The following is a 57,671-nucleotide window of genomic DNA, read 5'->3' on the forward strand; positions in this document are numbered from 1 at the left end:
GGTTCACCATGTAACGGCTGCGATACGTGCGCACTACTTGTATCAAAAGAATGTTCACTACATCATCGGTATTAATCCACAGACTCAAAAAGAAGAAGTGATTATTGTGGATGAAAGCACTGGTCGTACGATGCCTGGACGTCGTTGGTCAGAAGGTTTACATCAAGCGGTTGAAGCCAAAGAAAATATGGAAATTCAACCAGAAAACCAAACGCTTGCAACGACAACATTCCAAAACTATTTCCGTTTATATAAAAAGCTTTCAGGTATGACAGGTACGGCTGATACTGAAGCTTCTGAAATGAAAGAAATTTATGGTTTAGATGTTGTATTGATTCCAACCCATCGTCCGATGGTTCGTGAAGATCATAATGATTTAATTTATTTGAATCGCAACGGCAAATACAACGCCATCATTGAAGAAATCAGTAATATCCGTCAAAAAGGGGTTGCACCTATTTTGATTGGTACTGCAACCATTGAAGCCAGTGAAATTCTTTCTTCTAAATTGCTTCAAGCGGGTATTCATCATGAGGTTTTGAATGCAAAACAGCATGAGCGTGAAGCCGATATTATTGCTCAAGCGGGTAGTCCGAATGCAGTAACCATTGCAACGAACATGGCGGGTCGTGGTACGGATATTTTGCTTGGTGGTAACTGGAAAGCGAAATTAGCAAAAATCGAAAATCATACCGCAGAAGATGAAGCACGTTTGCAAGCACAGTGGGAAAAAGATCACGAAGATGTACTAAGTTCTGGTGGTTTGCACATCATCGGTTCAGAGCGTCATGAATCACGCCGTATTGATAACCAGTTACGTGGTCGTGCAGGTCGTCAAGGTGACCCAGGTGTTTCTCGTTTCTATTTATCGTTAGAAGATGACTTGATGCGTATTTTCGCAGGTGATCGTGTTGTTGCGATGATGCGTGCAATGGGTTTACAAGAAAATGAAGCCATTGAACATAAAATGGTGAGTCGTTCGATTGAAAATGCCCAACGTAAAGTTGAAGCACGTAACTTTGACATTCGTAAAAACTTGTTGAAGTACGATGATGTTAATAATGAGCAACGTAAGATCATTTATACACAACGTGATGAAGTCTTAGCTGAAAGCACATTGCAAGATTACATCGAAGAAATGCATCAAGAAGTGATTAAAGGTTTAATCGCAAACTTTATTCCACCTGAATCGATTCACGATCAATGGGATATTGAAGGTCTAGAAAATGCCTTGCATGCAGATTTAGGCATTGAATTACCTGTTCAGCAATGGTTAGACCAAGATCGTCGATTAGATGAAGAAGGTTTAATTGCACGTATATCTGATGAAGTGATTGCCCGTTACCGTCAACGTCGTGAACAAATGGGCGATGAGTCTGCTGCAATGCTTGAACGTCATTTCATGTTGAACTCATTGGATCGCCATTGGAAAGATCATTTGGCTGCAATGGATTACTTACGTCAAGGCATTCATTTACGTGGCTATGCTCAGAAAAACCCTGAGCAAGAGTACAAGAAAGAAGCATTTAACTTATTCGTAAATATGTTGGGTGTGATTAAGTCGGATGTTGTAACCGATTTATCGCGTGTACATGTTCCTACCGCTGAAGAGTTGGCTGAACTTGAAGCTCAGCAACAACGTCAAGCAGAATCTATGCGTCTTTCATTTGAGCATGACGATGTTGATGGTTTGACTGGTGAGGTGACAGCATCTGAAGAGCTTGATTATGTTGCTAACAATGCACCATTCCCAGTACCAGAAAGCCGTAATGCACCTTGTCCTTGTGGTTCTGGTTTAAAATACAAACAATGTCACGGTAAAATCTAACTTTATTTAGATTTAATCTACACAGTAAAAAGCAGAGCATAGGCTCTGCTTTTTTACGAGAAGTAACTTGAGTCAAATCCAGCTTTGTAGTTTTATTATTGAAGTTATAAATCTTGATTGGGTTCGCATTAAAAGCGGGAAGAAAATGAAAAAACCATTACAACTTTTAATTTTAGCAGGCGCTGCGGTATCAGGTATTACATTTGCAAATGATGCGCCACAAACCACCACAGTGGATAAAGTTTTGGCTGCTCAAGGTACGACCACAGCGCAAGCACAAGTAAAACGCGAAGTAACGACGGTCATAAGTCCACGTACTGGTATTCGTTATACATTAGGTGATACTGGAAATCGTCCAATCGTGTTGCAAACTGCGGCGATTGCACCTGCAAACTCTGCAAACATCAATCGTATTGTGGCATCAAATCCAGCTCTTTCTGCTAAAAGCCAAGAAAAAGCCAAGATTGCTTTAATTGGTGAGGCAGCTGTTCAAGCGGCTGACGCAGCTGCTGCACAAACCGCTAGTGCTCAAGCACCTCAAAATAAATAACGAATCAGTTATTTAATAAAAAAGAGATGTAATGGCATCTCTTTTTTTACAGCAAATTTTTATTATATAAAACTTGGAAGTAATACTAAGCCAATAAGAATGGCAAATAGCAGCCATTTAGATATATAGTATAAGGGGCGATTACGCTCTTTTAAGCCTCGACCATAATGATGCACGGCATAACCATATTTGAAAATGCGGTTGATAAAACCTGTTTTATCTTGATCATCATTGGGTGAGCTGGCTGCTGACATGATGTTTCGACCAAACCAGTGATTTAGCTTTTGAGCCCAACCCCATTTCATTGGACGTTCAATATCACAAAATAAGATAATACGCGTTTGATCGGTTTTATTTTCAGCCCAGTGTACGTAGGTCTCATCAAAAACAGTTGCCTCACCATCTCTCCAACTATAACGCTCTTGATCCACCTCAATAAAGCAATCATCACTGTTTGGCGTAACTAGACCCAAATGATAACGTACTGATCCTGCATATGGATCACGGTGCTTACCCAAATAGCTTCCTGAAGGAAGTTCGGTAAACATTGCAGCTTTTACCGAAGGAATACTTTCTAACAATGCCACTGTTTTTGGGCAAAGTTGTTGCGCAGAAGGATGACTTGCTTGATACCATTTTAGATAAAAGCGCTTCCAACCGCGTTTGAAGAAGGTATTAAAACCTGCATCATTATTTTTTTCAGCAGCTTTGATTTGATTTTGGAGTTGAATGGCTTCTTCACGGATTACTTGCCAATTATCTTGCAGTGGTTTGAGTTCTGGAAACTGCGCCACATCAAAAAAAGGCTGATTCGGCAGTTTTGAAAACCCAGTCATAAACATATTCACTGGTGCTAAGAAAGTCGAATGGTCAAATAATTGTCGAGATGCTTTTAAGCGTTCTTTACCACGATAGTAAGTGTATAAGAAACTGACTAAAAATACGGCAACGATAATCACTGCGTACATGAGCACAATCATCTAAAAAATGGGAGTCGCGCATTTTAGCATAAAAATTATTTCGGAGAATATTGTTATAAACGTTGAGCTGAAAGCAAACGCATTAATCGATAGGAGGCAATTCAGATGATCATATAAACATGATCACCTGAATAGAGTAAGGATTTAGATTTGATTATTTACATCATCATGCTTGGTTTCACGAATGAGTAAAAATGCAATTAAAGACAAAATTGAAGCCAAGCTTAAATACATTCCTACCGCACCTAAGCCATAACTTTCAGCAAGTTTCGTTGCGATATATGGCGCGAATGAAGCACCAAAAATACCTGCTAAGTTAAATGTTAAAGCCGATCCTGTGTAACGAACAGAGGTCGGGAAAATCTCTGAAAGTACAGTTCCAATTGGACCATAGGTTAAGCCCATAATCGACAAACCAAGGCATAAGAACAAAAATACCAAAAGAGGATTACCTGAACCTAAAAGTGGTGCAAAGCAGAGTCCAAATAATGCAGATAAGATGCAAATTACAATTGAAGTTCTTTTACGCCCGAACTTCTCCGCCAGAATGGCTGAAACAGGAATAAACGCTGCAAAGCATAGTGTTGCCACCAATTGCAATACAAGGAAATCTCCTCGTGCATAGCCTAGTTTTGTCGTGCCCCAGTTCAGCGCGAAGACAGTCGTGAGATAAAACACCACGAAAGTACAGATTGCTGCAACTGTGCCGAGCACTAACATTGGTAAATGTTTGGTCATCACTTCTTTAAAAGGGACATTCACTTCTTTCTGTTTATTTAAAACTTTTTGGAACGCAGGAGTTTCATGCAGTTTTAAACGGATATATAAGCCGACTAAAACGAGAATTGCACTCGAGATAAATGGAATACGCCATCCCCATGTCATAAAATCTTGTTCAGACATAAATGCATTGAGTAGTAAAAATGAACCTGTCGCAAGAATAAAACCAATCGGTGCGCCCAGTTGTGGAAACATGCCATACCAAGCGCGCTTGCCTTCAGGCGCATTCTCAGTTGCTAGTAGGACAGCACCACTCCATTCGCCACCAAGCCCTAAGCCTTGACCTAAACGGCATAAAGCCAAAAGCAGTGGGGCAGCAAGACCAATTTGAGCATAGGTTGGAAGCAAGCCAATACATACTGTAGAAATACCCATCGTCAGTAATGCGGCTACTAAAGTCGCCTTACGACCAATTCGATCACCCAAATGTCCAAAGATTGCCGCACCAATGGGGCGCGCAATAAAAGCAATCGCAAACGTGGCAAGTGATTTTAGTACCGCAGCACCATCGCTGCTTTCTGGGAAAAATAAATGTGGGAAAATGAGTACTGCTGCTGTGGCGTAAATATAAAAGTCGAAAAACTCAATTGTTGTACCAACGAGACTAGCAAATAATACTCGTGTTTTTGAATTGCTTGCCACTTCCGTGGTAGCAGTCGTAGCGCCTGACGACATACAAGACCTTTACTTTATTTATTCAGGGAACAGACCAAATCTGCCCATGAAAATTCCTTTTGAATGCGGATTTTACTCAGGAAATTTGATGCTATGTCTTCATTTATAAAACATAGCAATAGATCGCTAAGAAGTGTAAACCAGCCCCTATTAGCACAAAAACATGCCAAATTGCGTGGCTATATCTTACCTTTTTTAAAGCATAAAACAACGTGCCGATCGTGTAGGCTAGTCCACCTGCAATCAAGAAGGTAATAGCATCTTTGGAAAGATAACGTTGCATATCATCCATGACCAAAACAGCGAGCCATCCCATCACCAGATAAGCCGCCAGTGAGACTTTTTGGAAGCGGTGAATAAACACTAATTTGAATAATGTTCCAATTAAAGCGATCACCCAAAGCGCAATCAATAAATAATGTGCTTTAGCTGTAGGAATAGCGATACTTAAAAAAGGTGTATACGTTCCTGCAATAAGATAATAAATTGCGGTGTGGTCTAATTTTTTGTACCAGTATCTTTTATTTTCATTCTGAGCGAAATGATAGAGCATAGAACTACTCAGCAATAAGATCAGGCTAAATCCATAAACCCACAAACTGATCCATTGACCTAGAGGTAAATGAGCGCCTTTTATAATGAGAAAAATTGAAGCGATTACAGCGAGTCCTGCACCGATACCATGACTATAGGCATTGATGAGCTCTTCTTTAGGGTCATAATTGAGTGGGGAAATTGAAGCCATTTACAGCTCATCTGAATAAAAGTACAACTGTATCGTAATGTAATTTCCCTTTTAAAGTAAGACGCTTTAAAATTTAGTTTCTATTTGTCAGGTTTTCATTATGTTTGCGCCAAAATTTTCATTTGAACAAGAACAGCAGTTTTTCTTGGATATTCAGCAATCTATTGAAAATAATAGCTTTGAGCGTCTTATTTTGAGTCAGTACAAAGGAGAGTTGGCAGATTTAGAGAAGATAAGTTTTCGTGCCATTGAGTTACAAGGTCAAGTGATGTTGTCTTGCTTGTATCATCATACAACACAAGATGTGACTAAAAATTACTCACTTGATGAAGGTTTGGCGAAAATAGCGGAATTACTTAATCAATCAAAACAGGCAAATTTATTTACGCATCATCAAGATGTGCAACTCAAGAAAAATAAAAAGAAAGCGATGTTGAATGTACAAAAAAAACAAGTATTTGCATCTCAGACACAACAGCAGCATGACCGAGAAAAGCATAGATTTGTACAGCAACAAAGTATATTCCTAAAACATTTAGGTATTACTGATGAAAAAGGGCAGATCATTCCGAGCATGGCGCGTAAATGGAAACAGATTAATAAATTTATTGAAATCTTTTCAAATGCCTATGAACAGATTGATGCTTCGCAACAGCAATTAAATATCGTTGATTTTGGTTCAGGTAAAGGTTATTTAACTTTTGCATTATACGATTATTTACTGGAACAGAATAAAACACCCCTCATCACAGGCGTTGAGTTGCGTTCAAACCTAGTTGAGTTTTGTCAAAAAGTTGCCGATGAGGTGGGCTTTAATCATCTTGATTTTTTTGAAGGGGATGTACGTAGTTATTCACCAGAAAAGTTGGATGTAATGATTGCATTACATGCCTGTGATGTGGCAACAGATTTTGCAATCCATACAGGGATTCGTCTGAATGCTTCGATGATTATGTGTGCGCCGTGTTGCCATAAAGAATTAAGACCACAACTCAAAAGCCCAGAAGTATTGCAACCGATGCTACAGTTTGGCATTCATGCAGGGCAGCAGGCAGAAATGCTGACTGATACATTGCGTGCTTTATTACTAAAGGCATACGGCTATGAAACCAAAGTTTTTGAGTTTGTCTCCTTAGAACATACCAGTAAGAACAAAATGATCTTAGCGACTAAGCGTAAAGATATTCAACAGCCTGATCCAAAAATTATTCAGCAGATTCAAGCTTTAAAGCAGATGTATGGCATTCAAAAACAAAGTTTAGAATTATTGTTACAAGACCAAATGCCGACCGAAAATCTGGGTTGTAAGTGTTAAATGAATCGAGATCGAAATGTTTAGAGTAGAAAATGGAAATTGGGATCAACTTCATCAAGATGCCAAATTTATTCGGGAACAGGTGTTTATCATCGAACAAAACATCTCTGAACAAGATGAGTGGGATGATCAGGATTTAATTTCGCAACATTTTGTGGTTTATGATCATGATCAGCCAATCGCTACTGCACGATTATTGCAAAATAATAGTGTGGGGCGGGTCGCTGTTCTCAAACCATATCGTGGTCAAGGTATTGGTCACCTAATCATGTTAGAGATCATCAATTATGCTCAACAGCAACATCGATCAGTATTGCAGTTATCCTCGCAAGTCCATGCGATCTCATTCTACGAAAAGCTTGGCTTTACGGTACAAGGCAATCAATATGATGAGTGTGGAATTCCACACATTGAAATGATGATTAATCTAAACTAGATAAAAATCGTACTCACTTACCCAACCGATATAGCGATTAAGATTGGGTAAGTTAATATGCTGATGCTACTGTTGTGGATTGTGCTCAATAAGGTCTGATGCAGCAGAAGCATGGTCATGTTGAGCAAGTTCTTTCTGTTGTTGGGCTTTACGTTGTGCACCAGGCATGTAATCAGGTTCTTGGCTCATTGCCAAATAGAAAAAACTTAAAAAGATCGTGCTCAGTACGCCGACGATAATAACAAATTTCCAGCCTAAGACGGTTTCACTTGAATCGTTGTGAGAGTTTGATTGTTTGCCCATAAAAAATTCCAAAAAAGAAAAGCTATAAATTGAGATATAGTCGTATTAATTCATCAAATTGAGAAAACCTTAAATATTATATGGTTTTTATATTGTGATTTGCTGAAAGGTGGCGATTATATTTGGAATTAGAAGAAATTGATTGAATAGAAAAGTATTTTAAGGCTGAATATCTACTTCGTTGGTTTAATAAATCTGCTAGAACAATAAAGACCACCTTTCAACTAATGCATATAAAAGGTGGTTTAATTTTAATTAAAGATTTTTCCAATCCTCAATCGCTTTAAGTCCAGTTTCAACACCAATATCATAACTATAACGAATTTTAGTTTTATTTTTAGTCAGTCTACCTGCCATATGCTTTAAATCAGGTGGACATACTTCCAAGATTTTTTGCTCTGAAGGCATTCTAATAAATTCTACGGAATCGTTATATCGTTGAGTTCTGGTCAATAAACTCTTAGCAAAACCACGCTGCTGCTTAAAGGCATATTTGGCAAGTAGCTGATCACCTTTATTACTCGCTTTATAGTAGCTTTTAGGACGTGTTCTCAAAACCATGAGTTTTGAAACATGATCTTGCTTTGCTGCCCAAAGAGTGGGTAATGCATCTGCGACGCCACCATCAAAGTAGGGTTCACCAAAAACTTCAACTGCTTGACGTGTCAGCACTGGAATAGAGCTAGATGCTCTCAATCCATCGAGAATATTGTCTTTAGATGCTTTGATATAGGTGGCTTCACCTGAGATAGCATGCGTTAATACCATATAAAATTCAGGATGATTGGCAAATAATTGAGCTTGATTGAGAGGATTTTCTTTCTCAACCACGTCCCACATCCATTTTAGATCGAGTAAATCACCGCCTTTAAAAAAGCGTCCATAATGAATGAATTCAGAACGAAGTGAATGATCTAAATAGATTTGTAGGGTACGACCTTGTTGTGCAGCTAAATAATTAGCCACATTGGTAGAGCCTGAAGAAACACCAACACAAAGATCAAAAGGATTAAATTGTTGCTGTAAAAATGCATCTAAGACACCACTGGTAAATGCGCCACGCATTCCACCACCTTCAACAACCAGTGCCTGACGATTTTGGTGAAGCATTGAAAATCTCGAATATCATGATAAATCCATGTTTACACAGATTTATCATCTTCGACAAGAATACTTTAGTGATTGTGCTGATGTTCTGCCTGACCCGATTCTGCATTCATAGATGATTGAGACATTTCGGCAGCGGCTTTTTTCTGATTCATTGGCATATAGTCAGGCTCGTTATTTATGGCTAAATAGAAAACCACCATAAAAATAAAGCTTAAAATGCAAGTGATGATCAGTGCTTTCCAACCCCAAGGCGAGGTTTCAGGACATAATTTCTCAGACATAAGACAAATTTCCAAAGGACAAAAAATAAAGCATAATGGGTATATTTATAGCACAATTTGTGATGGATTAGGCGAAATTCTGATACAGCTAAGATGCATATTAAAAACCCATATCGATCATAAATATCGATATGGGCTATAAACAGACAAAAGAAATAGCTTATGAAATAATTTCTTTCTTTTGCGCTTTGTCTTTTAACAATTGTGGTGGATTGAAACGTTCACCATACTTAGCTGCCAATTCTTCTGAACGTTGTAGTGATTTCGCAACGCCATTTTGATTCAAGAATTGAATCGCTCCACCTGTCCACGGTGCGAAACCGATTCCGAAAATCGAGCCGACATTGGCATCAATTACTGATTCCAGAACGCCTTCCTCATAGCAGCGTAAAGTATCGAGTGCTTGAACAAATAAGAAACGATCAATCATATCTTGTTCAGAAATATCATTCGCTTTCGTCCAACGGCTGAGCCCATCCCACAAATGTTTTTTGCCATTTTCAGGATAGTCATAGAAGCCTGCACCGGCTGCTTTACCTTTACGATTCAGCTCGTGAATCATGGTGTGAACCACCTCATCTACTGGAGTTTTAGGTAAGTCTTTACCTTCAGCTTGCAGTGCTTTGCGCGTTTCTCCTGCAACATGCTCAGTCAGAGTTAAAGACACTTCATCCTGAATCGCAAGGGGACCAACAGGCATACCTGCTTTGAGTGCTGCCATTTCGATTTTTGCTGGATGTACGCCCTCAGCAAGAAGACGCATACCTTCTTGAATGAACGTACCAAACACACGACTGGTAAAGAAACCACGACTGTCATTTACCACGATTGGCGTTTTAGCAATTTGTTGTACAAAGTCATATGCTTTAGCCAATGTTTCAGCAGAAGTCTCTTTACCTTTGATGATTTCTACCAATTGCATTTTGTCTACAGGGCTAAAGAAGTGTAAACCAATAAAGTTTTTAGTATCTTTACTTGCTGTAGCTAAGCCTGTGATCGGCAAAGTTGACGTATTTGATGCAAAGATTCCACCTTCAGCTAAATACTGTTCAGCTTCTTGAGTCACCTTGGCTTTGAGTTCTTGATTCTCAAATACTGCTTCAATAATTAAATCACAGCCTTGTAAATCAGCAGCATCAGCGGTTGCAGTAATCAGTGCTAAGACTTGATCTCGTTTTTCAGCTGTCATACGACCCTGTGAAACACGTTTATCAAGTAGCTTTTGTGAATAAGCTTTGCCTTTCTCTGCATTTTCTACAGACACATCTTTGAGTACTACAGGAATACCTTTGATTGCGGTTGAGTAGGCAATACCTGCACCCATCATACCTGCACCTAAAACACCGACTTTCTTCGCTTGCCATTTTGCAACATCAGCAGGGCGGCTTGCACCTGATTTAATTGCATTGAGGCCATGCCAGAATGTACCGATCATGTTCTTCGACACTTGACCGACAGTCAGTTGTGTAAAGTAACGTGATTCAATACGAAGTGCGGTATCAACATCAACCTGTGCACCTTCAACCGCAGCAGCCATGATTGCTTCAGGTGCAGGATAACAGCCTTTAGTTTTGTCACGTAGCATGGCAGGGGCAATTGCAAGCACTTGCGCAACCGCAGGCGTTTTAGGATCACCACCAGGGATTTTGTAGCCTTTCACATCAAATGGTTGCTGTGATTTCGGATTAGCTTTAACCCAAGCAATCGCTTTTTCTAAAAGCTCTTGTTCATTCTCAGCCGTGTCATGTACCAAACCCAGTGATTTTGCTTTATCGACACCAAATTGCTTACCTTCCATGAGGAACGGGAATGCATTTTGTAAGCCAAGTAGACGCACCATGCGGACGATACCGCCACCACCAGGAAGTAGACCTAAAGTCACTTCAGGTAAACCAAATTTGGTTTTTGGATCGTTAATGGCAATACGGTAATGACAACCTAAAGCGATTTCCCAGCCACCGCCAAGAGCAGTACCGTTTAAAGCTGCAACAACAGGTACACCTAAAGTTTCAATTGCACGTAAGTCACCTTTGAGTTCTTCAATCATTTTGAAAAAGTCAGTGGCATGTTCAGGTTGTACTTGAATCAGCTCATCCAAGTCACCACCAGCAAAGAAAGTTTTCTTAGCAGAACGGAAAATAATGCCTTTTAGATCAGTTTCAGCTTTCAGCTTTTGGCTGACTTCATTGAGTGAGTCACGAAATTCTGCATTCATGGTGTTGGCAGATTGACCCGATGAATCAAGGGTAAGAATTACAATATTGTCAGCGTTTTTTTCGTATTTAATAGCGCTCATGTTGTGCTCCTTACACCAACTCAATAATGGTAGCGATACCCATACCACCACCGACACATAATGTTGCTAGACCGCGTTTTTTACCTTGACGCTCTAACTCATCCAATAGTGTTCCTAAAATCATGGCACCTGTTGCACCCAATGGATGTCCCATCGCAATTGCACCACCATTGACGTTGACTTTCTCAGCAGGGACTTTGAGTTCTGTAATAAAACGCATTACTACAGCTGCAAAAGCTTCATTTACTTCAAATAAATCAATATCGTCGATGCTCAAGCCTGCTTTTTCTAATGCTTTACGTGCAGCAGGGGCAGGACCAGTCAACATAATAGTTGGATCTGTACCGACTAATGCAGTTGCAAGCACCTTGGCACGAGGTTTCAAACCTTGCTCTTTGACTGCTTTTTCAGAAGCCAATAACACCACCGCAGCACCATCGACGATACCTGATGAGTTACCTGCATGATGAACGTGATTAATTTTTTGCGCTTCAGGATATTTTTGTAGAGCAACCGCATCGAAGCCCATTTGACCCATCATTTCAAAGCTGGCATTCAGTTTTGCCAAACCTTCAACGGTGGTAGCACCTCGAATAAATTCGTCTTTTTCTAGGATTGTTACACCTGAATGATCTTTCACAGGCACAACTGATTTATCGAAATAACCATTTGCTTGAGCAGCAGCGGCCTTTTGTTGTGAACCAACTGCAAAAGCATCCACATCTGCACGACTATAACCATCTAAGGTTGCGATTAAGTCTGCACCCACACCTTGTGGAACAAAAGAGGATTTCAAATTGGTTTCAGGATCAAGTGCCCATGGTCCACCATCTGAACCCATAGGGATACGTGACATGGACTCTACACCGCCAGCAACCACAACATCTTCCCAACCTGAACGAACTTTTTGTGCAGCCAAGTTTACTGCTTCTAAACCAGAAGCACAGAAACGGTTGATTTGTACACCTGCAACATCATCATTCCAACCTGCGGCAATCGCAGCAGTTTTGGCAATATCCCCACCTTGATCACCAATCGGCGTCACACAACCTAAAACGATATCATCGACTTTAGATGTGTCGAGTTGATGGCGTTGTTGTAATTCATTCAATAATGTTGTCAGTAAAGTAATTGGTTTTACTTCATGTAATGAGCCGTCTTTTTTTCCTTTTCCGCGTGGTGTGCGAATGGCATCAATAATATAGGCCTCGCTCATAGCTGTTCCTTGTATTGCCTTAAATTAAAATCATTGTGCTTCGAGTGTACTCAATTTAATTGGCAGTGCAATGATGATAAACATTGGCAAGTTTGATGTTTTTCGCCAATTTGATGGGTTCAGTAAGTGATCAAGCCAATTGTTAATATTGATATTTTTCTACATGTCTTTGGACATCTTCGATTAGACTAGTGTTTGGAAATAATGGATAGAAAAAATGGGCGAAAGCGCATGATAAAACCAAAGCATTACTATGCAGTCATGGCATTGATTTTGTCACTTTCTGGATGTGATTCATCTGTAAGTAATATTGAAAATAAAAAAGCAATCGAGGATAAAAATAAGGTGAGCCAAACGTATTCGAATCAGGTCGCTGATGACAAAATGCTATTGGTATTATCGTCGCCTTCTGTGCATGATCCTTATTACAAATCAGCCTTTCAGCGGATTGTGGATTTCCAGATTAATTATGCAGAATCAATTTTGGGCAATGATAATGTTGTAATTTTGGTGGATGAGGATACCAAGCCTTATTTCACAGGCAAAGTACCTGAAGATATCTTACTGGTAGATGATGTCCGTGATATTTGGATGCGTGACTTCACCACGGTGAATCCAATGCAGCCTGTGCAATTTGCTTATACTTGGGCATCCATGACCAAAAAGCAAAGTAAAGATGTGCAAAAAAGTTTTAGTCAGTTTGCTGATCGTTATCAAATTCAAAGAGCCAAAACTGATTTGATGATTGATGGGGGTAACCTTGTTGATGATTATGCGGGTCGTGTCATTACCACCACGCGGTTTATGGAAGATAATGAACTTAGCTACAATGAAGCCAAACAAGAGTTAAAAGCCGCATTAGGTGCAACAGAAGTTGCTATTCTAGAACCTGATGAAGAAGTGCTGGCACACTCAGATGGCATGGTCAGTTGGGTGGATAAAAATACTTTACTTGTGAATGATTATTCAAACACACCATCATTTAGAACAACAGTAATGAAGGAGTTAAAAACTTCGTTTCCAACTGCAAAAATTGTGGAAGTTCCTGTTGAGTATAAAACCAATCCAAAAGGTCAGTGGGAAGGTTTTGAATCGGCCTGTGGTGTGAATTTAAATGCCACGGTCACACATCACAATATTTATGTGCCGACTTTTAATATGCCGCATGATCAAAAAGCACTCACGATCATCAAGCAAAATACCAGCAAGAAAGTCATTCCTGTAAATGCTGAAAGTGTTTGTCCAATGGGTGGCAGCGTGCGTTGCCTTACTTGGCAGGTGACAGGGGATAATGCAGAAAAACTCATTCAAGCAGCGAGAGAAAAGTAATTGATTTACAACATACATCGGCTGGTTCACAAGCTGATGTATGTTGTTTAAACTCACATCCCTTTTTTTATTGTGCTAATAACAAATGAAGTTTATTAATATTATTGGTACAACAGGTTCAGGCAAATCTACATTTGCTCGTCAGTTGGCTCAAAAACAACAATTACAATACATTGAACTTGATAATTTACTTTGGCTAGATGATTGGCAAGAATCGACAAATGAAGCCTTGTTTTTGAAGCTGAAAATCGCCATGAAAAATGCTGCGACAGGATGGGTCATTGATGGACTTTATACTCGTACTACTACAATGATGATGGAGAAAGTAGATACCGTCATCTGGTTAGATTATTCCTTTCACATCAATTTATATCGTCTTACTAAACGCACTTTAGGGCGTGTGATCAGTCAAAAAAAGTTATGGGAAGATTCAAATAATCGAGAAAGTTTAAAAATGATGTTGTCTAAGGAATCTATTTTTGTATGGCTATTCAAGTCCTATCCGAAAAACCGAAAAAATACTTAGCTTTGATGCAGAACCCAGACTATCAACATATTCGATTTATTCGTCTGACTTCCCCAAAACAAGCAGAAAAGTTTTTAGAACATATTAAGGCCGTGCAATGACGTCTATTCGAGCAAAAGCGTTATGCCTATTTCGTCATAATGAAAAGGTGTTACTTGCAAAAGCGTATGATCCTATTCAGGATGAACACTTTTTCAGACCCATCGGTGGTGGTATTGAGTTTGGGGAAACATCTATTCAGGCAATTGAAAGAGAGGTCTTTGAAGAAATTCATCAGCAGATTATTCATTCAAAACTGTTGGGTGTAGTGGAAAATTTATTTAGCTTTGATAGGCAGCAAGGTCATGAAATTGTATTTATCTATGATGCTGAATTCGTAGACTCACATATCTATAAGCAATACCACATACAGGGTTGCGAAACCAATGGACATAGCTATATCGCACAGTGGCTAAGTCGAGAGCAAATCGCACTCACTCAATATCCAGTTTATCCCAAAGGCATTGAGCAATGGCTATTCAATGAATAGATCATCTCAAGCTTTAGTTTATCGTTTATTTGATAAGTCTAAATGAAAAAATTGGTTATAGGGTGATTCGGTATATTCTGCGAAAGCTGCACCTTCAACAAAACCAAACTTCTTATAAAGTTTGATTGCTGCATCAAAGTTACTATCTTTTCCTGTTTCTAAACTGACTTTTTGATAGTTACGTTGCTGGGCAAGTTCTAGCAAATATTCCAGTAGTTGTGCTGCGACCCCTTGACGTAAATGGGCAGGGTGAGTCCGCATAGATTTGATTTCTGCATGGTCGGGTGTCAGTTCTTGGATTGCGCCACAGCCCAGTAATTGCTCATCGTTCCATAAGGTATAGACGCTAATGGAATCTTTTTGCAGACGGCTGAGGTCTAATGCAAAACTATGTTCAAGTGGGGTGTTTTGATGCAGACCATGCAAATGGATGTGAATCAAATTTTGAACTTGTGGGTGAGAGAAGTTAGCTTTTTTAATGATCATTTTTATTCAAGCACATTAGAATGGTATGCTTGATTTTTACCATAGTTTTAAACGAGCGTTCAATAATCTCTGGTTGAACGCTCGAGTGAAAAATTAGTTATGATGTCCATGCAATTGACGATATAAACCAGGTGTTACACCCGTCCATTTCTTAAAGGCACGGTGGAAAGTACTGGTTTCACTAAAGCCGACTTGTTGAGCGACATCTTCAAGAGTGAGGTTTGGAGTCAACAATAAATGAATTGCAGCATCACGACGCAAGGCATCTTTAACACCTTGGTAGCTCTTACCTTCCGCTGCTAAACGACGACGTAAAGTTTGCGGTGATAGATACAACATCGATGCAACATCATTCAATGTTGGCATTTCTTCGCCGATTTGGCTCTTCAAGACATCTCTGATACGTGAAGTCAATGAATTGGTGTTTTTGAATTTCACCAATAACTGTGCAGGCGCAGCTTTTAAAAACTCTTCTAAAGTATTTTCATCTTGGCGAATTGGTAAATCGAGATAGTCCGCAGCAAAAGTAATTTCAGTGCGAGGTGCATCGAATTGCATTACAGGTGCAAAGAACAATGCATCGTATTCATCGGCGTGATTTGGACGTTCATAACCAAAATGAACACGTTCCAAAGGTAGACGACGTTCAATCAACCAAGATGCTAATCCATGCCAAATCATCAGCATACTTTCAGTAATAAAATGATCAGGATCTAATGCTTTTGGAATATGGGGGACAAGGCGAGCTTCGTGTTTATCGCGCTCTAAACTTACCGACCATTCATCTCCAAACAGTTTGTAGAACTGAGATGATAATTCAAGTGCTTGTCCAAGCGTTTTAGAATGGATAATTAACTGGCACATAATTGCAAATGTACCTAAACGACGTGGTTGTATATCAAAACCAACATGTTCGTCTTGAGTCACCATCCACAACATTTTGACAAAACGAGTGTATTGCTCAGGGGAGATTCGAGCTTTAGGTTGTCGCAGTAATTCTGCTTCTATACCGACATGTGAAAGTAATGTTTCAACGTCCATGCCTAGGCGCTTAACACCTGTTAAAGCCGCATTCACGAAGTGGATGCTGATCGTATCACGGCTCATATTGAATCCTTCAGTTTCTTTACTATTCACGATAATTGACCTAAATAACCGTCTAAAATATCAAATTGGGCAATTGACAAGAAAAATAATTGCTCAATGTGTACATGTTAAATTGCCGAAACTATCAAGGTAAATGGCTGAACATGACATTGTTTTTGTGTTTATCCGTACCTAGTATAAAAGAAAATCTAAACAAATTGAGTAAAAATTATCATGCCATCTGCTTTAAAAGGATTGAAAGTCCTCGATTTTTCTACTTTATTACCTGGTCCTTTTGCCAGTATGTATCTTGCAGACATGGGTGCAGAAGTTATCCATATTGAATCACCGACACGTCCAGACTTGGTAAGGATTATGCCACCCTATGCGAATGGACAAGCCACTGCGCATAGTTATCTGAATCGGAATAAGCAGTCGATAGCTTTAGATTTAAAAGATGCAGCGAATATTGAACTGATCAAAACTAAAATTTCTGAGTTTGATATTGTACTAGAGCAATTCCGTCCAGATGTGATGCGCCGTTTAGGTTTAGATTATGAGACTTTGGCAGAAATCAATCCTCGACTCATCTATTGTTCGATTACAGGTTATGGTCAAACGGGTGCATATAAAGATCGTGCAGGCCACGACATTAATTATTTAGCATTAGCGGGTGTTTCAGGTCATAGCGGTCGCCAAGACAGTGGTCCACCACCACTTGGAATTCAAATTGCTGATGTTGCAGGCGGTTCTTTACATGCTGTTATTGGGATTTTAGCCGCAGTTGTGGAGCGTCAACGTAGTGGTATGGGGCAATATATTGATATTTCCATGACCGACTGTGTGGCGAGTCTAAATAGTATGGCGGCCTCAGCGAGTTTAGCTGGTCAAACACCACAAGGCCCAGAGCAAGGCATGTTGAATGGTTCAAGCTTCTACGACTATTATCAAACCAAAGACGGTCGTTATTTCTCAGTGGGAAGTTTAGAACCTCAATTTATGTCAGGTCTTGCTGCTGCTTTAGATTTACCAATCCTCATGGCAAAAGGAGCATCTTTTGACTCTAAAGATCGTCAAGCGGTTAAACAGGCATTACAGGAAAAGTTTAAAACTCAAGATTTTGTAGCATGGCAACATTTATTCCAAAGCTTGGATATTTGTGTTGAACCTGTGCTTAGCCTAGATGAAGCATTAATTTCGCCAATGGCACAGCAACGGAGTTGGGTTGTTGATGTACCCTTATCTGAAAATGCATCTGAAACAGAGCCTCAATTAGCTTGTCCGATTAAGTTTTCTCGCTCTCAAATGAAGTATCAATTTATCGGGCAGGGTTTGGGAGAAGGGAAATGGTAGAAAATGTGTGCAGTTGATCACTGATTGTTAAAATATTGTACAGATTGTTAACATTTTGAATAAATTGTAATTTAAAAATAAGAGTAACCTTTTATGTACAAAAACATAAAAGGTTACGTAAACATGACAATCTCTAAGTCTATGATTGTTTCTTGTTTATCCGTTCTCTCATTGAGTCTTTTCACACAATATACTCAGGCAGCATCTTCCGCATTTGACCCGAATGGTCAATGGCTGTTTGGTGATTGGAACGGTCAGCGCACTGCGTTGCAAGAGCAAGGTTATAAATTTTCTGCTGATTACACAGGTGAATTTGCAGGGGTTTTAGATTCTAAACAGCATTCAAGCCATGGTAGTGAATTTACTGGACAACTGGCTTTGGGCACAAACTTCGATCTAAATAAAATTTTAGGTTGGCAAGATACTGAGGCTCAAATCACCGTTACCTATCGTGATGGTCAGTCTTTGTCACAAAGCGCAGATGGCTTACAAGGTCACCAAAGTTCGGTACAAGAAGTATGGGGTCGTGGTCAAACCTGGCGCTTAACCGATCTCTGGATCAAAAAGAAATTTTTAGATCAAGCTTTAGATATTAAAGTTGGTCGTTTTGGTGAAGGTGAAGATTTCAACAGTTTTGACTGTGATTTCCAAAATTTGTCGTTATGCGGTTCTCAAGTTGGGAACTGGGTTGGTGATCAATGGTACAACTGGCCTGTGAGCCAATGGGCGTTACGTGTCAAATATAACCTACAGCCAGATCTTTATGCACAAATTGGTGCATATGAATATAACCCTGAAAATTTGCAACGTGGCAAAGGTTTTAACCTGAGTACAGATGGTTCGCGTGGTGCAATTATTCCTGCTGAACTGGTTTGGACACCAAAATTAGGTCAACAATCTCTTTCAGGTGAATATCGCTTTGGTTATTACTACAGTACAGCGGATGCCACAGAAATTGAGAATCCATCAAAAACTGGACACAAACAAGGTGGCTGGTTTACTGCGAAACAACAGTTAACGCGCCATGATGGTCAGTCAGATCGTGGTTTGGCTGGTTTTGTCAATGTCACAGTGCATGACTCTAAAACCAATGCCATCAAAGACATGCAAAATGTCGGATTGGTCTATAAAGGTTTGTTGGATCAGCGTCCTCAAGATGAAATTGCTTTAGGGGTGGCTCGTATTCACGCCAATGACAAAAACAATAGTCTATTGGATGAAGAATATAACACCGAGTTGTATTACGGCATTCATGCGACCAACTGGTTAACTATCCGTCCAAATATTCAGTATGTTCATCATGTGGGCGCACTGAAAGATGGTGATAAAACTTGGGTTGGCGGTATCAAGTTCCAAACTATTTTCTAATTTCGATACTCGGGCAGTTTTGCAGATGCAGTTCAGATGATAGGCGATATCTGCAAGATTGTTATTGTGATTTGAACTCGACCATAGAATGAGATTTTCTACTTTTTATGGATTTAAAATATAAAAGATGCAAGGTGATCTTATGAATCAATCTGCTTCAAAATCTGGGCTTAGAACTTTGACGGTGGTGATTATCACCCTCATTGCATTGTTCTTGCTTGTAGGTGGTGTCTGGCTCGCGACAATTGGCGGGTCTTTTTATTATGTAATTGCAGGTGTGTTGTTACTGATCGTAGCAGTACAATTGTATAAGCGAGCATCTGGACCACTATGGGTCTATGCTGCATTGATGTTAGGCAGTGTGATTTGGGGTGTTTGGGAAGTTGGAACTGACTTCTGGGCACTGGCGCCACGCCTTGATATTCTTGGAATTCTAGGTTTATGGTTACTCATTCCAGCTGTGACGCGTGGGATTGATAATCTCACTTCAAGTAAAGTCGCGTTATCATCGACATTAGCCATTGCGATTGTGGTGATGGTGTACTCAATCTTTAATGATCCACAAGAAATCAATGGTGTGATTCAAACGCCACAGCCAGCACAAGCGAAAGCAGTGGATGGCGTTGCCCCTGAAGATTGGCCTGCATATGGTCGTAGTCAGGGCGGTGAACGTTATTCTCCATTGACACAGATCAACGATAAAAATGTCAAAGATCTTAAAGTGGCTTGGACATTACGTACGGGTGATTTCCGCACTGCAAATGATTCGGGTGAAACTACCAACCAAGTAACACCAATCAAGATCGGCAATAACATGTTTATGTGTACGCCACATCAACATCTAATCTCGATTGATCCTGCGACAGGTAAGGAAAAATGGCGTTTTGATCCTAAACTCAAAACTGATAAAACCTTCCAGCATTTAACCTGTCGTGGTGTGATGTACTACGATGCTTCCAATACCACTGAATTTGCAACCAGTTTACAAGCGAAGAAGTCGAGCTCAACCGAGTGTCCACGTAAAGTGTTTGTACCTGTCAATGATGGTCGTTTGGTGGCCGTGAATGCAGATACAGGAAAAGCATGTTCTGACTTTGGTCAAAATGGTGAGGTGAACTTGCAAGAGTTCATGCCATATGCTTATCCAGGTGGTTATAACCCAACATCTCCGGGTGTAGTTTCTGGTACAACTGTGGTGATTGCTGGTTCAGTTACCGATAACCATTCGAATAAAGAGCCATCAGGCGTGATTCGTGGTTATGATGTGAACACAGGTAAATTATTGTGGGTGTTTGATACTGGTGCAGCTGATCCAAATGCAATGCCAGGTCAAGACACGCAGTTTGTTCATAACTCACCAAATGCATGGGCGCCACTTGCCTATGACTCTAAACTAGATATCGTTTATGTCCCAACAGGTGTAGGTACACCAGATATCTGGGGTGGAGATCGTACCGAGCTGAAAGAGCGTTATGCCAACTCAATGCTGGCGATCAATGCAACGACGGGTAAACTGGTATGGAACTTCCAAACCACACATCATGATTTGTGGGATATGGACGTACCATCACAACCTTCATTGGCTGATATTCAAGATAAATCAGGTCAAACAGTGCCTGCAATTTATGTATTGACTAAAACAGGGAATGCCTTTGTTTTAGATCGTCGTACTGGTCAGCCGATTGTACCGATTACTGAAAAACCAGTACCGCAAACAGTGAAGTGGGGACCACAGACTAAAGGTGAGTTCTACGCTAAAACTCAACCATTCTCTGACTTTAACTTAGCACCGAAAGATAAATTAACAGATAAAGACATGTGGGGTGCCACCATGTTTGACCAGTTAATGTGTCGTGTGAAATTTAAACGTCTAAACTACGATGGTATTTATACACCACCTTCTGAAAATGGAACCTTGGTATTCCCAGGAAACTTAGGTGTATTTGAGTGGGGCGGTATGTCTGTGAATGCGGATCGTCAAGTTGCGGTGATGAACCCGATTGGCTTGCCATTCGTTAGTCGCTTGATTCCTGCAGATCCAAACCGTCAACCTGTGGCACGTGGTGCTGGTACAGAACAGGGCATGCAACCGATGTATGGTACGCCATATGGTGTTGATATCAGCCCATTCCTGTCTCCATTGGGTTTACCATGTAAACAACCAGGTTGGGGCTTTGTTGCTGGTGTGGATTTAAAAACACATGAAGTAGTATGGAAAAAACGTATTGGTACCATTCGTGACAGCTTACCAACGCTATTCCAGTTACCACCAGTGAAAATTGGTGTACCAGGTTTAGGCGGTTCGATTTCAACTGCGGGTAATGTGATGTTTGTCGGTGCGACACAAGATAATTACATCCGTGCCTTTAATGTTTCAAATGGCGATAAATTATGGGAAGCACGTTTACCTGCGGGTGGGCAAGCAACACCAATGACTTATGAAGCCAATGGCAAACAATATGTGGTGATTATGGCCGGTGGACATGGTTCATTTGGTACCAAAATGGGTGACTATCTCGTGGCATATGCATTGCCAGATAAGAACTAATTTCATTTAGAAATTGAATATCAAAGCTCAGATTCGTCTGGGCTTTTTCTTTTTGTGGCAATTAGATAGGCTTATCAATAAAATCGTTATTAAATATGCAAAAAAAGCATTTTGTTGATGAATAAAAGCTCGCTATGCTAGTCGCCTTTATAATGAATGACTAGCCATACGCCATGTATTTATATACGGATTTCGATCAACAATTGATTAACCAACGTGTTGCTCAGTTTCGCGATCAAACAGAACGCTATTTAGCTGGAAAATTAACAGAAGACGAATATCGTCCACTACGTTTGCAAAATGGTCTGTACGTGCAGCGTTATGCACCTATGCTCCGTATCGCTGTGCCGTATGGCTTGATGAATACTAAACAACTCAGAAAAATTGCTGAAATTGCGACAGAGTACGATCGTGGTTATGCACACGTTTCAACCCGTCAAAATATTCAGTTGAACTGGCCTGCTCTAGAAAATGTACCTGATATTCTTGCTGAACTCGCAACAGTACAAATGCATGCTGTACAAACTTCAGGTAACTGTATTCGTAATACAACGACTGACCAGTTTGCAGGTGTGGTTGCAGGTGAGATTGCTGACCCACGCCCAACATGTGAATTGATTCGTCAGTGGAGTACATTCCACCCTGAATTTGCATTCTTGCCGCGTAAGTTCAAGATCGCAGTTTCTGCTTTAGAAGAAACAGATCGTGCTGCAACAGCATTCCATGATATTGGTGTTTATATCGTTCGCAATGAAGCTGGCGAAATCGGTTATAAAATCATGGCAGGTGGTGGCCTAGGTCGTACTCCAATTATTGGTAGCGTGATTCGTGAGTTTTTACCACGCGAAGATTTAATTGCATATTTAGAAGCGACTTTACGTGTTTATAACTTGCATGGTCGTCGTGATAACAAATACAAAGCACGTATCAAAATTTTGGTGAAAGCATTAACACCACAAGTATTTGCCGAAAAAGTTGAAGCTGAATTTGAACACACGCGTGAAGCCTTAAAGATTCAACCTGAAATCTTGAAAAAATTGGATGAAGAATTTACACCATTTGATTATCAAGATTTAGAAGATCAAGACTTCACAGATTTATTCGCTGCACATCCAAAGTTCAAACAGTGGTTTAACGTTAATACCAATGCACATAAGGTCAAAGGTTATCGTATCGTCACGCTTTCTTTAAAGCGTGCAGGTATTGCCCCTGGTGATGTCACTAGTGAAGAAATGAACTTAATTGCTGACTTAGCCGATAAATATACTTTCGGCGAGTTCCGTACCACACACGAACAAAATATTTCATTGGTCGATGTGCCGCAAAAAGACTTATTTGAATTGTGGCAAACGCTTGAACACAGCGACATGGCACGTGCACATATCGGCTTTATTACCGATATTATTTGCTGTCCTGGTGGTGATTTCTGTTCATTGGCAAATGCGAAATCGATTCCAATTTCTGAAGCAATCAGCCGTCGTTTTGATGATTTAGACACCATTTATAACCTTGGTGAACTTGATTTAAATATTTCTGGTTGTATGAATGCGTGTGGTCACCACCACGTCGGCAATATCGGTATTCTTGGTGTCGATAAGAAAGGCGCAGAGTTTTATCAAATCACTTTAGGTGGCAATGCAAATCATGATGCATCTATTGGTGATATTTTAGGACCATCTTTTGCTGCTGATGCAGTGCCTGATGTCATTGAAGAAATTCTCAATACTTATCTTGATTTACGTAATGAAGGTGAGCGTTTTATCGATACATATCGCCGTGTTGGTATTCAACCATTTAAGGAGCGTGCATATGCTTAATACATCACTACAAGTGCTCTCTAAAGATGGCACAATCACTGATAATTCTTATCAAGTGATTTCTGAAGATGGCGTAATTTCACAAGGTGATGTGGTGTTAACAACTGCTCAGTTGGATCAATTAAGTAATGTGCAAGGTAAAAAAGCACTATACATTACAGTGAATGATTCACCTGAAACGCATCAATTTCCATTAAATGAATTGGATGCAATCTTCATTGAGTTTGCAGGCTTTAATGATGGTCGCGGTTATTCATTCGCAGCATTGTTACGTCGCCAAGGTTACCAAGGTGAGTTACGTGCTGTCGGGGATATCTTCAAAGATGTTTTAAACTATTTAAAACGTTCTGGTTTTGATACCTTCGTCGTGAAAGAAGGTAAAGATATTCATGAAGCAGCTGCCGGGCTTCAAGATTTTACCAACCCTTATCAAGCTTCAACAGCTGTGCCAAAAGCGAGTTATCAGACAGGTGCTTAATTTTATTAAGCTTTATGTTTGAATAAAAAAGGCCAAACGAATGTTTGGCTTTTTTATGTTGATTATTCTAAAAGCCTATTCTTCAAGTTGACAATTCACCATCCATTTTATGCCGAACTGATCAGTAAATGCGCCGTAAAGTGCACCCCAAAAAGTTCTTTCCAATTGCATTTCAATATGACCATGCACCGATAATTGATTGAATAGACGACGGGCTTCCATTTCATCATGTTCAATATTGATTGAAATATAATGATTATTGCCCTGCGTGAATACGCTATTTGGGGCGCAAAACTGATCATTTACGTCTGATCCCATTAAAACTGTGTATTCATTGATCGGCAAAGATACATGCAGAATTAAGCTTTTGTCAGCCTCAGATAAAGTGACACCTTCGGTAGGCGGCATATCTCCATAGCGGCTAATCAGTGCGAACTCACCGCCGAAAACTGACTGATAAAAGATAAATGCTTGTTCAGTTTGCCCTTTAAAATTTAAATAGTGATTGAGTTGCATTGTGAGAGTCCTTGTTGTTTTTTTATACAGAACATAACTTATCGGGATTTTAACAACTGGTGGATTATTTTTTGTAATCAAAAAAGTAAAAATCCTGCTGAAATGCAGGATTTTTACTAACAGTTTTGAATTTTAGATTAATTCAATTGCGACAGCAGTTGCTTCACCGCCGCCGATACATAATGCTGCAATACCTTTCTTACCACCAGTACGTTTGAGCGCATGAATTAATGTAAGAATAATACGTGAGCCTGTAGAACCTACAGGATGACCTAAAGCACAAGCACCGCCATTGATATTTACTTTTTCTGCATCTAATTTGAAATCATCAATTGGGCACATCGTCACCATTGCAAAAGCTTCATTGATTTCCCAAAGGTCAACGTCTTGCGCATCCCAACCTGTTTTCTTCAGTACTTTCTCAATTGCACCAACAGGCGCAATGGTAAATTCAGAAGGGTGCTGTGAGTTTGACGCTGTTGCTAGGATTTTTGCTAATGGTTGTAAACCACGTTGTGCGGCAACATCACTTGAGGTTAATACCAGTGCTGAAGCACCATCAGATATTGAGCTTGCATTTGCAGCGGTAATTGTACCGTCTTTTGCAAATGCTGGTTTCAAACTTGGAATTTTGTCAATTTTTGCATTTAATGGTTGTTCGTCTTGATCAACAACAACATCACCTTTACGGCTAGAAACAGTTACTGGAACGATTTCATCTTTGAAATACCCTTCGGTAATTGCTTTTTGTGCGCGTTGTAAAGAGCGAATTGCAAAGTCATCCATTTGCTGACGCGTATAGCCACGAGTATTTGCCATATCTTGTGCAAATGAACCCATTAAACGACCTGTTTCAGCATCTTCTAGACCATCAAGGAACATATGGTCTTTGATTTCGCCATGACCCATGCGGTAACCTGCACGAGCTTTTGGCAATACATAAGGAGCATTGGTCATGGATTCCATGCCACCTGCAACAACGATCTCTGCGCTGCCAGCTTTGATCATATCTGCTGCTTGCATGACTGCTTTCATGCCTGAACCACACAATTTGTTAATTGTTACAGCACCAGTAGAGTCAGGTAAGCCCGCTTTACGCATGGCTTGGCGTGCAGGTCCTTGTTTTAGTCCCGCTGGAAGAACACACCCCATGATGACTTCTTCTACATCAGTTGGTTGTAAACCAGAACGCACAATAGCCTCTTTGATTGTTACTGCACCTAATTCAGGTGCAGTTGCACTTGATAAAGCACCTTGGAAGCCGCCCATTGCTGTACGAGCGCCATTTACAATTACGATGTCAGTCATTGTGTGTCTCCAGACTTATAATTTGCAGAGAATGTTCAAAACCTATGCAGTATAGTAAAAAAAAGAGGGGAATAAAGTGTTTTACATCGTTTAAGCTAGACTGAAGAGTTTTCAACATGTTGCTATATCTTCTGGTGTTATATTGCCCATGGAACTGAGTCTTATTCTTTTATGGTGCTTAGGCGAACTCGAGCAATAAAAGAAACTACCATTCGAGCCTCTAGGTAATCCAGTATCACCTTGAAATGTGACTGAGTTGACTCTAAGCGTACCTCTCCAATCCAAATTTCCATATTTATAATTTAATGGAACTGCGTATAAAAGAACTTCATCAGGATCTCTTAATCGATTATTATTGATATCCAAAAAACCGATCATGCCATTATTCCAATCATGATGACAGTTGATGAGATCTAAACTTGCGCACAAAGTCACATTTTTATGACGAATTTGTGCTTCGGATTTGGCTTTTTGTATATGAATTGTCAGTACTTTTTTAATTTGATTTGCTTCATTCTTAATCAATAACTCTTGAAAAGAGGGAATAGTGATCCAAATTAAAACAGAAAAAATTGTGATCACGATCAACAATTCACTGATTGTGAATCCAAATGCTTTAAACATAATTTACCCATGTATGTTTCTGTAATTTTTTTATTAACAAAGTGTTAAGTAATTACTGTATTTATTAAATAAAGTTTAGTATTAGAAAAACTAACGATTACTTCTCGAGCAAAATGCTGCTAAAATCGAAGCAAGCGAAAGATAAGCTATTTACATCTTAGTTTTGAATTGTAAATTTACTGAACTACAACGGAAATTGTAAGAATTTTTGTCAATAATTTACGAGGTTAAAGTTATCAAGCACTTGGAAAATTGATCAAGTGTTTGTATGATTCAAAGTGAAGTGAATAGCTTAAAAAAAATACTATGAACATTCATATGTTTATGGGGCCAAAAATCATAGGCTAAGCTTGAACAACAAACAATTGTTATCTCTGGAGGATATCCATGAAATTGAGTCGTATTGCACTTGCTATGCTTGTTGCTGCTCCTTTAGCTGCTGCTAATGCCGGTGTTACAGTAACTCCATTAATGCTTGGTTACACATTTCAAGATTCTAAGCACAACAACAGTACTGAAAATTTAACTAACGGTGCTGAAATTCAAGACGATTTATTCGTTGGTGCTGCACTTGGTGTTGAATTAACACCTTGGTTAGGTTTTGAAGCTGAATATAACCAAGTTAAAGGTGATGTTGACGGCGCTACAGCTAACGCTGAATACAAACAACAGCAAATCAACGGTAACTTCTACGTTACTTCTGATTTAATCACTAAAAACTACGACAGCAAAATCAAACCATATGTATTATTAGGTGCTGGTCACTACAAATATACATTTGATAATGCTACTGATGTTCAATTGGGTCGTGCTGGTCGTGGCTTGAAAGAAGAAGGTACTTTAGGTAATGCTGGTTTTGGTGCTTTCTGGCGCTTAAACGATGCTTTATCTCTTCGTACAGAAGCTCGTGGTACTTATAATATCGATGAAGACTTCTGGAACTATACAGCTCTTGCTGGCTTAAACGTAGTTCTTGGCGGTCACTTGAAACCTGCTGCACCAGTAGTAGAAGTTGCTCCAGTTGAACCAACTCCAGTTGCTCCACAACCACAAGAGTTGACTGAAGACCTTAACATGGAACTTCGCGTATTCTTTGATACGAACAAGTCTGATATTAAGCCACAATACAAATCTGAAATTGCTAAAGTTGCAGAGAAATTGGCTGAATACCCGAATGCGACTGCTCGTATTGAAGGTCACACAGATAACACTGGTCCACGTAAGTTGAACGAACGTTTATCTTTAGCTCGTGCTAACTCTGTTAAATCAGCACTTGTTAACGAATACAACGTAAATGCATCTCGCTTGTCTACTCAAGGTTTCGCTTGGGATCAACCGATTGCTGACAACAAAACTAAAGAAGGTCGTGCTATGAACCGTCGCGTATTCGCTGCGATCACTGGTAGCCGTACTGTTCTTGTACAACCAGGTCAACAAGCTCAATAATTGAGTTTTGATGATAGAAAAAAGCGACTCAAATGAGTCGCTTTTTTTATTGTGGATCCGTTGTAAATATTCATTTTATTTCTCCTTAGCTTTAGTAATTTGATCAAAGGTTTTCTCTACCATACACCTTTATTCAATTGTTGCTTAGTTTGTTGACGATCACGACGATGTTGCGCGCGTGGCTTTTCTGTTTCGTGAATCCCTCCTTTTTTCAGTAAAGGTGATAGAGCCACAGGATTGCGAACTTTAATTTTTGGCATTGATTTAATTTTCATTTGATTAACCTTTAATACATAAAACTTGCTTCAGTGTATGAATAATTTCAATCAGATCAGATTGATTTGCCATGACTTGATCTATGTCTTTATAGGCACTAGGAATTTCATCAATCACACCAGTATCTTTACGACATTCGATACCTTCTGTTTGTCGAATTAAGTCATCCTGATTGAACAATAACTTTGCTTTGCTACGACTCATTTTACGTCCAGCGCCATGAGAACATGAACAAAATGATTCAGGATTAGCTTTACCTTTAACGATATACGATCGTGTTCCCATTGAACCGGGGATAATTCCAAGTTCATCTAAACCTGCTCGAATCGCACCTTTACGAGTAATTAAAAGATCTTCACCATAATGGTTCTCGCGACTGACATAATTATGATGGCAGTTAATAGCTTCTTTGGTCATTTGAAAAGGTGGAAGCAGTGGGCGAACCGCCTCCAAAATCAGTCGCATCATTTCACGACGATTTTCATAAGCATATTGTTGGGCCCATTCCACGGCTTCTACATAATCATCAAAGCTATTTGAACCCTCTGCAAAATAACTCAAATCCTTATCTGGAACGTGTCCAAAACGATGTTGAGCTTCTTTTTTTGCAAGCTCGATAAAATAGGTACCAATGACATTACCTAAACCGCGACTGCCAGAGTGCAGCATGATCCAAACATCTTGGTTTTCATCTAAGCAGAGTTCGATAAAATGATTACCACCCCCAAGAGTTCCAAGTTGCTTTTGCCACGTCGCATCAAACTTTCTAAGCATTCTGACTAAGCCCGGATGTTTTTTGATAATGGGCTGTAATCTTTTTTCCAGTGGAATAATACTCGATGCTTTTGCCTTGATTTGTTTATGTAATTCAAAACCAACAGGTACTTTTCGTTCAATAGCATGACGTATAGGTGTAAGATTATCGGGAAGTTGTGACGCTTTTAAATTCAAGCGAATCGCATTCATACCACAACCGATATCAACACCAACAGCGGCTGGAATGATAGCGTGCTTTGTGGGAATAACACTTCCTACAGTTGCACCTTTGCCAACATGTACGTCAGGCATTACTGCAATATGCGAATAGATAAATTGCAGTTGCGCCATTTTTTTCAATTGTTCAATACTTTCGCTATCAATATCTGTTGTGAAAATTTTCACAGGAACGCCATATTGAGCCTCAGCATTGAGGATTTTTTGTATGCCCATAAGACACTCTCTTATTGTATTTTTCTGTCCGAATAGGCATAAAAAAACCTAGCGAATGCTAGGTTAACTATTACATTCGGACAAGTGATCAGTTGATTTGCCACTTGTCCGTGAGACGACAGTGCCAAATCTTAAAGTGTTTTACTTGGTAGTAATGGCATGTGCGTTCTCCTATCTAAAATTGCCGATGAAAATATGAGCATGAATTTTACTCATATTTAGCATTTGGTCAAGTGAAAAAGTATTTTTATTCGCCTTCTTTTACATTCATGTCTTTATAGGCAATAAGTTTAGATTTATGTTTCCATTTATAACCTAACCAAATCGCTAAAAATAACGGAATACTGATGTAAGTTGAAAGCAGTCCTAACCAGTCAATTTTTCCACCCATAATGGCTTGATAGTTTTGACCTAAGATGATGATCGAACAAAGAATAAATGCAAACCATGGTGCAAATGGAAAAAATTTTGCTTGGTATGCAAGATCCTCAAGTTTGTAACCTTGAGCGATATAGCCTTTACGGAAACGATAGTGGGAAATAGCGATACCCAACCAAACAATAAAGCCGCACATTCCTGACATATTGAGGAGCCAGTTAAATACTTGCTGTTCACCAATAAATGTAGTCAAAAAACACAATGCAGCAACGGCTGTTGTTGCGTATAGTGCATTCATTGGAACACCGCGACCATCAAGTTTTGAGAACCATTGAGGTGCACGACCTTGTTTCGCCATATCAAAAAGCATACGTGTTGATGAGTACATGCCCGAATTACCCGCAGATAATATCGCACTTAAAATTACAGCATTCATCAAGCTGGCTGCAAAGGCGAAACCTGCTTTTTCATACAGTAATGTAAAAGGGGATAGAGCAATATTTTCACTTTCTGCTGCATGCAATAGCAATGGATTGTCATAACTAATGAGCGTCCCGATGATAAAAATACATAAGATATAGAATAATAATATGCGCCAGAAAATTTGCTTAATCGCTAATGGAATGGTCTTTTTAGGGTCTTTAGATTCACCCGCAGCGACGCCGACCATTTCAGTACCTTGGAATGAGAATCCTGCAATCATGGCAACACCGACTAAGGCTTGTAAACCGCCAACGAAAGGAGCATCACCCTTAGTCCAATTACTAAAAGCTGAAACATTCGGTGTGAGCATAATTTTGGCAATCATAGCGATACCGATGATTATAAATACAATAATCGCGATAACTTTAATCATTGAAAACCAAAATTCACTTTCGCCGAAGCCTTTTACTGTCATTGCATTGATGCCAAAAATAACGGCAAGAAACAATGCGCTCCAGTAAAAACCAGAAATTTCAGGAAACCAAAATTTCATAATAAACTGAACAGCAACAAGTTCAAATGCGACGGTAATTGCCCAGTTGTACCAATAGTTCCAACCTAGAGCGAAACCGAAGCCATCTTCGACATAGCGGCTGCCATAAGTGAAAAATGCACCAGAGGTTGGGGTGTGCGTTGCAAGCTCACCTAAACTGGTCATTAAGAAATAAATCATAATACCAATCAATGCATAGGCGAGTAATGCACCACCAGGACCAGCAGTAGCAATGGTAGAGCCTGACGCAAGAAATAAGCCTGTACCAATTGATCCACCAATTGCGATCATGTTCAGGTGACGAGCACCGAGCTTACGCTGTAGGTGTTGAGGAGCAGATAGATCGCTCATAGAAAATCCTTAAACTGTTTATTTCGCACAGGCATATAGCACCTTAAATCCTTGTTGATCTGCTTTGAGTTCACAATGACTAAAGCTTTGTTCAATCAGGAGCGGGTAATTCAAGAAACGATTCGCAACGATCCATAATTCACCTGCATTTTTAAGATGTAATTTGGCTCGTCGACAAAGTTCTTCACTCGCATCGTAGTTAGTATGAATTCCCTGATGAAAAGGTGGGTTACTTACAACTGCATCCAAATCTGTAGGTGCATCTTGGAAACCTGTAACAGGTTGAAGCGTTAACTGAGTTAAATTTAGCTGATTTCTTTTAAATGTTATCTCAGTTGACCGTAATGCAAATGCATCTACATCAAGCGCAAAGATCTGTTGATTTGGATTAAGCTTGGCTAAATAGCCACTAATAACACCAGCTCCGCAACCAAAGTCGGCAATCTTACCTGATTTTACTTGACTTAGGTAAGGGAGTAATACAGCCGTTCCGACATCTAAGTGATCTTGACTAAACACGCCTGGGAGGGCGCAGATCTCTAAAGTATGTTGATCTATTTGAATACTGTAAGTTTTTATCCAATCTTCCAGTGGTTTTAGAATTTCATTTTTTTCAATTTTCATTTGCCAAAATTGACAGTGGCGAGCGCTATCAAGTTTGAGTGTTTTGCCATAGGGCTGTAATTGTTTTGCTGCGCGCTCTACGCCTCCTTTCTTTTCACCCACCAGAAAGACGCTTTGCCCCATTTTTAAATGGCTTATCACCACATGCAAAATATAATTGAGTAATTCCTTAGATTTTGGTACAAAAATTACCACTTGATCAAATTCATGTTGAGGAAATTCAACTGAAAAGTGGGAGTTAATTTCACTCTTTAGAAAAGCTTGATGATCAGCATAATTCCAAGTCCAAACTGAGGATTGCACTTGATTTGGCAATAATTTTGCGAGCTGATCATTTGGTGCATTGATTAAAAGTACATGCCCATTTAAATAATCTTGCTGTCTGATGACAACTTCACTGCGTGGATCCATTTTTGATCTCTCATCAAAAACAAAGCCCAGTCGCGAAACTGGGCAGTTGTGATGTTTAAATAACTATTTATGTGTTTCAGGTAAAACAATATTTAAAATCAAGGCTGCAATACCACCTGTTGCAACACCTGAACTAAAAATATTTTTGATTAATTCAGGTAAATGCTCAAGAATCTGTGGAACTTGTGCGACACCTAAACCAAGTGCAAGTGAAATCGCAATAATCAGTAATGCACGACGATCAAGATGAATACTCGAAAGAATATTGATACCTGAAGCAGCAACCGCACCAAACATGACCATGACTGCGCCACCAAGCACGGCTTGTGGAACTGCCTGAATCACTGCGGCTACGGCTGGAAACAGCCCTAAAATAATCAATAGTACGGCAATCCAGATCCCCACGTAACGACTTGCTACACCTGTGAGTTGAATAACACCATTGTTTTGTGCAAAAACAGAGCTTGGAAAAGTGTTGAAAATACCAGCTAGGAAAGAATTTGCACCATTAACAAGGACACCACCTTTAATGCGTTGCATCCAGATTGGACCATCAACAGGTTGATTTGAAATTTTACTGGTGGCTGTTACATCACCAATCGCTTCCAGAGAAGTCACTAGGTAAATAAAAGCCATTGGAATAAATAAGCTCCAAGAGAAGCTTAAACCGAAATGCATAGGGGTTGGAATTTGAATTAACGGTGCATCTTGTAATACCGAAAAGTTTAAATGTCCCATAAATCCTGCAAGAATATAACCGATGACTAAAGCGATTAAAATTGCTGAACTTTTCACCCAAATAATGCGAATCCGATTGAGTAAAATAATAATACCTAGCACAGTACACGACATGATCAAATTGTCGGCATTTGCAAAAGTATTGTCCTGCATTGCGGTATAACCGCCGCCCATACTAATCAATCCTTCTTTAATCAAGGTAAGACCAATTAAAAGTACAACAATACCTGTGACCAGTGGGGTAATTAGTTTTTTGACCCATGGTAAAATTCGAGACACACCCATTTCAATGAATGAACCGGCAATTACCACACCAAAAATAGCAGCCATCACTTGCTCAACAGGCGTGCCTGCTGCGACCATTGCGCTACCAATACCAATGATTGGACCTATAAAGTTAAAGCTTGTACCTTGGACGATCAATAAGCCTGCGCCAAAAGGACCAACTTTTTTACATTGTAAAAAAGTAGCGATTCCAGAAATGATTAACGACATCGATAAGATCATATTTGTATCTTCACGAGATACGCCTAGAGCCAAACAGATGAGTAAACCAGGGGTTACAATGGGAACTAAAATCGCCAAAAGATGTTGTAGCGCGGCTAAAAATGCAACAAAAGGTTTCGGTTGATCATTGAGTCCATAGACTAGATCAAGTTGTTGCTGAGGTTCAGAATTCGACATGGGAGTATAAAAAGCGGTAAGCATTAGTGGAATATTCTAATAGAGTTAAAGTGCTTTACCAACGATTCTGTTACAGTTCGTCAGAAAAAAAATGCTCTGTCAATAAACTGTCACTACTAAAGTTTAGTATTTTTCTGTATAATTTGCCCTCAAATTTAAAGCGTATCGAATTTTACATGTCAGATATTAAAACTCTCCGTAACATTGCCATTATTGCGCACGTCGATCATGGTAAAACGACTCTTGTAGACAAACTTTTACAACAATCAGGTGCTCTTGGTGATCGCGCAGGCGAGATTGAACGTGTTATGGATTCTAACGCGCTTGAGTCTGAACGTGGTATTACCATTCTTGCAAAAAACACTGCAATCAAATGGTTAGATGCACGTACAAACACTGAATATCGCATCAATATTGTAGACACCCCAGGACATGCGGACTTCGGTGGTGAAGTTGAACGTGTAATGTCGATGGTTGACTGCGTTTTGCTTCTTGTTGACTCTCAAGAAGGTCCAATGCCACAAACTCGTTTCGTAACGCAAAAAGCGTTCGCACGTGGTTTGAAGCCAATCGTAATTATTAACAAAGTTGACAAGCCAAGCGCTCGTTGTGACTGGGTTATTGATCAAGTATTTGATTTATTTGATAACCTCGGTGCAACTGATGAACAATTGGATTTCCCAATCGTTTATGCTTCAGGTCTTCGTGGTGTTGCAGGTCCATCACCAGAAGAATTAGCGGATGATATGACTCCGTTATTCCAAACGATCGTTGATATTGTTGAACCACCAGCAGTTGATGTTGATGGTCCTTTCCAAATGCAGATTTCATCACTTGACTATAACAGCTTCGTAGGTGTTATCGGTGTTGGTCGTATTCAACGTGGTTCTGTAAAATTAAACACTCAAGTGACTGTGATTGATAAAGAAGGTAAGACACGTAACGGTCGTATCTTAAAAATCATGGGTTACCATGGTCTAGAGCGTGTTGATGTAGAATCTGCATCAGCTGGTGACATCATCTGTATTACAGGTATTGATGCATTAAACATTTCTGACACGATTTGTGATCCGAAAAATGTAGAAGCTTTACCGCCATTATCTGTTGATGAACCAACAGTTTCGATGACGTTCCAAGTGAACAACTCACCATTCGCTGGTAAAGAAGGTAAATTCGTTACTTCACGTAACATCCGTGAACGTCTTGATCGCGAATTGATTCACAACGTAGCATTGCGTGTTGAAGATACTGACAGTCCAGACCGTTTCAAAGTATCTGGTCGTGGTGAACTGCATCTTTCAGTATTGATTGAAAACATGCGTCGTGAAGGCTTTGAGATGGGTGTTTCTCGTCCACAAGTCATCATGAAAGAAATCGATGGCGAAAGACAAGAGCCGTTTGAGAACGTAACGTTTGACGTTGAAGAGCAGCACCAAGGTTCTGTAATGGAGCAAATGGGTTTCCGTAAAGGCGAGATGACCAATATGGAAGTTGATGGCAAAGGCCGTATCCGTATTGAAGCGACTGTTCCTTCACGTGGTTTGATTGGTTTCCGTTCAGAATTCCTTACCATGACTTCTGGTACTGGTATCATGACTTCAAGCTTCTCGCATTATGGTCCTGCTAAACAAGGTACTGTTGCGAAGCGTCAAAACGGTGTGTTGATCTCAATGGTTCAAGGTACTTGCTTGGGCTATGCATTGTTTACACTTCAAGATCGTGGTCGTCTATTTGCTAAACCACAGCTTGAAGTTTATGAAGGCATGATCATCGGTATTAACTCTCGTTCAGACGATATGGTTGTTAACCCAACTAAAGCGAAACAGTTAACTAACGTTCGTGCATCTGGTACTGATGAAGCGTTGACTTTAACACCTGCAATGGAATATACGCTTGAACAAGCGCTTGAATTCATTGAAGATGATGAATTAGTTGAAGTAACACCTAAATCGATTCGTATTCGTAAGCGTTATTTAACTGAAAACGAACGTAAACGTAATCGTGATAAATAATTTTTCTTGAATAGAAGAATGAAAAAAGCCGCTAAATTTATTTAGCGGTTTTTTTATTGAAAATAATGATTGATTACGGCATGCTTAAGTTCATCTTTTTCCTAAAATAAATTATGTTGTTAAAGTGTGAAATAACTATCTTTTTTTGAGAAAAATATTAAATTATCAACATTATGTGAAGAATTGTACCTGTGTAATAAACAAATCAAAAACAGGCTACTTTAATTTCAACTCTGGAGTGATATATGAGCATTATTAAAGAATTTAAAGAATTTGCTATTAAAGGCAATATGATGGACTTAGCAATTGGTGTCATTATTGGTGGTGCATTTGGTAAAATCATTGATTCATTAGTGAAAGATATTTTAATGCCAATCATTAATTTTCTGATTGGTGGTGAAGTCAATTTCAGTAATAAATTTATTGTTTTACGTGGTGAATCAGAAAATATAACGACTTTGGTTCAAGCACAAGAAGCGGGCCTCACTGTCCTATCTTATGGTAATTTTTTGACAATTTTAATTAATTTCTTAATTTTGGCATGGGTGGTTTTCTTATTGGTGAAGGTGATGAACCGTTTACGCAAACAAGAAGAAGCGGCTCCAGCAGAGCCAGCTCCTACACCAGAAGATGTCCAATTATTACGTGAAATTCGTGATGAGTTGAAAAAACAAGGTTGAACATTTTAGTTGAGGAAACGGCATTTTAAATGCCGTTTTTTTTACTTAATATTTGTTAGATTTTTGATAGAAAATTAAAGCGATTGATTTTAATATGCAAAAAATATTGGAATGGAACATACAATCATGAATCGACTTTTTGTTTACGGAACATTGTGTCCAAATCGAGAAAATGCACATATTCTTGGTGAGATCGGTGGTGATTGGCAATCTGCAACAGTACATGGAACAATTCACATACTAGATTGGGGCCCAGATCAAGGTTTGCCTGCGATCGTCCTAAATGATCTTGATCCAGTTGTCGATGGTTATCTATTTAGTACAGAAAAGTTAGCACAAAACTGGCAAATGTTGGATGACTTTGAAGGTGAGCAATATCAACGTGTAGAAGTTCAGGTTTATTTATCTAATGCTACAACTACATCAGCTTGGACTTATGTGATGAAATCTCAAGTTCAACGCTAACGGAATTCAGAAAACGATGAGCTTAAATGATAAGTTTAAGCTCATGATCTTATCTCAAACCATCCATGCGGAACTTTACTTCTAAAAGATGAAATCCAAATTGACTTTTGATCGGGCCATGTAAGACACGTTCTGCCGCAGTAAAAACGAGTTTATCAATGATAGGAACCAGTTGCCCTTTTTTGACTTCGCCAAGTTCACCCCCCCGTTTAGCAGAATTACAGGTTGAATACTGCTTGGCAATTTTGGCAAAATCAGCACCCGATTGGATTCGTTTTTTTAGCTGTTCAGCCAAATCTTTATCTTTCACAAGAATATGTCGAACAATCGCAGTTTTCATATCTTGTTCTCCTTACATTTATATTTCAGTGTTTTTCAACTTTAATGGCTGGCATTGTGGACAAAATACACTGGCACGTTGACCTAATTTCAAGTTTTCCAATGTGGTTTCACAATTAACGCACATTTCACCTGCACGACCATAAGCTAAAAGTGTTTGCTGAAAATAGCCATTTTCGCCCATCGCATTAGTGTAATCGCGTAAGGTTGAACCGCCTAGATCAATGGCATGTTTTAAGATGCGTTTGACTTCGACAACCAACTTTTCCACTTGTGTTTTGCTTAACGTTGAAGCAGGTTGTGCTGGATGAACCCCAATGTTGAATAAACTTTCAGTCGCATAAATATTACCAACACCTACCACTACGTGATTATCCATTAAAGCAATTTTGATGCCTACATTCTTTTTATTAAGTTTTTCTTGCAGGTAAGCAGCATTAAAATCATCACTTAGCGGTTCAGGACCAAGGGTATCAATAAGTTTGCTTTTACTTTCGGAATCTAACCATAAAATACATCCAAAGCGACGTGGATCGTGGTAGCGAAGCTGATGATCTTCAAAGTTGATGATGAGGTGATCATGTTTTCTAAGCTCATCATTTGGCTGGCATAAGCGAAAGCTGCCAGACATACCGAGATGCCAAAGCATTTGATTTCTTTCAAACTCTGCCAAAATATATTTAGAACGTCGTTTCAATTGAATTAGACGTTGTCCAATCAGTTTTTCAATATCATTGGGAATAGGCCAGCGCAAACTTGAATTGTGTACGCTTACTGATTGAACACGTTGCTCTAATAGCGGGAGTAAACTGGTTTTTGTGGTTTCAACTTCTGGTAGTTCGGGCATAGGTTACTCAAGTTGTTTCAACAACAATACAATGAGGGCAAAGGTTTCACTTACAATTATGCGTGCATTTAATTTTATTTGCTAATACAGATCACGAATTGTTTTGATCGTTTTCGCTAAAGTTAAATAGGTAAGATAATTATAAAATAATCATATTCTTACTTTTAAATCGCGACTTGAAATTTTGAGAAATAAGGAAACTTCATGCCTTCAATGAAAATTAATGTTTTATACGGTTGTATCATCATATGCATGGGGTTCACTAGTTCTAGCTTATGGGCTATAGAGCCTAAACAAGATTTACCAACGCAACTACCAGTGATCAAAGTTGAGGCAACACGGACAGACACTTCGTATATGGAAACGCCTGCATCGATCTTTAGGGTAGATATGCCTCAAAATGATCAATCTGCACAGGTAAATTTAACCGAAGTGGTGAAAGGTATTCCAAGTGTACAATTACGCAATCGTGAAAATTATGCACAAGATTTACAGCTCTCAATGCGTGGTTTTGGTGCTAGATCGACTTTCGGTGTACGCGGTATCCGTTTATATACAGATGGTATTCCAGCCACTATGCCAGATGGTCAGGGTCAAACCTCAAATATTGATTTAAGTAGTTTAAGCCATCTAGAAGTATTAACCGGTCCATTTTCTTCACTGTATGGAAACTCATCTGGTGGCGCAATTCTCGCAACGACTCGAGAGGGGCAAGGTAAAGATTCGATTGAAATGAGTTATGCAGGTGGTAGTCATAACAAGAATCGTACTGGTCTCGTGTTGCAAGGCGGTGCGAAAAATCAAAATGAGCCGAGCTATATTATCAGTTCCTCTTATTTTGATACTGATGGTTACCGTGATCATAGTAGCGCAGAAAAAGTCTTAAATAATGCGAAACTGACGTGGAATTTGGACGATGGCAGTAAAATTAATTGGGTTACTAACTATGTCAAGATTCATGCCGACGACCCACAAGGATTAAATAGAACACAGTGGCAACAAAATCCCCGCCAAGTAAATGATGCTAATAATATTTACAATGTTCGTAAAGATATCGAGCAAACTCAGACAGGCGTGACTTGGTCTAAGCCGATCAATGATCAAAATGAATTGTATGCGATGGCGTATTTTGGAAATCGCCAAGTGACTCAATATCAATCTATTCCCCAATCTGCTCAAAACAACCCAAATCATGCGGGTGGTGTGATCAACTTTGAACGCAACTATTATGGCGCTGATTTCCGATGGACAGGTAAAGAACTATTGCCGAATACAACCTTCAGCGCAGGGTTTGCTGTTGATAGCATGGATGAAGATCGTAAAGGGTACGAGAACTTTAATCTTGTTAATGGCTCACCATCTTATGGGGTGAAAGGTACATTACGTCGTGATGAAGACAATAGCTTGTGGAATGTTGATCCTTATGTACAAGCTTCATGGCAATTTTTACCGAGTTGGCGTTTAGATACGGGGCTGCGTTATAGCAATGTAAATTACAAGTCTAAAGATCATTATCTAAATAATGGCAATGACAGTGATAAAACGGATTACAACAAGTTATTACCATCAGCAGCACTAAGTTGGCAAATAATCCCTGAGTTATTGACTTATGTCAGCTATGCCAAAGGTTTTGAAACACCAACCTTTACTGAAATGGCTTATCAAGCAGATTCGACCAAATCTGGATTTAATTTTGGCTTAAAACCATCGACCAGTGATAACTATGAACTGGGTTTAAAATCACAAAACCAATTTGGTGATTTTACGTTGGCTGTTTTCCAGAGCAAAACCAAAAATGATATTGTTTCAGCGGGAACTTCGAATGGACGTTCGACATTTCGAAATGCAGATCAAACCTTACGTCAGGGTGTTGAGCTAGCTTGGAATAAAAAACTCTGGAAAGACCTAGAGGTTAATACTAGTTATGGTTATTTAGATGCAACTTTTGATGCTGCTATCCCTGCTGTTGGAACAGTAAAGGCTGTTCAAAAAGGTAATGCAATTCCTGGTATTGCGAAGAACCAAGCTTTTTTTGGTTTGGCATGGAAACCAGAGCAAGGCTTGTATGCAGGTGTAGATGCTCAATATATGGATAAGGTCTATGTTGATGATATCAATAGTGATACGGCGCCAAGTTATACCGTTGCTTCGATATACACGGGATATGCTTGGAAATATGCAGATTGGGGAATTAATGGCTTCGCACGTGTCGATAACTTATTTGATAAAAACTATGCAGGCTCTGTGATTGTCAATGATAGTAATGGCCGATTCTTTGAGCCTGCTGATGGGCGTAACTGGAGTGCTGGAATCAAAGTGAGTAAACAATTCTAAATGGAAAGAGCAGCATTTTAATGCTGCTCTTTTTTTTCTATTTTTTAGGTGCTTGGGCCGTAGCTGCTTTTTTCGCTGTAATGGCTTCTTCAACCTTGGCTAAAGACTCTTTCGCATTTGGATAATTTGCTGCTGCCAAACGAGCAAAAATATTTTTAGCTTGCTCTAAATCTTGATCAACAATGCCGCCATTAGCAAGCATATTTGCCAAAACCATAAGCGAGGGTGGATATCCTTTTTTTGCTAAATCTTGTAAAGATTCAACAGCCCGTTGCTGCATAATAGGATTCTTATTTTTGACCCCTAAACTCAGATCATAAATTGCTTTCAAATGAACTGCTGGTTGATAGCCTTTGCGCAACAGAGGAAGTAATTTTTGTACGGCAAGCTGATCGTATTCGGGTTTTCCTTGGCGAAACAAAATGTTCGCACTCTCTACGATGGCTTCTTCAGAACCTTGATTTGATGCTTTATCTAAATATTCTTTGTATTTCTGAGAGTTTTTGCTAATGCCCAAATCACCAGTATTATAGGCTTGAGCTAGAGTAAAGCTTGCTTTGCCAAAGCCCTTATTGGATGCTTCTTGATAATATTGAACAGCTTTTTTTTCATCCTTGCTGGTGCCTTGCCCAACTTGATGCATATAGCCAAGATTGTAAATTGCTTGAGCATTTCCTGTGTTTGCAAGTCTTTGCATTTCTTCAAAGGCAGCAACATAATTTTTTGCTTCATACAGTTGGGTTGCTTTCGCAAATACATCAGGTTTTGCAGTTGTTTTGTTATCTGCTGCAAATGAAGAATGACTAGCTACAAATATTAGACCAGCAGTGAGCAACTTTTTCATATTTTATTCCTTTCATCTCTTTCTGCTTAAATCCTTTATAAGCAGTAGAAAATAATTTGACATGCTCATGATAAAAGTTTGGTTGAGAATGTAAATGAAGATTTTGTATATCTTATAGCATTTGGATGTTAAATTTAATTATTTTATAAAAATCATTATCTTAAATTTAAATAAGGTATTTGTTTAAATAGTGAATTAATACAAATACCTTTAAGTGTTGTGTTATTTATTTAAGCTGGCTTCTTGTAATATTTTCTCAAGATGATCTGCATTTTGGGGGATGCCAGAAATTCGGCTGCCATTTTGTAAAAACAATGTTGGTGTTCCATTAATTTGTAAAGATTGACCTAAATCTAAGTTCTTTTGAATTGGTGTTTTACATTCGCCTGAATTCTTGGTGAGTTTGCGATGCAACATATAATCTTCCCAAGCTTCGTATTGGTTTTTAGCACACCAAATTTTGTTCGCAACAGTTTCTGCTTGAGGGTGTAATTTCTTCAAAGGAAATAAGAATAAATATACAGTGATGTTATCAATAGATGTCATATGCTGTTCTAGCTTTTGACAGTACGGACAGTCTGGGTCAGTAAAAATATAGACAATACGCTCTCCATTGCCTTTTACGTATTTAATGGCTTGATCAAGCGGTAATTGTTTAATATCAATCTTACTTAGCTCTGCTATGCGTTCCTCCGTAAGATTTTTTTGATTCTTTACATCGAGTAAGTTGCCAAAAAATAAATATTTTGCCGCCTCATCTGTATAAATAATTTTTCCACCAACATAGACTTCATATATCCCAGAGAATGGTGAAGCTGAGATAGCGCTAATAGGCAGGTCAGGATAATTCTTCTTAAAATTTTGTTCTAAAGTTTTGCTATCAGCATGCAGTATTTGTAAACCTAGAACGCTTAGACTAAGTGCTGATATTAAGGTTTTGATCATTATTTTCATTGGAAAAGTAAATTGTTAAGAATACACAAACAATAACGTTCATTTTTATTTTCGACAAGAATAGAAATAGAACTTTATTTTAAATAGGGTTGCATCGCTAATTTTAATAATTCGATGAGAGCTGGATCCATATAGTGATAATCATCTGGAATATCTAGGACAAACACTTTTTTGTGGAGAAGTTGTTTGGAAAATTTTTCTTTAATTTGTTGTTTATGCCGTTGTTCCATCACAAAGATCTGTTCAGCCCATGCAATATCTTTGATTGAGAGGGTGTGCTTGGCATGGCGACTCGTGCCAGCTGAACGGGTCTGTAGACCATATTCCTGCGCGAAAATACGTTCAGCTGTTGGGCTACGCCATTGATTACGGCTGCAAATAAAGAGTGTATTCAGAATTAAAAAATCCAGTAATTAGAACGAGCATCATGTAAATATTGCTTTGCAGAGATTCGTGGATATTCGATTGCTAATTGTCTTGCTCGAATAATTTTGAGTTGTCGTGTATATGGATATTTCCACTTCTTGGGTGCTTTCCACAAAAGTGTTGTGTGTCTACAGTCACGTCCTCGAAATAAATATTTCTGCTTACGTCGCCATGATCGATTACGTTGTTGTGATAAGTGATCCATTGTAAAAAACTCATGAATTAATCGGGTTCAGCAGTCGCGATAACACATGAGTTTTTAATATAAAATTAAAGCCTGATTTTTACAAGGGCTTAGCTTGGTCTTGCCACATCACCATTCAGCGCTTCTGGTAGATCTAAAACGGATACACCAAGTTCTGTTAAAGCTGCTGGTTTGGCAATTACAAGTGCGAGATAGCCATCTTCAAATACAACACTATTTACCACTTCTACATCTTTACTCAGTTGAGTTGCAGGGGCTGGAAGTTCACCTTTAGCCTGAATTAAATGTAACCAATGCTTCGGTTTTGCTTTAAACCAAAGACGTGCCACAATTTCTTGACCTAAATAACACCCTTTATCAAAGTGTACGCCTTCACGTTGATGCAAACGTAATTCTTGAGGTTGGAATAAGTGTTCAGTTGCCTGGATAATCCACGCTTGACCTGATCGAATAGCTGCGGTTTGCCAAACTTGAACATCAGTTTCTGTTTGAGAGAATTCAGTATGATTACCAATTACACTTGGAAAAACTGCACCAATTTCTTCCAGTTTCATTTTAGAGAAGGCACCAAACTTACGAATGTGTTTGGCAAATTCTTCTGCTTGATCTTGAGTGGTGACCAACTCAAAACTTTCAGGATTGAGTTTTTTTATCCAAAGACCAAAGTGAATTCGCCCTTTTAAATCACAAATTGCAGTGTAACGGCTTTCGTTTTCAGCCAAGCGTTCAATGTGAACAGTGACCTGACCTTGTAAGAATTTTTGTGCATCAATACCATTTAAGCTAAAAGCAGTAAAAGCAAGTTGACTCATAGATCAATCCTAAAGCTGCGTTCTGATCATTAAAATACGGGATACTATTCTGCGCTTTTTTTCACAAAAAAGCAGCTTAAGAATCTCGATAATCGTGCTGAAATATGCGATTGAAGGTATAGTAATTATTAATCAAATCGCTATGATCATTTCACCAAATAAAATAATAGTAAGATTGGAGAATAAAAATGGCAGGTACAGTACGATTACATCGAATTTTTAGCGCACCGCCTGAGCGAGTTTTTAAAGCATTTCTTGATCCTGATGCCTTAGTAAAGTGGATGGCTCCTCACGGATTTACCGCAAAAGTTCACCACCTAGATCCGCAACAAGGCGGCACATATAAAATGTCGTTTACCAACTTTTCAACTGGTCGGGCGCACTCATTTAGCGGCACCTATGTTGAAATTATTCCTAATGAATTATTACGTTACACAGATAAGTTTGATGATCCGAATTTGGTCGGAGAGATACAAGTCACGATTCAATTGAAATCAGTCTTGGTCGGAACTGAGATAAATATTACCCAAGAGGGAATACCAGATGTGATTCCTGTAGAGGCGTGTTACTTAGGATGGCAAGAATCTCTTTATTTGTTAAATCTATTGATACAGCCTGAAATTCCTGATGAGTAATTGTTTCAGGTTTGGTCAAAATTAAAATAGAAAAATAAAAAAATGTTTTTATTGTGATTGTGAGGGGATTATGTCTGAACAGGAAAATATTCAACAACGAGAACATCTTGCACGTATTGCTATGCGTGAGGCTTTAGAAAATCAAAAAGCTGAAGATAGTGTAGAATTATTTATTCAACATCATCTTGAAGAAATTGAACCATCGTATTGGGAAAAACATACTGGAACTCAAAAGCCTACAGTATTACAGGTATTAGATTTATTGGTTGTGGACAACGATGAAGATGATTCATTTCAAAGTACTGAATTAATTGATTTTAGCTTACCTGATGAAATAACCAATTATGTGCTTTGTGTCAGTTTTGATAAGAAAGGAGATGTTATTGATATCTCTATGGAGAGCTAATTCAGAATTTTTTGCCACTTCTGTGAATAACAAAAAAAGGTGTATATGAATCTGTCGAAATAGTGGGTGGCTAAATCTAGTTTGATCGTTTGTGCTCAATAGGATTTTCTAAAAAGCTTGCACATTTAAATTATGACTGAGGGGAATTGCACTTTTACTGAGTTGTGATAAGCCTTTTATCACAAGGTTGAACATTGGCTAGGTTTTTCGAGATGGATATCACCAAGAACTTAAAGATAATCTTTATCTGCATCAGTTCAGAGAAATAGCAGAACAACAATTATTGATTCTGATTTTGCAGCGAAGAATACTACACCTAATTATGTTTTAGTACTTAAAATTATTTACTCGAAAAACGATTTCAGCCTAAGACTTTGAATAATTGAGTCTATCCATCATAATAGTCGTTTTGAGTTTCTTTTATGTCTTTTCCACATTGCCCACAATGCCAATCAGAATATACTTACCAAGATGGCGACTTATTGATTTGTCCTGAATGTTCACATGAATGGAAGGAAGGGGAAGCAGCGGTTTCAGAATTACAAGACGTTATTAAAGATGCTAATGGAAATGTATTGGTTGACGGTGATGTTGTAACTGTGATTAAAGATTTAAAAATTAAGGGTTCATCTTCTGTTGTTAAAGTTGGAACAAAAGTGAAAAATATTCGTTTAGTACCAGATGCAGTCGATGGGCACAATATCGATTGTAAAATTGAAGGTGTTGGAGCAATGAAACTCAAATCGGAATATGTGAAAAAGGTTTAACTCACATGAAAGGAGCATGCAAAAATGCTCCTTTTTTAAAATTATCAATTACCAAAAATGAACAAAAAACGATCTAATATTTTTTTAGCTGATTTATATTGAGTAAATAACAAACAATATTAACTCTAAAATAAAAGAGGTTTTTTATGGCTGGATGGTTTGAAGTAAGCTTAGCTAGTGATGGTCAGTTTCGATTTATATTAAAAGCAGGAAATGGAGAAGCTATTCTAAATAGTGAGTTATATAAAACAAAAGCTGCTGCTATGAATGGCATTGCATCAGTACAAAAAAATAGTCCAGATGATGCACGTTATGAAAAACTAACTTCTAAAAATGATAAAGCTTATTTTAATTTAAAGGCGGCAAATCATCAGGTTATTGGCACAAGTCAGCTTTATGCAAGTGAGCAATCACGTGATAAGGGTATTGAATCAGTAAAAAACAATGGTCCATCTGAAACAGTAAAAGATTTGACAACTTCATGATTACAATAAAAAAGCCGTTTATAAAACGGCTTTTTTATTTATGGATTCTAGTGAAAAATTAACGCGCGAATTTTGCGATTAATTCTTCTTTAGTCAAATTGCTTGCTTCTTCATCGCGACGACCTTTGTATTCAAAAGTACCTGCATCCAAGCCTTTTTCACCAATCACAATACGATGTGGAATACCCATCAACTCAAGATCAGAGAATTTTACACCAGGACGTTCATTTCGATCATCCAGTAATACATCATAGCCTTGTGCTTGTAATTCTGCGTACAGAGCTTCAGCAGCTTCAACGGTACGAGGCGATTTATGTGCATTCATTGGCACAATAGCGATGTCAAATGGCGCAATTGCTTGTGGCCAAATAATACCTTTATCATCAAAATTTTGTTCAATCGCAGCCGCAACCACACGTGTTACACCAATACCATAACAACCCATTGTCACGGTAAACGGCTTGCCATCTTCACCAAGCACTTTACAGCCTAATGCTTCAGAGTATTTTGTGCCGAGTTGGAAAATATGACCAACTTCAATACCACGTTTGATTTGAAGGGTGCCTTTACCATCAGGAGATGGATCACCTTCAACCACATTACGAAGATCGAAGACTTCAGTAAATTTCGCGTCACGATCCCAATTTACGCCAGTTGCATGTTTATCCACTTCATTCGCACCTGCAATAAAGTTAGATAATACAGAGGCTGCACGGTCGATAATGACTGCCAAACCTTTTTCAACAAGACCTTGCGGACCACAGAAACCAGCAGTTAAGCCTTTCTGTTTCAATTGTTCTTCTGTTGCAAAAGCCAAAGGCGAGGCAATTAAAGGGTGCTTTTCTGCTTTGATGTCATTCAGTTCATGATCACCACGTAAGAATAATGCAACAACAGGGATATTGCCTGATTCGTCAGCTATACCTTGTACAAGCAAGGCTTTTACTGATTGTGCTGCATCTGCATTTAAGAATTGGCATACATCTGCAATGGTTTTTTGATTTGGTGTCTCAATCAATGCCAAATCTTGAGTTGCAGCGCCACGCTCACCCACTAATACAGCCTCAGCCATTTCAACATTAGCTGCATAGTCTGATTCTGTAGAAAATGCAATATCATCTTCGCCGCTAGCTGCAAGTACATGAAACTCATGTGATGCTGAACCACCGATCGAGCCTGTATCTGCTTGTACAGGGCGGAAGTCTAATCCTAGACGACTAAAGATACGACTATAAGTGTCATACATCACATCGTAAGTTTCTTGAAGTGATTCTTGATTTGCATGAAACGAATATGCATCTTTCATGATGAATTCACGAGAACGCATCACACCGAAACGTGGACGAATTTCATCGCGGAATTTGGTTTGAATTTGATAAAAATTCAATGGAAGTTGCTTATAACTTTTTAATTCATTACGCGCTAAATCAGTAATAACTTCTTCGTGCGTTGGACCCAATACAAAGTCGTTAGTATGACGATCTTTAAAGCGTAATAACTCAGGACCATATTGTACAAAACGACCAGACTCTTCCCATAAAGCAGCAGGTTGAGTCACTGGCATAAAGACTTCTAATGCGCCTGAACGATTCATTTCTTCACGGACAATCGCATCAACTTTCTTTAAAACACGTGTTCCCATGGGCAACCAAGAGTATAAGCCAGAAGCTAATTTACGAATCATCCCCGCACGTAACATGAGCTGGTGAGATATCACTTCAGCATCATTTGGGGTTTCTCTTAACGTTGCAAATAAAAAGCGGCTTGCGCGCATGGAAACTATCCTAAAGTTAAGTGTTATATAAAAATAAGATTACAACAGTGAACAAGTAATATGCCCATCTTTGAGTAGTTGGCATTATGCCATGAATCAATCAATTTCGGGAAAAGTTAAAATGCGGGAATTGCGTTTGAAGGAATAAATGATAATTAAATTGGGAAGACTAGATGAAACTAACTAAGAATGATGTGATCCACTTTATTCAAGCTTACTCAAACGATTGATAATATCGGCATAGTCCTGTTCAGTTTTATGATAAGCATTACGTAAACTTTCTACAGTTCTTTTTACATTATCAATATTTCTTGCATTATTCTCTAAATTACTTTTAAGTTGCGGAGGTAAGGGTTGGCCTTTGCGATGATATTCCATTTCTTGGCGTTTAAAACCGATTTTATCTTGTTGTAGCTGTTGAAGTTGCTCTTGTTGATAGTTCAGTTGTTTTTTTAAATTTGCTAAAATTTGATCACGTTTTGCTGCAGCAATTTTGGTACTACCATAAGCACGTTTGAGTTTCAAATCTTGTTCGCGTTGACGTGCTATAGATTCACGACGAGAAGATTGTTGTACATCTTGAATCGCATTGTAAGGACGATTTCGCTTAATAACTTGCATATTACGATCTAAAGCTTCATAGCCATAACGAATATGTTCAGGAGTGACCGAAGTGCTCACATTTGCCACGCCATTTTTATCATAGTAACGATACCAAACGGGTTTAGACTGGTCGGTTGCTGCAAAGCAATCAATAGTAAAAATGCATAATAAAAAAGCACAAATGTAATTGCGAGTGATCATTGTAAAGTGACTAACGCGGCAACTCCACTTTAACAAACCAGTCATTACATTCCCCAAAAAAGTTAACTAAATCACTTATTTTTAAATAATAATCAGTTGTATATTAGTAGCTATTTATACAATTAAAAATACTTAAGATGCAAAAAAAATAGTTATTCGATGAAAAGTGTGAACCACTTAGTGTTGTTAAGAAAAACTGATAGATTGGTTCAAAAAACTTCATTGATAATGCAAGTAAAGATATGTTAAAAATATCAACTAATCTGTATAAAACAAATTAAACAACCATAATTTGTATTGAGTATTGGGGCAGGACAATTAAATGGAAGATAAATTTCAAAATTTAAAGGTAATGGTAATTGACGATTCAAAAACAATTCGTCGTACAGCAGAAACATTATTGCAGCGTGAAGGTTGTGAAGTAATCACAGCCGTTGATGGTTTTGAAGCACTATCAAAAATTGCTGAAGCTAATCCTGATATCGTTTTTGTTGACATTATGATGCCTCGTTTAGACGGTTATCAAACCTGCGCATTAATTAAAAACTCTCTAAATTATCAAAATATTCCTGTGATCATGTTATCAAGCAAAGACGGTTTGTTTGATCAGGCGAAAGGTCGTGTTGTGGGCTCAGATGAGTATTTAACTAAGCCATTTAGTAAAGATGAGCTTTTAAATGCGATTCGTAACCACGTTGGCGCATAAAGAATTAAATTGAGGAAAAAATGGCTCGTATACTTATCGTAGATGATTCTCCTACTGAAACATTTCGTTTTAGAGAAATTTTGACTAAGCACGGTTATGATGTGATTGAGGCGACCAATGGCGCGGATGGTGTCACGATGGCACAAGCAGAATTACCAGACTTAGTTCTTATGGATGTGGTTATGCCAGGGATGAATGGCTTTCAAGCAACTCGCCAAATCAGCAAAGGTAAAGACACACAGCATATTCCTGTTGTGATCGTAAGTACCAAAGATCAGGCGACAGATCGTGTATGGGGTAAGCGTCAAGGTGCTTGTGATTATTTAACCAAGCCAATTGATGAACAGCAACTTATTGATGTAATTAAAGAACTATTAAGTTAATCAATACGGGCCTTTTCATTACTCAATACAGGATAGGTTATGGCAGCAAATGGATTTATCGAATTGCTTCGCTTATCCAAGCGAGGCAATAAACAATACGCTTCAACTCAAAATGAAGTCAGCCGTTGGTCTGGTATTGCATTTGAGATGTTAGGGCAATATTTTGTCGCTCCATTGGGGGAAATTTCGGAAGTAATATATCCACCGAAATATACTCCTGTTCCAAATACCCAAGCATGGGTGCGTGGTTTGGCAAATATTCGTGGACGATTGCTTTCAGTTTCTGATTTAACGCATTTTATTTCAGGGCAGCGGAGTCAATTTTCGCCAACACAAAAAGTAATATGTATTAGTCATCAAGATCATTATGTTGGCTTGGTTGTAGATCAAGTTCTTGGAATCCAGCACTTTAATAAAAAGAGTTTCTTTTCTCAAAGTGCTGAAATTGACGATAAATTAAAAGATTATTGTCAAGGTTATTTCCATCAACATAATCAGCAATGGCATGTATTTTTACTGAGTCGGTTGTTGCAAAATCCTCAATATATGAATGCATCTATAAAATTTATAAACTAATTTGTACGCTACGGAACATAAACGCGTATTCTGGGGAGAAGCTGATATGGGCTTTAAACTTAAAAAGAAAAATGGTAGTGGCAGTGATAGTGCTGGTCAAAAAAGTGGTGGTGCGTTTCTAGAAAAGATACGAACTCAGCTTGATCAGTTTTCACGTTTATTCGGTGAAACTGAGAAATCTAAGCCAATTATTTACCGTGCTTTAATTGCTCTAGCTCTTGCAGTCATCCTCTTAATTTATCTGTTTGTGAGTGTGCCACGTTCAAATCAGTTAACACGTAGTTTGGGTGAATTACGTCTGTTATCACAAATGATTTCTCGTCAAGCAACTGAAGCGACAGCTTCGGGTACACCTGAAGCGATGAAAAGTCTTGTTGAATCAGAGAAGCGCTTTGCTGAAAACCTTGAAACTGTTGAAGATGTCTATGGTAAAGGGTCTGAAGAATACAAAAAAGTGAATGAGCTTTGGACTAATGTATCGAAAAACATTGAGTTAATTGCCTCGCAACAAAAAATTATTAACCAACTCTACGATACCAACATTTCGATCAGTGAAACGATTCCTGAAATTCAGGCTGAATATAACTTGATGGTTGATCAAATGGTTCGTGAGAACATGCCAAGTAGTCAGGTAATTATCACGAAAAACCAAGTGTTTATTGCAGAACGTATTTTACGTTCGATTAACTCAGTATTGGTTGGAACGGATAACTCTAACGTTTCTGCAAATGACTTTGGTGCCGATATTGATACTTTTGGTGTTTACTTAAACGCTCAGCTAAATGGTAGCTCTGAATTAGGTGTAGATCGTATTTCATCACCAGATTTGCGTGAATCTGTGGACAGTATTAAATCTGATTATGATGCTGTATTGAAATCAGCCGCTGCAACAGTTTTACAGAACGCCAATCAAATCGTTCGTGTACGTCAAGCATCTTCTCAAATTTTCTCTCAATCAGATAGTTTATTAGGTTCATTAAATACGTTGTCTGATAAAGCTGAAAGTGGTTGGGGTAATGTAATTGCAGGTGTTGTATTAATTGGTGCATTAGGTCTATTGATTTTCTCAGCACTTCAATTGCTTGCACTACGTAGTAACACAGATAAAGAGCGTGTAACACGCTTGCAAGATGAATATGATCGTAACCAAAATGCGATTTTACGATTACTTGATGAAATTGCCGATCTTGCAGATGGTGACTTACGTTCTTATGCAACAGTATCTGAAGATTTTACCGGAGCGATTGCTGACTCGATTAACTTCGCGATTGATCAGTTACGTGATCTGGTATCTCGAATTACGGATACGTCTCAAGAAGTTGCTCGATATACTCAAGATACTCAGAACATTACCAACCAGTTAGCAGAAGCATCTGAACATCAGGCACAAGAGATTGCAGGTGCATCAGCAGCGATGAACGAAATGGCGCTGTCGATTGACCAAGTATCTTCAAATGCATCAGAGTCAGCGGAAGTAGCACAACGTTCAGTACAAATTGCATCGAATGGTGCGCAAGTTGTAAACCGTTCTATTGAAGGTATGGATCATATTCGTGAGCAGATTCAAGAAACCTCTAAACGTATTAAACGTTTGGGTGAGTCATCTCAAGAAATTGGTAATATTGTCTCTTTAATTAACGACATCGCCGACCAAACGAACATCTTGGCATTAAATGCTGCAATTCAAGCATCGATGGCAGGTGAAGCAGGTCGTGGCTTCGCAGTTGTAGCAGATGAAGTACAGCGTCTTGCTGAACGTTCAGCATCTGCAACTAAACAGATTGAGAGCTTAGTTAAAACCATTCAAACAGATACTAACGAAGCTGTAATTTCGATGGAACAAACGACTTCTGAAGTTGTGCGTGGTGCAAACTTAGCAAAAGATGCGGGTATTGCACTAGATGAAATTCAGACGGTATCAGGTGATTTGGCAAAACTTATTGAAAGCATTTCTGATGCAGCAAAACTTCAGTCAGCATCTGCAAGTCACATTGCGACGACGATGAATGTTGTACAAGAGATTACCTCTCAGACCACGACAGCAACCTTTGATACAGCGCGCTCAGTTTCTGAGTTGGCGAATATGGCTGAATCATTACGTGAATCTGTAACTGACTTTAAGTTACCTGACTAAGCAGCATAGGGAAGGCAGATGGGGTGTCTGCCTTCCTTTTTTATAGAGATGTAGATTATCTTGGCAAGATGATGATGAAACCAAACAACGTCTTGAATGATAGATACACGTAATTTTTAGCCACAGTTAGTGGATAAAAACTAAAGAAGCCGCTATGAAAGAAATATTAAAAACGTTAGTTGAAACAATGACGCTTCCTGAAGATAGTTATCTTGAGCAAGACGCAGAAATTCTCGAAATTTTTATTGAAGAATTAGATGAGATTTTTGTTGAGCTAGAGCCATTACTCGTTCAATGGAAAGAACAGCCGAATCAACAGGATGTGCTAACTGATATTCGTCGTCATTTCCATACCTTAAAAGGTTCTGGGCGTATGGTCGGTGCAAAGTCGTCTGGTGAATTGGCATGGACTGTTGAAGATACTTTAAATCGAGTGCTAGCAGGAACAATTTCATTAACAAATGAAATTCAATGCTACGTAAAAGCGATTGTTAATATCTATCGCTTTAAGCTCGCTCATGATTTTAAATCGGTTCAAAAACATCAAATAGATTTAAGACCTTTGGTCTTACTTGGGCAGCAATTACAACAGCAACAAAGCTTAGAGCCTGCTTTAATAGATTTACTGCTACTGGCAGATCAATTAACTGATGATTCTGTGATTACCGATTTAGAGTTCGTAAGTGATCAATTCAATACTGAGCCATTAGATTCGGTTGATATTGAAGAGCCACAAGTGATCAATCTTGAAGATGATGGCTTATTAAAAGAAACCTTGGCGATCTTCTTGGAAGAAGCAGAGGATCATTTAGCAACAATCGATCAATTCTTAATTAATGATCGTCCGTCAAATGAAAATTACAATACTTTAATTCGAGCACTGCACACATTACGTGGTAGTTCCGCAATGGCGCATGTTAATCATGTGTTTGATGCGAGCTCTAAAGTTGAAAACTTATTTAAAACATTATTACAAGAAGAGTTGGATTCTAGTTCAGATGAAACTGCGCTGTTAACTCACTATGCACAATTTGTACGTGATTATTTACATACATTAAAGCATGAAGGTTCAGAGCAGAAATGTAGTGAAATCTATGACACCTTTAATGTGGCGTGGGATAGTTACGATTTCCAATTAGAAGAAAAACATGGTGATGCGGTTCGTCCACAAGGTCTAGTTTCACAGTTATTAGAATTAAATATTAATGATTTATTGGATGTTGAATTTGATTTTGAAAAGCGAGCTCGTGACGAGTTCCCTCGTTATATTCAAACATTAAGCCAACAAACTGAACTGTTATTACAACATACCCATCATCATGCAACGATTGGTATGTACCAGTATACCAGTCTATTGCGTTCTAGTTATCAAGATCTCTTATTTAAGCCTGATCTTTTAAATATTGATTATGCTTTTGAGTTATATCATCAAGTTCATCAACAGTTTATACAATTGTTTGATACTTTGGCTGCTGGGCAGCGGGTGACATTAAGTAAAACCCATGAGCGTGTTTTAAATGAATTAAGTTCATTTACCCAACAGAATATTGAGCTTTTAGAGCCAGTTGATACAACATCTACTGAGCAATATCAACAGTCGAATACTATTCAAGATACTGATGAACAAGTAGCTTCTTCTATTGATATTACTGATTTAGCAGCACAATTCGCATTAGATAAACAACAAATTGAATCTAGCGAATCAAATCGAGATTTTGATCCTGATTTACTTGATATTTTCCTTGAGGAAGCTGATGAGTTATTGGGTGGTATAGATGCTGATTTAAATAGTTGGGCTGCTGATCAACAAAATATAAATGCACTCAAAAATTTAATGCGTCATTTGCACACCTTGAAGGGTGGCTCAAATATGATTCAAGCGCGTCATATTGGTTTGATTGCGCATGAGTTAGAGACCATTTATGAAAAGTTGATTAATCTACAGTTACAACCATCTAGTCAGCTTATTGCTGTTATCCGTGCTGTACAAGATGATATTGCAGATCGAATTCAAACGATTCGTGATCAGAAAGTTGATTATCCATCAACACATGTATTAGCAATATTAAATAACTTCGATCAGTTAGAAAGTACCAGCGTTGCTGTACTTGATATTGTAGATGAAGATCAAACATCAGAAAATGAAATTGAAAGTTTAAGATTTAACGACACTGTTTTTGAAACTGAAATTACTCAATCTAGTCATGCTGTTAATGTTTCTCAAACGGATAATCAGCCTTCTACAATTGATGTGACAGCCTTAGCGGCACAGTTAACTTTAGACAAACAGCAGTTACAGTCTGATCAAGCAAATCGAGATTTTGATCCAGACCTATTAGATATTTTCTTAGAAGAAGCAGATGAATTGTTGGCAGGTATTGATACTGATCTCAACAGTTGGACTTCTGACCATCAAAATATTAATGCTTTGAAAAACTTAATGCGTTATCTACACACCTTAAAAGGTGGCTCAAATATGATTCAAGCACGTCATATTGGTTTGATTGCGCATGAGTTAGAAACAATTTATGAAAAACTGATTAATCAACAAATACAGCCTACAGCTTACTTGGTTGCATTAATTCGTATTGTTCAGGATGATATTGCAGATCGTATTCAAACGATTAGAGATCAGCATGTTGATTATCCATCAACTAATGTCATCAACCTTCTACAACAATCTGATCAGACTGCTACGAGTGATCTTGAGATTGCGAGCTTAGAAGAGCAAACCGAAGATCTAACACAAATTGAACATTCTCAAATTGACAGTAGTGCATTTGAGTTAGCGGCTGATACATCAGAAATCGTACTGAATGATCAGCATGAAGTTGAAGATACTTCGTCTCTTGAAACCATTGCTGAAGTTCAGCAACGTAATGAAGATGATGAAGTTCGTTCTTTGGTTGAAGAGACATTCTTTGAAGAAGCTGAAGAGCTATTAGAACAAGCAAAAACTTTGTTGAAACAATGGATTGATCAGCGCGGTAACCGTAGTTTATTGTTACAACTCCAACGTAATGCCCACAGTTTAAAAGGTGGCGCTCGCATGGCGGAGTTGGATGCGATTGCTATTATTGCTTATCATCTTGAGAATGCATTCGAGCAATTTGGTGTCCATCATTTTAATTCTAATGTGTATGACAATTTGCTCAACACAGCTCTTGCTTGGCTAAATGATGCGATATTTAAGCGTCAATATGCAAACTTTGATGGTTTAAAACAAAGCTTAGAAAATATGGAGTTTGTAGATGTTTCTGCAAAACTTCCACAAAAGCTTTCTGCTAAAGATATCTTTACACCTGAATATACGATGGAATTTGTTCAGGGTGATGGTACTGAACCACCTTCAATGTTGGGTGAGTGGGAAACGACAGAGCGAAATGAACAAAATAATGAGATGATTCGTGTTTCCGCAGATGTCATTGAGAAAATGATTGATCTGTCGGGTGAAAATGCAATTAACCGTTCACGTATTGAAATGGATCTTGGTCAGTTAGGTGGGACATTGACTGAGATGGAACTTGCAATCAAACGTTTGGCTGATCAGTTGCGCCGAATGGAGGGCGAGTTAGAAAGTCAAATTATTGCTCGTCATGGTGGAGAAAACTCCCGCTATGCTGATTTTGATCCATTAGAAATGGACCAATATTCATCATTAAATCAGTTGTCTAAGTCTCTTGCTGAATCGGCATCGGATTTGGTCGATTTTAAAACCACACTTTCTGAGAAAATCCGTGATACGGAAGGTTTGCTATTGCAACAATCACGTATTCAAGCTGAAATTCAAGAAAGTTTGATGCGTACCCGTCTAGTTCCTTTCTCTCGTTTATTGCCACGTTTACAGCGTATTGTGCGCCAAACTGCATCTACCCTAAATCGCCCAACTGAGTTAATTGTCAACAATACCGAGGGTGAATTAGATCGCAGTATTTTGGAGCGCTTGGTTTCACCATTTGAACATATGCTTCGTAATGCGATTGACCATGGTATCGAAGACCGTGAACAACGTTTACAAACCAAGAAGCCAGAAACAGGTCATATTGTTTTAAATATTGGTCGTCAAGGTACGGATGTTGTCGTTACATTCAGTGATGATGGTAAAGGAATTGATGTTAATCGTATCAAGCAAAAGGCGATCCAAACTGGATTGATGACCAAAGATCAGAAGCTTGATCAGGAAGAAATTCTACAATTTATCTTCCATCCTGGTTTTAGTACAGCAGCAGAAGTGACTCAGATTTCTGGTCGTGGTGTCGGTCTAGATGTAGTACAAAGTGATATTAAAGCTTTAGGTGGTCATGTTAGTGTCGATTCGACTCTAGGAAAAGGTACGACCTTTACGATTCGCGTACCAACGACAGTAGCGGTCAGTGATGCCTTAATGGTTAAAGCGGGCGATCAGCAATTTGCATTCCCATTGGCGCAAATTGATCGTATTGTTCGTATTTCGCCAACAGCTCTAGAAGAGTATTTTGAGAGTAAAGAGGATTACTTCAAAATTGATCAAGAACGCTATCGCTTACGTTATTTATCTGAATTTGTGGCTGGACAGCCTATTCCACGCTTACATGGGGTTGTCCATTCATTACCTGTACTATTGGTTAAAGGTGCGCAAGGTCAAACAACAGCATTACTTGTGGATCAATTGATTGGTTCTCGTGGTCAAATTGTTGTAAAACCAATTGGACAACAATTCTCTAGTATTGGGGTCATTGCGGGTGCAACGATTCTGGGTGATGGTCAAGTCTGCTTGATTTTGGATGGTCAAAATATTGCGAGACATGCACAGTCAACTAATCGTAGCAAACAAGCAGATGAAACCTATACTAAGCAACGTTATGACGAACGTCGTTTGATCATGATTGTGGATGACTCAGTCACAGTTCGTAAGGTTACTTCTCGTTTGTTAGAACGCCAAGGTTATGATGTTGTGACAGCGAAAGATGGTGTCGATGCGATTGAGCAGTTAGAAACCATTAAGCCAGACTTGATGTTGCTTGATATTGAAATGCCTCGTATGGATGGTTTTGAGGTTACAAACCTTGTACGCCATCATGAATTGCATCGTGATTTGCCGATCATTATGATTACTTCTCGTACCGGTGAGAAACATCGTGAACGAGCACTATCACTAGGTGTGAATCAATATATGGGTAAACCTTTCCAAGAAGAAGCTCTCTTGGAAAATGTTGAAAGCTTACTCGCAGTGCGCTAAGAGGTGAAAAAGAATGGCTAAGAAAGGCGCAAACCCAACATTGGGTCAAATTAATCAGCAAGAGTTACAGCACTTAATTACGGTATCTACTGGATTTATCGATGCCTATATTATTCAGTGTCATCAGAAAGTTCCGATGTTATTACCACAAAATATTGTGTTATCTGCAATGGATACTGAAACCAACGTTGATCATATTGAATGGCATGATTTAAAACTTCCAGTTTTTGCTGTGAATGATCCTAATCATAAAGAAGGTGTGGCTTTAGTGATTGAAGGAGATGATGTC

Annotated in this window: 52 protein-coding genes and 3 pseudogenes (2 of these 55 cut by a window edge); 28 read left to right on the top strand and 27 right to left on the bottom strand. The window is 38.8% G+C overall.

The window, feature by feature from the left end; all coding sequences use genetic code 11:
- On the top strand, positions 1-1,828 hold the 3' portion of the coding sequence (secA, locus tag F933_RS12190) for a preprotein translocase subunit SecA (protein WP_005061518.1). Its footprint begins 908 nt before the window's first position; 1,828 of the gene's 2,736 nt are visible here — the last part of the coding sequence; its start codon lies beyond the left edge, outside the window; it ends in the stop codon at positions 1,826-1,828.
- 145 nt (positions 1,829-1,973) lie between these two features.
- Positions 1,974-2,378, top strand: a complete 405-nt coding sequence (locus F933_RS12195) for a hypothetical protein (protein WP_005055904.1) — start codon at positions 1,974-1,976, stop codon at positions 2,376-2,378.
- 62 nt (positions 2,379-2,440) lie between these two features.
- Here F933_RS12195 and lpxO read toward each other — a convergent pair whose 3' ends face one another.
- From lpxO to trhA, 3 genes are all read right to left on the bottom strand, one after another.
- Positions 2,441-3,346 (bottom strand): lipid A hydroxylase LpxO, encoded by a 906-nt coding sequence (gene lpxO / locus F933_RS12200; protein WP_034710838.1) that lies wholly within the window; start codon positions 3,344-3,346, stop codon positions 2,441-2,443.
- A 156-nt stretch (positions 3,347-3,502) separates the two neighbouring features.
- Complete coding sequence (locus F933_RS12205; RefSeq protein ID WP_005055902.1) at positions 3,503-4,813, bottom strand: MFS transporter; 1,311 nt, start codon at positions 4,811-4,813, stop codon at positions 3,503-3,505.
- A gap of 103 nt (positions 4,814-4,916) precedes the next feature.
- A complete protein-coding gene (gene trhA / locus F933_RS12210; RefSeq protein ID WP_005061523.1) occupies positions 4,917-5,558 on the bottom strand; it encodes a PAQR family membrane homeostasis protein TrhA in 642 nt (213 codons plus the stop codon).
- A 100-nt stretch (positions 5,559-5,658) separates the two neighbouring features.
- On the opposite strand from trhA, the gene F933_RS12215 reads away from it, so the two are divergent.
- Positions 5,659-6,873, top strand: a complete 1,215-nt coding sequence (locus F933_RS12215) for a class I SAM-dependent methyltransferase (RefSeq protein ID WP_005061525.1) — start codon at positions 5,659-5,661, stop codon at positions 6,871-6,873.
- A gap of 16 nt (positions 6,874-6,889) precedes the next feature.
- Positions 6,890-7,309 carry a GNAT family N-acetyltransferase gene (locus F933_RS12220; RefSeq protein WP_005061526.1) on the top strand — a complete coding sequence of 140 codons (420 nt, stop codon included), beginning with the start codon at positions 6,890-6,892 and terminating at the stop codon, positions 7,307-7,309.
- 66 nt (positions 7,310-7,375) lie between these two features.
- Here F933_RS12220 and F933_RS12225 read toward each other — a convergent pair whose 3' ends face one another.
- The 5 genes from F933_RS12225 to F933_RS12245 form a co-directional block, all read right to left on the bottom strand.
- Positions 7,376-7,612, bottom strand: coding sequence for a hypothetical protein (locus tag F933_RS12225; RefSeq protein ID WP_005061529.1), 237 nt, complete (start codon positions 7,610-7,612; stop codon positions 7,376-7,378).
- A 255-nt stretch (positions 7,613-7,867) separates the two neighbouring features.
- Positions 7,868-8,722, bottom strand: a complete 855-nt coding sequence (locus tag F933_RS12230) for a patatin-like phospholipase family protein (protein WP_005061532.1) — start codon at positions 8,720-8,722, stop codon at positions 7,868-7,870.
- 65 nt (positions 8,723-8,787) lie between these two features.
- The gene (locus F933_RS12235; protein WP_005061535.1) at positions 8,788-9,003 is read right to left on the bottom strand and encodes a hypothetical protein; all 216 of its coding nucleotides are present in this window, start codon (positions 9,001-9,003) and stop codon (positions 8,788-8,790) included.
- Between the two features lie 160 nt (positions 9,004-9,163).
- Entirely contained in the window at positions 9,164-11,299 is a 2,136-nt protein-coding gene (locus F933_RS12240; protein ID WP_005061537.1) for a 3-hydroxyacyl-CoA dehydrogenase NAD-binding domain-containing protein, read from the bottom strand.
- 10 nt (positions 11,300-11,309) lie between these two features.
- Positions 11,310-12,515: an acetyl-CoA C-acetyltransferase gene (locus tag F933_RS12245; protein WP_005061540.1), complete on the bottom strand. Its 1,206-nt coding sequence runs from the start codon at positions 12,513-12,515 to the stop codon at positions 11,310-11,312.
- A 231-nt stretch (positions 12,516-12,746) separates the two neighbouring features.
- Here F933_RS12245 and F933_RS12250 point away from each other — a divergent pair, with 231 nt between their 5' ends.
- The 3 genes and pseudogenes from F933_RS12250 (at position 12,747) to F933_RS12260 (ending at position 14,899) form a co-directional block, all read left to right on the top strand.
- Positions 12,747-13,844, top strand: coding sequence for an agmatine deiminase family protein (locus F933_RS12250; protein ID WP_005061542.1), 1,098 nt, complete (start codon positions 12,747-12,749; stop codon positions 13,842-13,844).
- A gap of 85 nt (positions 13,845-13,929) precedes the next feature.
- Positions 13,930-14,471: pseudogene (locus F933_RS12255) on the top strand (AAA family ATPase).
- Positions 14,468-14,899, top strand: a complete 432-nt coding sequence (locus tag F933_RS12260) for an NUDIX hydrolase (protein WP_005061546.1) — start codon at positions 14,468-14,470, stop codon at positions 14,897-14,899. The pseudogene F933_RS12255 and the gene F933_RS12260 overlap by 4 nt, the downstream one beginning before the upstream one ends.
- Before the next feature lie 18 nt (positions 14,900-14,917).
- Here the strand turns inward: F933_RS12260 and F933_RS12265 are convergent, their stop codons facing one another.
- Together F933_RS12265 and F933_RS12270 are read right to left on the bottom strand one after the other, a co-directional pair.
- Positions 14,918-15,385 (bottom strand): GNAT family N-acetyltransferase, encoded by a 468-nt coding sequence (locus F933_RS12265; RefSeq protein WP_005061553.1) that lies wholly within the window; start codon positions 15,383-15,385, stop codon positions 14,918-14,920.
- Between the two features lie 93 nt (positions 15,386-15,478).
- The gene (locus F933_RS12270; RefSeq protein ID WP_005055887.1) at positions 15,479-16,492 is read right to left on the bottom strand and encodes an AraC family transcriptional regulator; all 1,014 of its coding nucleotides are present in this window, start codon (positions 16,490-16,492) and stop codon (positions 15,479-15,481) included.
- A gap of 213 nt (positions 16,493-16,705) precedes the next feature.
- Between F933_RS12270 and F933_RS12275 the strand changes: the two genes are divergently transcribed.
- The 5 genes from F933_RS12275 to F933_RS12295 all read left to right on the top strand — a co-directional run bounded on the left by F933_RS12275 (position 16,706) and on the right by F933_RS12295 (position 24,035).
- Positions 16,706-17,824, top strand: a complete 1,119-nt coding sequence (locus F933_RS12275; RefSeq protein ID WP_005061555.1) for a CaiB/BaiF CoA transferase family protein — start codon at positions 16,706-16,708, stop codon at positions 17,822-17,824.
- Positions 17,825-17,968: 144 nt separating this feature from the next.
- Positions 17,969-19,192 (top strand): carbohydrate porin, encoded by a 1,224-nt coding sequence (locus F933_RS12280; RefSeq protein ID WP_171065964.1) that lies wholly within the window; start codon positions 17,969-17,971, stop codon positions 19,190-19,192.
- Between the two features lie 142 nt (positions 19,193-19,334).
- Positions 19,335-21,740, top strand: coding sequence for a glucose/quinate/shikimate family membrane-bound PQQ-dependent dehydrogenase (locus tag F933_RS12285; RefSeq protein ID WP_005061560.1), 2,406 nt, complete (start codon positions 19,335-19,337; stop codon positions 21,738-21,740).
- 173 nt (positions 21,741-21,913) lie between these two features.
- On the top strand, positions 21,914-23,557 hold the full coding sequence (locus tag F933_RS12290) for a nitrite/sulfite reductase (RefSeq protein ID WP_005061563.1): 1,644 nt from the start codon (positions 21,914-21,916) through the stop codon (positions 23,555-23,557).
- A complete protein-coding gene (locus tag F933_RS12295; protein ID WP_005061565.1) occupies positions 23,550-24,035 on the top strand; it encodes a DUF934 domain-containing protein in 486 nt (161 codons plus the stop codon). Before F933_RS12290 ends, F933_RS12295 begins: the two co-directional genes overlap by 8 nt.
- Before the next feature lie 75 nt (positions 24,036-24,110).
- Here the strand turns inward: F933_RS12295 and F933_RS12300 are convergent, their stop codons facing one another.
- The 3 genes from F933_RS12300 to F933_RS12310 form a co-directional block, all read right to left on the bottom strand.
- Positions 24,111-24,551, bottom strand: coding sequence for a VOC family protein (locus tag F933_RS12300; protein WP_005061568.1), 441 nt, complete (start codon positions 24,549-24,551; stop codon positions 24,111-24,113).
- A gap of 132 nt (positions 24,552-24,683) precedes the next feature.
- Positions 24,684-25,859 carry a thiolase family protein gene (locus F933_RS12305; protein WP_005061569.1) on the bottom strand — a complete coding sequence of 392 codons (1,176 nt, stop codon included), beginning with the start codon at positions 25,857-25,859 and terminating at the stop codon, positions 24,684-24,686.
- A 111-nt stretch (positions 25,860-25,970) separates the two neighbouring features.
- Positions 25,971-26,483, bottom strand: coding sequence for a GspH/FimT family pseudopilin (locus F933_RS12310; RefSeq protein WP_005061571.1), 513 nt, complete (start codon positions 26,481-26,483; stop codon positions 25,971-25,973).
- A gap of 387 nt (positions 26,484-26,870) precedes the next feature.
- On the opposite strand from F933_RS12310, the gene omp38 reads away from it, so the two are divergent.
- Positions 26,871-27,929 carry an outer membrane protein Omp38 gene (gene omp38, locus F933_RS12315; protein WP_005061574.1) on the top strand — a complete coding sequence of 353 codons (1,059 nt, stop codon included), beginning with the start codon at positions 26,871-26,873 and terminating at the stop codon, positions 27,927-27,929.
- Between the two features lie 116 nt (positions 27,930-28,045).
- Here omp38 and F933_RS17260 read toward each other — a convergent pair whose 3' ends face one another.
- From F933_RS17260 to F933_RS12335, 5 genes are all read right to left on the bottom strand, one after another.
- Entirely contained in the window at positions 28,046-28,204 is a 159-nt protein-coding gene (locus F933_RS17260) for a hypothetical protein (protein WP_005061576.1), read from the bottom strand.
- Positions 28,205-28,208: 4 nt separating this feature from the next.
- A complete protein-coding gene (locus tag F933_RS12320; RefSeq protein WP_005061579.1) occupies positions 28,209-29,414 on the bottom strand; it encodes an RtcB family protein in 1,206 nt (401 codons plus the stop codon).
- Between the two features lie 247 nt (positions 29,415-29,661).
- Positions 29,662-31,119, bottom strand: coding sequence for an amino acid permease (locus tag F933_RS12325; protein WP_005061580.1), 1,458 nt, complete (start codon positions 31,117-31,119; stop codon positions 29,662-29,664).
- An 18-nt stretch (positions 31,120-31,137) separates the two neighbouring features.
- Positions 31,138-32,154: a class I SAM-dependent methyltransferase gene (locus tag F933_RS12330; protein ID WP_005061582.1), complete on the bottom strand. Its 1,017-nt coding sequence runs from the start codon at positions 32,152-32,154 to the stop codon at positions 31,138-31,140.
- A gap of 63 nt (positions 32,155-32,217) precedes the next feature.
- Positions 32,218-33,576: a uracil-xanthine permease family protein gene (locus F933_RS12335; protein WP_034710849.1), complete on the bottom strand. Its 1,359-nt coding sequence runs from the start codon at positions 33,574-33,576 to the stop codon at positions 32,218-32,220.
- A gap of 176 nt (positions 33,577-33,752) precedes the next feature.
- Here F933_RS12335 and typA point away from each other — a divergent pair, with 176 nt between their 5' ends.
- The 3 genes from typA (at position 33,753) to F933_RS12350 (ending at position 36,733) form a co-directional block, all read left to right on the top strand.
- Positions 33,753-35,588 carry a translational GTPase TypA gene (gene typA / locus F933_RS12340; protein ID WP_005055866.1) on the top strand — a complete coding sequence of 612 codons (1,836 nt, stop codon included), beginning with the start codon at positions 33,753-33,755 and terminating at the stop codon, positions 35,586-35,588.
- 245 nt (positions 35,589-35,833) lie between these two features.
- Complete coding sequence (gene mscL / locus F933_RS12345) at positions 35,834-36,268, top strand: large conductance mechanosensitive channel protein MscL (protein WP_005055865.1); 435 nt, start codon at positions 35,834-35,836, stop codon at positions 36,266-36,268.
- A 126-nt stretch (positions 36,269-36,394) separates the two neighbouring features.
- Positions 36,395-36,733, top strand: a complete 339-nt coding sequence (locus F933_RS12350) for a gamma-glutamylcyclotransferase family protein (RefSeq protein ID WP_005061586.1) — start codon at positions 36,395-36,397, stop codon at positions 36,731-36,733.
- Positions 36,734-36,782: 49 nt separating this feature from the next.
- Here the strand turns inward: F933_RS12350 and F933_RS17310 are convergent, their stop codons facing one another.
- Complete coding sequence (locus tag F933_RS17310; protein WP_005061588.1) at positions 36,783-37,073, bottom strand: peptidylprolyl isomerase; 291 nt, start codon at positions 37,071-37,073, stop codon at positions 36,783-36,785.
- A gap of 18 nt (positions 37,074-37,091) precedes the next feature.
- Positions 37,092-37,919: a bifunctional DNA-formamidopyrimidine glycosylase/DNA-(apurinic or apyrimidinic site) lyase gene (mutM, locus tag F933_RS12360; protein WP_005061590.1), complete on the bottom strand. Its 828-nt coding sequence runs from the start codon at positions 37,917-37,919 to the stop codon at positions 37,092-37,094.
- Positions 37,920-38,123: 204 nt separating this feature from the next.
- On the opposite strand from mutM, the gene F933_RS12365 reads away from it, so the two are divergent.
- Complete coding sequence (locus F933_RS12365) at positions 38,124-40,253, top strand: TonB-dependent receptor (protein ID WP_005061593.1); 2,130 nt, start codon at positions 38,124-38,126, stop codon at positions 40,251-40,253.
- 37 nt (positions 40,254-40,290) lie between these two features.
- Here F933_RS12365 and F933_RS12370 read toward each other — a convergent pair whose 3' ends face one another.
- From F933_RS12370 to ygfZ, 5 genes are all read right to left on the bottom strand, one after another.
- Entirely contained in the window at positions 40,291-41,097 is an 807-nt protein-coding gene (locus F933_RS12370; protein WP_005061595.1) for a tetratricopeptide repeat protein, read from the bottom strand.
- Positions 41,098-41,319: 222 nt separating this feature from the next.
- A complete protein-coding gene (locus F933_RS12375) occupies positions 41,320-42,042 on the bottom strand; it encodes a DsbC family protein (RefSeq protein WP_005061596.1) in 723 nt (240 codons plus the stop codon).
- An 83-nt stretch (positions 42,043-42,125) separates the two neighbouring features.
- Positions 42,126-42,446, bottom strand: coding sequence for a low molecular weight protein tyrosine phosphatase family protein (locus F933_RS12380; protein WP_034710853.1), 321 nt, complete (start codon positions 42,444-42,446; stop codon positions 42,126-42,128).
- 2 nt (positions 42,447-42,448) lie between these two features.
- The gene (locus F933_RS12385) at positions 42,449-42,682 is read right to left on the bottom strand and encodes a hypothetical protein (protein ID WP_005061599.1); all 234 of its coding nucleotides are present in this window, start codon (positions 42,680-42,682) and stop codon (positions 42,449-42,451) included.
- Between the two features lie 89 nt (positions 42,683-42,771).
- Positions 42,772-43,494 (bottom strand): CAF17-like 4Fe-4S cluster assembly/insertion protein YgfZ, encoded by a 723-nt coding sequence (gene ygfZ / locus F933_RS12390; RefSeq protein ID WP_005061600.1) that lies wholly within the window; start codon positions 43,492-43,494, stop codon positions 42,772-42,774.
- Positions 43,495-43,682: 188 nt separating this feature from the next.
- Here ygfZ and F933_RS12395 point away from each other — a divergent pair, with 188 nt between their 5' ends.
- The 4 genes from F933_RS12395 to F933_RS12410 all read left to right on the top strand — a co-directional run bounded on the left by F933_RS12395 (position 43,683) and on the right by F933_RS12410 (position 45,787).
- The gene (locus tag F933_RS12395; protein WP_005061602.1) at positions 43,683-44,129 is read left to right on the top strand and encodes an SRPBCC family protein; all 447 of its coding nucleotides are present in this window, start codon (positions 43,683-43,685) and stop codon (positions 44,127-44,129) included.
- 70 nt (positions 44,130-44,199) lie between these two features.
- The gene (locus tag F933_RS12400; RefSeq protein ID WP_005061604.1) at positions 44,200-44,535 is read left to right on the top strand and encodes a DUF2004 domain-containing protein; all 336 of its coding nucleotides are present in this window, start codon (positions 44,200-44,202) and stop codon (positions 44,533-44,535) included.
- A 422-nt stretch (positions 44,536-44,957) separates the two neighbouring features.
- A complete protein-coding gene (locus tag F933_RS12405; protein ID WP_005061606.1) occupies positions 44,958-45,302 on the top strand; it encodes a zinc ribbon domain-containing protein YjdM in 345 nt (114 codons plus the stop codon).
- A 146-nt stretch (positions 45,303-45,448) separates the two neighbouring features.
- A complete protein-coding gene (locus tag F933_RS12410) occupies positions 45,449-45,787 on the top strand; it encodes a YegP family protein (RefSeq protein ID WP_005061609.1) in 339 nt (112 codons plus the stop codon).
- Between the two features lie 58 nt (positions 45,788-45,845).
- On the opposite strand, the gene F933_RS12415 is transcribed toward F933_RS12410, so the two are convergent.
- Both F933_RS12415 and F933_RS12420 read right to left on the bottom strand, forming a co-directional pair.
- A complete protein-coding gene (locus F933_RS12415; protein ID WP_005061611.1) occupies positions 45,846-47,561 on the bottom strand; it encodes a proline--tRNA ligase in 1,716 nt (571 codons plus the stop codon).
- A gap of 204 nt (positions 47,562-47,765) precedes the next feature.
- Positions 47,766-48,410, bottom strand: coding sequence for a hypothetical protein (locus F933_RS12420; protein ID WP_005061615.1), 645 nt, complete (start codon positions 48,408-48,410; stop codon positions 47,766-47,768).
- Between the two features lie 277 nt (positions 48,411-48,687).
- Between F933_RS12420 and pilG the strand changes: the two genes are divergently transcribed.
- The 7 genes and pseudogenes from pilG to F933_RS12450 all read left to right on the top strand — a co-directional run.
- Positions 48,688-49,071 (top strand): twitching motility response regulator PilG, encoded by a 384-nt coding sequence (pilG, locus tag F933_RS12425; RefSeq protein WP_005055851.1) that lies wholly within the window; start codon positions 48,688-48,690, stop codon positions 49,069-49,071.
- A 20-nt stretch (positions 49,072-49,091) separates the two neighbouring features.
- A complete protein-coding gene (locus F933_RS12430) occupies positions 49,092-49,454 on the top strand; it encodes a response regulator (protein ID WP_005061617.1) in 363 nt (120 codons plus the stop codon).
- Positions 49,455-49,493: 39 nt separating this feature from the next.
- Positions 49,494-50,030 (top strand): chemotaxis protein CheW, encoded by a 537-nt coding sequence (locus F933_RS12435; RefSeq protein ID WP_005061620.1) that lies wholly within the window; start codon positions 49,494-49,496, stop codon positions 50,028-50,030.
- Positions 50,031-50,076: 46 nt separating this feature from the next.
- Positions 50,077-52,164: a methyl-accepting chemotaxis protein gene (locus tag F933_RS12440; RefSeq protein ID WP_005055846.1), complete on the top strand. Its 2,088-nt coding sequence runs from the start codon at positions 50,077-50,079 to the stop codon at positions 52,162-52,164.
- A gap of 154 nt (positions 52,165-52,318) precedes the next feature.
- Positions 52,319-53,726, top strand: a pseudogene (locus tag F933_RS17540) (Hpt domain-containing protein); the annotation flags it as partial.
- A gap of 80 nt (positions 53,727-53,806) precedes the next feature.
- Positions 53,807-57,382, top strand: a pseudogene (locus F933_RS12445) (hybrid sensor histidine kinase/response regulator); the annotation flags it as partial.
- Between the two features lie 13 nt (positions 57,383-57,395).
- On the top strand, positions 57,396-57,671 hold the 5' portion of the coding sequence (locus F933_RS12450; protein ID WP_005061623.1) for a hypothetical protein. It continues 180 nt past the right edge of the window; the window shows 276 of its 456 coding nt (coding positions 1-276); its start codon is at positions 57,396-57,398; the stop codon falls past the right edge of the window.

This window comes from Acinetobacter beijerinckii CIP 110307, from assembly GCF_000369005.1.
Lineage (GTDB): Bacteria > Pseudomonadota > Gammaproteobacteria > Pseudomonadales > Moraxellaceae > Acinetobacter > Acinetobacter beijerinckii.

What these genes read in the sequence shown, in the direction of transcription:
- F933_RS12195 (WP_005055904.1), top strand. Translation starts at nt 1,974, where the DNA reads ATGAAAAAACCATTACAACTTTTAATTTTAGCAGGCGCTGCGGTATCA.
- lpxO (WP_034710838.1), bottom strand. Translation starts at nt 3,346, where the DNA reads ATGTACGCAGTGATTATCGTTGCCGTATTTTTAGTCAGTTTCTTATAC.
- F933_RS12205 (WP_005055902.1), bottom strand. Translation starts at nt 4,813, where the DNA reads ATGTCGTCAGGCGCTACGACTGCTACCACGGAAGTGGCAAGCAATTCA.
- trhA (WP_005061523.1), bottom strand. Translation starts at nt 5,558, where the DNA reads ATGGCTTCAATTTCCCCACTCAATTATGACCCTAAAGAAGAGCTCATC.
- F933_RS12215 (WP_005061525.1), top strand. Translation starts at nt 5,659, where the DNA reads ATGTTTGCGCCAAAATTTTCATTTGAACAAGAACAGCAGTTTTTCTTG.
- F933_RS12220 (WP_005061526.1), top strand. Translation starts at nt 6,890, where the DNA reads ATGTTTAGAGTAGAAAATGGAAATTGGGATCAACTTCATCAAGATGCC.
- F933_RS12225 (WP_005061529.1), bottom strand. Translation starts at nt 7,612, where the DNA reads ATGGGCAAACAATCAAACTCTCACAACGATTCAAGTGAAACCGTCTTA.
- F933_RS12230 (WP_005061532.1), bottom strand. Translation starts at nt 8,722, where the DNA reads ATGCTTCACCAAAATCGTCAGGCACTGGTTGTTGAAGGTGGTGGAATG.
- F933_RS12235 (WP_005061535.1), bottom strand. Translation starts at nt 9,003, where the DNA reads ATGTCTGAGAAATTATGTCCTGAAACCTCGCCTTGGGGTTGGAAAGCA.
- F933_RS12240 (WP_005061537.1), bottom strand. Translation starts at nt 11,299, where the DNA reads ATGAGCGCTATTAAATACGAAAAAAACGCTGACAATATTGTAATTCTT.
- F933_RS12245 (WP_005061540.1), bottom strand. Translation starts at nt 12,515, where the DNA reads ATGAGCGAGGCCTATATTATTGATGCCATTCGCACACCACGCGGAAAA.
- F933_RS12250 (WP_005061542.1), top strand. Translation starts at nt 12,747, where the DNA reads ATGATAAAACCAAAGCATTACTATGCAGTCATGGCATTGATTTTGTCA.
- F933_RS12260 (WP_005061546.1), top strand. Translation starts at nt 14,468, where the DNA reads ATGACGTCTATTCGAGCAAAAGCGTTATGCCTATTTCGTCATAATGAA.
- F933_RS12265 (WP_005061553.1), bottom strand. Translation starts at nt 15,385, where the DNA reads ATGATCATTAAAAAAGCTAACTTCTCTCACCCACAAGTTCAAAATTTG.
- F933_RS12270 (WP_005055887.1), bottom strand. Translation starts at nt 16,492, where the DNA reads ATGAGCCGTGATACGATCAGCATCCACTTCGTGAATGCGGCTTTAACA.
- F933_RS12275 (WP_005061555.1), top strand. Translation starts at nt 16,706, where the DNA reads ATGCCATCTGCTTTAAAAGGATTGAAAGTCCTCGATTTTTCTACTTTA.
- F933_RS12285 (WP_005061560.1), top strand. Translation starts at nt 19,335, where the DNA reads ATGAATCAATCTGCTTCAAAATCTGGGCTTAGAACTTTGACGGTGGTG.
- F933_RS12290 (WP_005061563.1), top strand. Translation starts at nt 21,914, where the DNA reads ATGTATTTATATACGGATTTCGATCAACAATTGATTAACCAACGTGTT.
- F933_RS12295 (WP_005061565.1), top strand. Translation starts at nt 23,550, where the DNA reads ATGCTTAATACATCACTACAAGTGCTCTCTAAAGATGGCACAATCACT.
- F933_RS12300 (WP_005061568.1), bottom strand. Translation starts at nt 24,551, where the DNA reads ATGCAACTCAATCACTATTTAAATTTTAAAGGGCAAACTGAACAAGCA.
- F933_RS12305 (WP_005061569.1), bottom strand. Translation starts at nt 25,859, where the DNA reads ATGACTGACATCGTAATTGTAAATGGCGCTCGTACAGCAATGGGCGGC.
- F933_RS12310 (WP_005061571.1), bottom strand. Translation starts at nt 26,483, where the DNA reads ATGTTTAAAGCATTTGGATTCACAATCAGTGAATTGTTGATCGTGATC.
- omp38 (WP_005061574.1), top strand. Translation starts at nt 26,871, where the DNA reads ATGAAATTGAGTCGTATTGCACTTGCTATGCTTGTTGCTGCTCCTTTA.
- F933_RS17260 (WP_005061576.1), bottom strand. Translation starts at nt 28,204, where the DNA reads ATGAAAATTAAATCAATGCCAAAAATTAAAGTTCGCAATCCTGTGGCT.
- F933_RS12320 (WP_005061579.1), bottom strand. Translation starts at nt 29,414, where the DNA reads ATGGGCATACAAAAAATCCTCAATGCTGAGGCTCAATATGGCGTTCCT.
- F933_RS12325 (WP_005061580.1), bottom strand. Translation starts at nt 31,119, where the DNA reads ATGAGCGATCTATCTGCTCCTCAACACCTACAGCGTAAGCTCGGTGCT.
- F933_RS12330 (WP_005061582.1), bottom strand. Translation starts at nt 32,154, where the DNA reads ATGGATCCACGCAGTGAAGTTGTCATCAGACAGCAAGATTATTTAAAT.
- F933_RS12335 (WP_034710849.1), bottom strand. Translation starts at nt 33,576, where the DNA reads ATGTCGAATTCTGAACCTCAGCAACAACTTGATCTAGTCTATGGACTC.
- typA (WP_005055866.1), top strand. Translation starts at nt 33,753, where the DNA reads ATGTCAGATATTAAAACTCTCCGTAACATTGCCATTATTGCGCACGTC.
- mscL (WP_005055865.1), top strand. Translation starts at nt 35,834, where the DNA reads ATGAGCATTATTAAAGAATTTAAAGAATTTGCTATTAAAGGCAATATG.
- F933_RS12350 (WP_005061586.1), top strand. Translation starts at nt 36,395, where the DNA reads ATGAATCGACTTTTTGTTTACGGAACATTGTGTCCAAATCGAGAAAAT.
- F933_RS17310 (WP_005061588.1), bottom strand. Translation starts at nt 37,073, where the DNA reads ATGAAAACTGCGATTGTTCGACATATTCTTGTGAAAGATAAAGATTTG.
- mutM (WP_005061590.1), bottom strand. Translation starts at nt 37,919, where the DNA reads ATGCCCGAACTACCAGAAGTTGAAACCACAAAAACCAGTTTACTCCCG.
- F933_RS12365 (WP_005061593.1), top strand. Translation starts at nt 38,124, where the DNA reads ATGCCTTCAATGAAAATTAATGTTTTATACGGTTGTATCATCATATGC.
- F933_RS12370 (WP_005061595.1), bottom strand. Translation starts at nt 41,097, where the DNA reads ATGAAAAAGTTGCTCACTGCTGGTCTAATATTTGTAGCTAGTCATTCT.
- F933_RS12375 (WP_005061596.1), bottom strand. Translation starts at nt 42,042, where the DNA reads ATGATCAAAACCTTAATATCAGCACTTAGTCTAAGCGTTCTAGGTTTA.
- F933_RS12385 (WP_005061599.1), bottom strand. Translation starts at nt 42,682, where the DNA reads ATGGATCACTTATCACAACAACGTAATCGATCATGGCGACGTAAGCAG.
- ygfZ (WP_005061600.1), bottom strand. Translation starts at nt 43,494, where the DNA reads ATGAGTCAACTTGCTTTTACTGCTTTTAGCTTAAATGGTATTGATGCA.
- F933_RS12395 (WP_005061602.1), top strand. Translation starts at nt 43,683, where the DNA reads ATGGCAGGTACAGTACGATTACATCGAATTTTTAGCGCACCGCCTGAG.
- F933_RS12400 (WP_005061604.1), top strand. Translation starts at nt 44,200, where the DNA reads ATGTCTGAACAGGAAAATATTCAACAACGAGAACATCTTGCACGTATT.
- F933_RS12405 (WP_005061606.1), top strand. Translation starts at nt 44,958, where the DNA reads ATGTCTTTTCCACATTGCCCACAATGCCAATCAGAATATACTTACCAA.
- F933_RS12410 (WP_005061609.1), top strand. Translation starts at nt 45,449, where the DNA reads ATGGCTGGATGGTTTGAAGTAAGCTTAGCTAGTGATGGTCAGTTTCGA.
- F933_RS12415 (WP_005061611.1), bottom strand. Translation starts at nt 47,561, where the DNA reads ATGCGCGCAAGCCGCTTTTTATTTGCAACGTTAAGAGAAACCCCAAAT.
- F933_RS12420 (WP_005061615.1), bottom strand. Translation starts at nt 48,410, where the DNA reads ATGACTGGTTTGTTAAAGTGGAGTTGCCGCGTTAGTCACTTTACAATG.
- pilG (WP_005055851.1), top strand. Translation starts at nt 48,688, where the DNA reads ATGGAAGATAAATTTCAAAATTTAAAGGTAATGGTAATTGACGATTCA.
- F933_RS12430 (WP_005061617.1), top strand. Translation starts at nt 49,092, where the DNA reads ATGGCTCGTATACTTATCGTAGATGATTCTCCTACTGAAACATTTCGT.
- F933_RS12435 (WP_005061620.1), top strand. Translation starts at nt 49,494, where the DNA reads ATGGCAGCAAATGGATTTATCGAATTGCTTCGCTTATCCAAGCGAGGC.
- F933_RS12440 (WP_005055846.1), top strand. Translation starts at nt 50,077, where the DNA reads ATGGGCTTTAAACTTAAAAAGAAAAATGGTAGTGGCAGTGATAGTGCT.